This is a genomic window from Clostridium bornimense, from assembly GCF_018917145.1.
GTDB classification, from domain to species: Bacteria; Bacillota; Clostridia; order Clostridiales; family Clostridiaceae; genus Clostridium_AN; species Clostridium_AN bornimense_A.
This window is the reverse complement of record NZ_JAHLOD010000004.1, coordinates 1-57,671: the sequence shown is the minus strand read 5'-3', so window position 1 is coordinate 57,671 and position 57,671 is coordinate 1. Positions and strand designations below refer to the sequence as shown.

The window sequence follows — 57,671 nt, the reverse complement described above, 5'->3', positions numbered from 1 at the left end:
GGATCTTAAAGATATTGGATGTCAGGTAGAATTATCAAATACTTATCATCTTCATTTAAGACCAGGAGATAAGGTAGTTAAGGCTATGGGAGGGCTTCATAAGTTTATGAATTGGGATAGACCGATTCTTACAGATTCAGGTGGATTCCAAGTGTTCTCTTTAGCGTCTATGAGAAAAATTAAAGAAGAGGGTGTATATTTCTCATCTCATATTGATGGAAAAAAGATTTTTATGGGACCAGAGGAATCTATGCAAATACAATCTAATTTAGCATCTACTATTGCTATGGCATTTGATGAATGTATACCAAACCCTTCAGAGAGACCATATGTATTAGATTCAGTTGCAAGAACTACAAGATGGCTTGAAAGATGCAAAAATGAGATGGATAGATTAAATTCTCTTGAAGATACAATAAATAAAGAACAACTTTTATTTGGTATAAATCAAGGTGGAGTATATGAAGATATAAGAATAGCTCATGCTAAGGAAATAGTTAAAATGGATTTAGATGGGTATGCTATAGGTGGATTAGCAGTAGGAGAAACTCATGAGGAGATGTATAGAACTATTGAAGCTGTAGCACCACATATGCCAGATAATAAGCCATTATATTTGATGGGTGTAGGGCTTCCAAGCAATATATTAGAAGCTGTAGATAGAGGGGTTGATTTCTTTGATTGTGTTTTACCTGCTAGAAATGGTAGACATGGTCATGTGTTTACTGCTCATGGAAAAATAAATTTAAAAAATGCTAAATATGAATTAGATTCTACACCAATAGATGAAGGATGTCAGTGTCCAGCATGTAAGCATTATAGTAAGGCTTACATAAGACACTTATTTAAAGCTAAAGAACTATTAGCTATGAGACTTTGTGTTCTTCATAATCTTTATTTCTATAATAAGCTTATGGAGGATATCAGAGCTGCAATAGATGGCGGCTATTTCAAGTCGTTCAAAGAAGAAAAGCTTGCTAGTTGGCAAGGAAAAGCGTAGGAGGATAAAAACATGCAATGGATGCAATTACTTTTCCCTATACTTTTATTAGGGTTAATGTACTTAATGATTTTTTTACCGGAATCAAAAAGAAGAAAAAAATTTGCTAAAATGTTAAGCGAAATTAAGGTAAATGATAAGATAATGACTAAAGGCGGTATAATTGGAAAGATAGTAAAGATTCAAGAGGATACAATTGTAATAGTATCAGGACCAGATAAGGTTAAAATTGAGTTTACTAAAGAAGCTATAGGAACAGTTCTTACTGAAGAAGTTAGTAAATAAAAAAATATAGTATAAAATATCCCTCTTTTTCATAGATATTTAGTATGTATGAAAAAGGGGGGTGTTCTTTTTGGAGGTAAAAGTGGGATACAGTAATTGTTTAAAAGGGGTCTTTAGAGCATTTGTTATCACAGTAATAGCATTGTTTGTACTTGCTATAATTACTAATTTTACAGATGTATCAGATGGTGTTAAATCAAGTACGTTGCTTATTATATCTTTAATATCTGTTGTATATGGAGCTATATATGCAGCAAGGAAGAATGGAAAAAATGGTTGGATAAATGGTATGATGGTAGCATTATTTTATATGACAATTTTTTATCTTTTAGCTGGTATAGCGGGTAGGGGATTTGCTTTTAATTATAGAGATATCTTGAGGGTAGTTATTGCATTAATATCAGGCACTTTATCGGGAATGCTTGGCATAAATACAAGGTATTAACAAAATCACATTTTATATGAGATGTCAAGATACTATAGTGTTTATTTTGAAAGAATATTGTGGTATAATTACCATGGTAATGTTCAGAATGGAGGAATATATATGAAACATATAAAGACTATTAATAAAACTAACATTAAAAATAGCTTAAATAAACCAGGATGTAAAGAATGTGCTAACTCATGCCAATCAGCATGTAAAACTTCTTGTACAGTTGCAAACTTAGCTTGCGAAAATTAATTCTAAGGCAGTAACTAAGGTTACTGCTTTAAGTTTTTATATAGATATATTTATAGCTAAATTGAGGAGGATGGAATATGGCTTTAGTTCATAAATTTAAACAAGGAGAAGAATATATAGTATTAGATGTTAATTCAGGTGCGGTACATGTAGTAGATGAATTAGTTTATGACATAATAGAAGATGAAGGATTAGAAGAAAAAGAAGTAGTCCTAAAAAAATTAGAAGGTAAATATCCAGCAGAAGTTATTTCAGAAGCATATGATGAAATAGAAGAATTAGTTAAGGAAGATATGTTATATTCAAAAGATCAATATGAAGATATAGCACATAATTCAATGGATGATGCAGATTATATAAAAGCTGTATGTTTAAACATAATTCATGATTGTAACTTAAGATGTAAATATTGTTTTGCTGATGAAGGAGAATATCATGGACATAAAGGAAGAATGTCTTTAGATGTTGCTAAGAAGGCTATTGATTATGTTATTAAGAAAAGTGGTCCAAGAAGAAATATAGAAATAGATTTATTTGGTGGAGAACCTTTAATGGCATTAGATGTTATAAAGCCACTTATAGCTTATGCTAGAGAAGAAGAAAAGAAATATAATAAGAATATAAGATTCACAATGACTACAAATGGTACTTTATTAAATGAAGATACTATGAAGTTCTTAGATGAAGAAATGGGTAATATAATTTTATCTATTGATGGAAGAAAGTGTGTTAATGATTCTGTAAGGGTTAGAGCTGATGAAAGTGGATGCTATGATACTATCTTACCTAAGATAAAAGAGATGGTTAAGAATAGAGATAAGAGCAAACAATATTATGTAAGAGGAACATTTACTAGAAATAATACAGATTTCTATGAAGATGTTATGCATTTAGCTAACGAAGGATTTGATGAAATATCAATTGAACCTGTTGTTTTAGAAGATAGTCATGAATTATCTTTAAGAGAAGAGGATTTAGATACAATTTTTAAATCTTATGATGATTTATATAATGAAATGAGAAGAAGAAAAGAAGAAAATGATGGTGAATTCAAATTTTATCATTTCAATATAGATCTTCAAGGTGGTCCATGTGTTTACAAGAGAATATCTGGTTGTGGTGCAGGATATGAATATATAGCTATAACCCCAGAAGGAGATATATATCCATGTCATCAATTTGTTGGTAAAGAAGAGTTTAAGCTAGGGGATATATATGATACTGACAAGTTTGATGTGAAGATGTCTAAGGAGTTTAAGAAAGCTCATATATACAATAAACCAAAATGTAAAGATTGCTGGGCTAAGTTCTATTGTTCAGGGGGATGTCAAGCAAACAACTTTAACTTTAATGGAGATATGAAGATTCCTTATGAATTAGGGTGTAAGATGCAAAAAAAGAGAATAGAATGTGCTATCGCTTTAAAAGTAATTTAAAGATGTAAACTTTATCATATTGAATATGTTATCAAGAAAGTTTATAATTACCATATAAGCATAAAAGGCTACAAAAGGAGGAACAAAATGGAATACTTGACTAAAAAGGGTAAAAAAACAGTAAAAAAAGAGCCTAATCGTAAAAGAAGAAGTCTGATAAAATTGTTAATTATAGTAATTGTTACAGCTATCCTAGGTTATTCAGCTTCTTTTGGTCTAACATTTGGCTTTGGAACTCAACAATATAGGATAAAACCTATGGATGAGATTATCGGTAAAGGTCTAGATTTAGTTGGAGGAGTTTCTATTTTAGAAGAAATAGAAGGAAATCCTACAAATGACCAAGTTAACCAAACTATAGAAATGTTAAACTTAAGATTAAATAAGTTTGGGGTTTCAGAAACTTCTGTAAGTAAAGAAGGGGACAACAGAATAAGAATTGAAGTTCCAGGAAAATATGATGCAAATGAAATTTTAGAGTCTGTAGCGAAAACAGGAAAGCTAACTTTTAACAGTCCTGATGGTGAAGAATTACTAACAGGATCAGATGTTAAAAAAGCAGTAGCAGGATATGATAACAATAATCAACCGCTTATTCAATTAACATTAACAAAGAGCGGTACTACAAAATTTGCAGAAGCAACTAAAAAATATTTAAATCAAAAAATATCAATAAAGATGGATGATGATGTTTTAACATCACCAACAGTTCAAGCAGAAATTACTGATGGAAAAGCTCAAATTACAGGAAGTTCTTCATTATCAGAAGCTACTAAGACAGCAGAACTTATAAATGCAGGGGCATTACCTGTAACTTTAAAAGTTGTAGAAAGTAAAACTGTAAGTGGATCACTTGGAACAGGGGTTTTAGATCAAACTCTTAAAGCTGGAGCTGTAGCGTTAGCACTTGTATTTATATTTATGATTGCTGCATATAGAAGACCAGGAATTTTAGCATCAATTTCACTTATACTATTCGTAGTACTTTTACTTGGTGTTTTTGCAATATCAAATGTAACATTAACTCTTGCGGGGATTGCTGGGGTATTATTAACAATAGGTATGGCATTGGATGCTAATGTACTTATTTTTGAGAGAACGAAGGAAGAATTAAAGTCAGGTAAACCAACTAAGGTAGCAGTAGACAATGGATTTAAGAAAGCATTATCTTCTATATTAGATTCAAATGTTACAACCTTAATTTCAGGTTTTGTTCTTTATTTTGTAGGAACAGGTAGTGTTAAAGGATTTGCGATGACACTTATATTAGGTATTTTAGTAAGTATATTTACTGCAATTACTGTAACTCAAACATTACTAAAATGGAGTGTTGCAAGCGGACTTATAAAGAAACCATCACACTTTGGAATCAAGGGGGAGTAGTCACATGAAGGTAATCGAAAGAACAAAAATTTGGTTTACTATTTCCTTAGTAGTTATTCTAATTGGTATTGGAAGTATGTTATTTAAGGGGTTTAATTTTGGAATTGACTTTAAGGGAGGAACTCTTGTAGAAATTTCAATGGGGAAAGAATTAAATGACAGCGAAATTAAGGAAGTAACAGATATAATTAAAAAGCAAGATAGTTCAGCTGTAGTTACTACTGCTAACAATAATTCTCAAGTTGATGTAAAAGCTGGAGAGGATACATTAACTGAAGCTAAATTATCAACTATTACTAAGAATATACAAGAAAAGTTTTCAGATGCTAAATTAAAATCTCATGATAGAATTGGTTCAACAGTAGGTAAAGAGTTAACACAAAAGGCTATTTTATCTTCTTTAATATCAATAGTACTTATATTAGGTTATGTTGGATTTAGATTTGAATTTAAGTTCGGTTGTGCTGCAGTTATAGCATTAATTCATGATATTTTAGTTACATTATCAGTATATTCAGTATTTTCAATAACAGTGGACTCACCATTTATAGCAGCTATGCTTACTGTACTTGGATATTCTATCAATGATACTATTGTTGTTTTTGATAGAATAAGAGAAAACTTAAAGAAGATGAGAAAGAAAACTATTGAAGAAATTGCAGATGAATCTATTAATCAAACAATTAGAAGATCATTATACACTAGTATTACAACATTAATAACAATTACTACTATTACAATAATGGTACCAGCAATAAGAAACTTTGGTATTCCATTGATAATAGGTATAGCTTCTGGTGCATATTCTTCAATATTTATAGCATCACCACTTTGGGTGTTATTTAAGAAACATAGTAAGAAAAAAGTAAAAATTTAATGACATTTAGACTGTGCAAACAATGTTGGGATGCACAGTCTTTTTTTTCAGTGCGATATCAAGGCACAAATGAAAGGCAGAAGGCACAGGTATGTATCAGTGCACAGTGCACAATGATGGAGGAAATTCCATTTGGGGAATTTCTGAGATTTTAAGTGTGATAATTTTATGTATAAAGTAAGTTAATTTCTTTAAGATATTTATATTTTATATATAACTATCACAAGGGGCTAATGAAGGCTGTGCCTTCATGTAGCTTGAAGTAGGAACCTATTATTAGTGAAAACAACATTTAAGTATAACAGTTTTATATATGCACTAAATACAATTGTAACTTTAGCCATCCGCAGGACTATAATATTTTCCCTTTAGGGAAAATTAACCGAAATTGCGAATTGTGAAATGTTTGAATTGTGAATTATTAATTGTTAATTATATAAAAAAGTACAAAATTTGTATTAGTATTTTATAAAATATGTAAATGATAGGTTTTAATTATAAAAAATATTTGTCAAAACATTCTTTTAAAGCTATAATATATTTGCTTTGACTATTTTGGAGGTTAACAGTATGGAGTATGTTTTGAGAAAACAACAAGGGATGAAGGAAATAGGTCAAATTGAATATAATCCATATTTGATGAAGAATATGAATGAATCTGTAGAAAGACTGTCTAAGGCTATTAATAATAGAGAGAAGATAGTCATTTATGGATATTATGATGTAGATGGGATAACAGCAGTTTCTCTATTATTGCTTTTATTTAAATATCTTAATGCAGATGTGGAATATTTTATTCCAGAGAATATTATGGATGAGAGAGAATTGTCCTATGAAGTTATAAAAAATCATATAAAGTTTTTAGGGGCAGATCTCATTATAACAGTAGGTTGTGGAATAAATTCATATTCAGCAATAGAGCATTGTAAAGAGTTAGGGATAGATGTTATTGTTACAGACCATAGGGAATGCCAAGGTATAATTCCAGATACATATGTACTAAATCCTAAACAAAATAGTTGTGGTTATCCATTTAAGGACTTAAGTGGCGCAGGTATAGCATATAAGCTTGCTATGGCGATATCCATGGAATATAAGGCAAAATGTGCGTTTAAATATTTAGATTTATGTATGCTTGGAACTATTTCTTCAGATACTCCAATAATAAATGAGAATAAGACTATTGTAGAGCGTGGTATACAACATTTATGTAATACAAAGAATTACGGAATAAAAGCTCTTATTAAAGAGAATAATGTATATGATATAAATGAAGCAGCGGCATATAAGTTAGCTTTTACTGTAATTCCAAGAATTAATGCAATAGGAAGAATGGATGATGCACGTATAGTTGTGGAGTTATTTACTACGGAGGATCAAGATAGAGCTAGTCAAATTGCTAAATATCTTATAAAAGAAGTTAGAATAAATAAAAATTATTGTAAATGAGGAGAGACGAGATGGATTTAAAGAGTAAAATCAGAGTTATTGAAGATTTCCCAAAAGAAGGAATATCATTTAAGGATATTACTACTTTATTACAAGATGGAGAGGCATTAAAATATTCTATAGATAAGATGGCTGAAAGTTTAAAAGATAAAAATGTTGATATTGTTGTAGGACCTGAAGCAAGAGGATTTATTTTCGGGGTTCCTGTAGCATATGCTTTAGGGGCTGGGTTTGTTCCTGTAAGAAAACCAGGTAAATTGCCAGCAGAAACAATAGAAACATCATATAGTTTAGAATATGGTAGTGATACTTTAGCTATACATAAGGATTCAATAAAACCAGGTCAAAGAGTTGCAGTTGTTGATGATTTATTAGCAACAGGTGGAACATTAGCATCTGTAGTTAAATTAGTAGAAGAATTAGGAGGAGAAGTAGTATCAATTAATTTTGCTATAGAGTTAACTGGTTTAAATGGAAGAGAAAATTTTAAAGAGTATAATGTAGAGTCATTAGTAGAATATGAATTTTAATTATTTTATTTGTTAATATATATAAAATATAAATTGCAAAAATATATATACTATTATATAATGATAATAAAAATATTTGGCTGGTTTAAAAAAACCAGCCTTTGATTTTAGGAGGAAAGTTTAGATTATTAAAACATAGGTAAAGGTGTATTAGTATATACTCAAGAGGTAATATTAATGACAAATAAACACATGACAAATTATAAATCTAAAGGCTTTGTTGAATTGCTTGGTGTAAGTGTAAAGAATCCTTAACGTTAGTATAGAGAAAATATATTAAAAGCAAAAAGAACTCCAACAGATATAAGATATTACTTATGAACAATATTTAGAGTTCAAAGATATATCTGATAAATATAACAATAGAAGACAGTTGTTTATGTTAGAATATTTACTAATGTACAAAAAGATGATTTAAAAAATTAAATAGAATTTCTTCTAAACTTTACTTATTCTAAAGGAATAATATTAAATAATTTAAGATATAGGAAGTAGATTGAATTATAACGGTAAAAAATGAATTACTTTCACCATAAGAAGAAGTGGTTTAAGATATAATTTCAATACTACATGTTTTTATTTTATTTGGAGAATATACGGAATAAGAAGATATAAAAAGAATGTGAAAAGAGATGGAGAAATTGTTAAGAGCTTACAAAGTAGAAATAAAGCCAACTCAAAAGCAGATAGAAAAGATTAATCAAAGTATTGGTATATGTAGATGGCTATACAATCAATATCTGTTTACAAATAATCAGCTTTATGCTCAATATAAAAAAGGTTTTATTGATAAGAAACAATATGGATATATTCCAGTAGGTGAAAAAGTTATAAGTGGCACTGTTTCTAAAAAGTATAATAGGTATTATGTATCAGTTATTATAGATACAGATTGGAATATTCCAAGTGGAGAGTATACTGAAGGTATAGGAATTGACTTAGGCGTTAAGGATTTAGCTATATGTAGCAATAAACAAAAGTTTAAAAATATTAACAAAACACAAAAGATACGAAAGTTAGAGAAGAAATTAGAAAGAGAACAAAAAAGGCTTTCAAAGAAATATGAAAGTTTAAAATTAAGAAATAAGAAAGGAGAAGCTACTAGACAAAATATCCAAAAACAAATAGTTAAAGTACAGAGTATTCATCAAAGACTTACAAATATTAGAATAGATTATATTAATAAAACAATTTATGAAATAGTTAAGCAAAAACCAAGCTATATAACTATTGAAGACTTAAATGTACGTGGAATGATGAAGAATAGGCATTTATCCAAAGCAGTTGTTCAACAAAAACTATATGAATTTAGAAATAAATTAAACTATAAGTGCAACTTATTTGGTATTGAATTAAGAATAGTAGATAGATTTTATCCTTCAAGTAAACTATGTAACAATTGTGGTTCTATTAAAAGTGATTTAAAACTTAAAGATAGAATTTACAAATGTCATTGTGGATATATTGAAGATAGAGACTATAATGCAAGTCTTAATTTAAAAGATGCTAAAATTTATAAAATAGCATAAACAAGTTTTATAGATGTGTACGGATGGCTAGTTCGGAATTTACGCCTTTGGACTGTTATACCAAATCAAAGTAGTTCTCTATTTAAAGAACAAAATGAGACAGGGTGAAGAAGGAAAAATCTCGTAATGGATATATTTGTTCATATTTTGAGTAGCAGAATGATAATATGTTGGATAAGTTGCTAGAGAAAATAGATGAAAACAACACATCTATTGATAAAAAAATGGTTGAAAAAGCTTTTTATTTTGCAGAGAGTGCTCATGCGGGTCAAAAAAGGGAATCTGGAGAAGACTATATAATCCATCCAATAGAAGTGGCATGTATTCTTGCAGAAATGGGCCTTGATACGTCAACTATTATTGCAGGACTTATTCATGATGTTATAGAAGATACTAAATATACATATGATGACGTAGCCAAAAGATTTTCTACAGAAGTAGCTAATTTAGTTGATGGAGTAACTAAGCTTGGTAAAATAAAATTTCAAACTAAAGAAGAAGAACAGGCTAATAATGTAAGAAAAATGTTACTTGCTATGACTAAAGATATAAGAGTAATATTAATTAAGTTAGCAGATAGATTACACAATATGAGAACTCTAAAGTATATGCCTGAGAATAAGCAAAAAGAAAAAGCGAAGGAAACATTAGATATCTATGCACCTCTAGCACATAGATTAGGTATATCAAAGATAAAATGGGAGTTGGAAGATTTATCATTTAGATATCTTAACCCAGAAGAATATTATGATTTAGTAGATAAAATTGCGGCTAAAAGAACTGAAAGAGAAGCGGATATAAAAGAAATATTAAAAGAAGTATCAGAAATACTTGATAATGCAGGAATTAATGCAGAAATTGATGGAAGGCCGAAACATTTCTATTCAATTTACAAAAAGATGGTCACTAAAGGTAAAAGCATTGATGAAGTATTTGATTTAATGGCGTTTAGAATAATTGTAAATAGCATAAAAGATTGTTATGCAGTTTTAGGTATGGTTCATACATTATACAAACCTATTCCAGGGAGATTTAAAGATTATATAGCTATGCCTAAACCTAATATGTATCAATCATTGCATACTACAGTATTAGCTAAAGATGGTAAGCCTTTTGAGATACAGATAAGAACATTTGAAATGCATAAGACTGCTGAGTATGGTATAGCAGCACACTGGCAATACAAAGAAGGAACTACTAATGTTAAGGAATCGGATATTCAATCAAAGCTTGCATGGATAAGAGAAGTTATTGAGTGGCAAAGAGATGAAGATAATCCAAAAGAGTTTATGGAGAACTTTAAAATAGATTTATTTTCTGATGAAGTATTTGTATTTACACCGAGAGGAAAAGTTATAAATCTTCCTCATGGAGCTACTCCAATTGATTTAGCCTATAGAATACATACTGATGTAGGTAATAGATGTATAGGTGCTAAGGTAAATGGAAGAATTGTTTCATTAGACTATGAACTTAAAACTGGTGAAATTGTAGAAATATTAACATCATCAATAGAAAAGGGACCTAATATTGATTGGCTTAGTACTGTAAAGTCTAATCAAGCTAAGACTAAGATAAGAGCGTGGTTTAAGAAACAAAAACGAGAAGAGAATATATTAAAGGGTAAAGAACTTCTTGAAAGAGAAGCTAAAAAGCAAGGTCACAATTTTGGAGAAGTTGCAAAGAGTGAAATATTAGAAAAATTATTTAGAAAGTATAATTTCAACAATATAGAAGATCTTGAGGTATCTGTTGGGATTGGAAATATAATTGCATCAAATGTAATAACAAAACTTTTAGAAGTTAGAAAACCAGAAGTTAATCTTACAGTAGATGATGTAAAGGAATCTATTGCAAAAAATAAGAATAAGATTAAAAAGTCTTCAAGCTATGGAATTGTAGTTAAAGGAGAAACTGATATTTATGTAAGGTATGCAAAATGTTGTAATCCTGTGCCTGGAGATGAAGTAATGGGATATATAACAAAAGGTAGAGGAGTATCTGTTCATAGAAAAGATTGTAGAAATTTATTTTCTTTAATAAATACTGATCCATCTAGAGTTGTAGAAGTAGAGTGGAGTGGAGTTGCTTCTGAGGAGTTTGTTGCAGAGATAGATGTAAGAGGTGACGATAGATTCGGTTTATTAAATGATGTTATGAAAGTAATATCTGAAACTAAGATAGCTGTGGAAGGAATTAATGCAAAAACATCTAAAGAAGATGAAGCTCAGATTAATTTAAAAGTAAAAGTAGCAGATATTAAGATATTAAATGATCTTATTAAAAGGATAAAAAATATTAGAGGGATATATAAAGTATTTAGAACAAATAATTAAGGTGATAGTATGAGAGCTGTAGTACAGAGAGTTACTTCTTCGAAAGTTACTGTAAATGGTGAAGTAGTTGGATCGATAAAAAAAGGGTTTACTGTACTTTTAGGTATAAGTAAAGATGATGGTGAAGAAGATATAAAATATATAAAAGATAAAATTATTAATTTAAGAGTTTTTCAAGATGAAAATGATAAGATGAATTTATCATTAAGGGATGTAGGTGGAGAATTATTAATTATTTCTCAATTTACTTTATATGGTGATTGTAGAAAAGGAAGAAGACCTAACTTTATGGCAGCACTTGGTGGTAGTGAAGCAGAAATATTATATAATAAATTCTTAGAGGAAATAAAAAAAGAGGGTATTAAGGTTGAGACAGGAATATTCGGGGCAGATATGAAAGTTTCTATAGAGAATGATGGACCTGTCACACTTATTCTAGAATCAAAGAAGGATTTTTAGGAGTGAGGATTGATGGAAATAAAATTTAGCGCTTTAGGACCATATCAAACTAATTGTTATGTTGTTTATGATAGCGAATCATTAAGTGGAGTTATTATAGATCCAGGAGAATCTACTGAAGGTATTAATAGACTTTTAAAAGATACTAATGTAAAAGTAAAAGGAATTTTGCTTACTCATGGGCATGTAGATCATAGTGCTAGTGTTAATTATTTAATAAGCTTATTTCCTGAAGTAAAAGTGTATGTAAGTGCAATTGATGATAATAGAATGAAAAATAAAGATTTTATTTTTGGTGAAGCACCAATAGAAGGTAATGTAGTGCATATAAAGGAAAATGATGAATTAGTTTTTGATGATTTAAAGTTTAGAGTTATAGAAACACCAGGACATTCTGATGGAAGTGTATGCTACCTAATAGATAATATATTGTTCAGTGGTGATACAATTTTTAGAGGGTCTTATGGTAGATATGACCTTCCAGGTGGAGATGGTAGAACACTTATGAAGTCTATAACAGAAAAATTATTAAACCTAGATGGAAAAACTATAGTATATCCAGGTCATGGACCTAGTACTACAATTGAAAAGGAAAAAATCCATTATAGTTATAATTATTAGGAGTGAAAAATGAGAATAAAATTATCAGAGGAAACATATAGATATGAGATTTATCATACAGTAGCTATATTTTATGGATATAACGAAGTAGAAGTAGTAGATAGTAATGAAGATTTTTATATAAAGGTTAATCCCTTCTCCATAGAAATAGTAGGAGAGGGGAAGAATTTTGTCTATAACTTTTTAGAGGATATACCACTTAAAACAAATATAAGAAATGGTATATTTAAGTTCTTCTCAGAGATTACAAAAGTAAAAATACCATGGGGAACAATTGTAGGTATTAGACCTACGAAAAAGGTTATACTTTTAAAAGAACAAGGACTTTCTGATGAAGAAATTGTGGAATATATGAAAAAATATCATTTCACTAGAGAAGAAAAGACAAGACTCTGTTTAGATGTAGTCAATAAAGAAATAAAATTTGTTAATAAGGATAAAAATACTATTTCTATATATATAGGAATGGCATTTTGTCCAACTAAATGTTTATATTGTTCCTTTACATCAAATCCAATAAGTAGTAATAAGACACTTGTCTCTCCTTACTTGGAAGCATTGATGAAAGAAATTGATTTTGTAAGAGAATATGTGAAAAAGAAGTCACTAAATATAGAAACAGTATATTTTGGAGGCGGTACTCCAACATCAGTAAATGAAAAAGAATTTGAATTAGTGATGAATAATATATACAATAGTTTTATAAGGGATTATTCAATAAAAGAATTTACAGTGGAATGCGGAAGACCTGATTCTATAACTAAGGGTAAATTAGAAATTATGAAAAACTGTAATGTATCAAGAATATCAATCAATCCTCAAACTATGAATAATGATACATTAAGAGCTATAGGAAGAGGTCATACAGCAGAGGACGTTATAGAGAAGTTTAATTTAGCTAGGGAGTTAGGCTTTGACAATATAAATATGGACTTAATAGTAGGACTTCCTGGTGAAGGTTATAGTCATATAGATAATACAATAGTTGCAATAGAAAAGCTAAAACCAGAAGGAATAACAGTGCATGGTCTTTCAATTAAAAAAGGTTCTAACTTAGAAAGACTAATTCTTCAAGGGAAATTATTAGCTGAACCTAACTTAGAAGAAATTTTATATAGTTATAAAAAGATTAATGAATTAGCAACAAAGTTAAATATGAAACCATATTATATGTATAGACAGAAGAATATGGTTGGAAATATGGAGAATGTTGGATTTTCTATAGAAGGTCATGAAGGTATTTATAATATAGAAATGATTGAAGAAAAGCAGAATATTATTGCTATTGGTAGTGATGCTGTGTCAAAAATAATTTTTAATGATGAAAATAGATTAGAAAGATTTCCTAACCTTAAAGATGTTAGAGAATATGTAAATAGAATAGATGAGCTTATTTCAAGAAAAGAAAAATTCTTAAATGAGCGATGGTGATAGGAGGAAAATATATGGCAATGCAAGCACCTAAGGGTACTAAAGATTTATTACCTGCAGAATCTTATAAGTGGCAGTATTTAGAGGAGAATCTAAGAAAAATTGCCCATAGTTATGGTTGTAGGGAGATAAGAACTCCAATGTTTGAATCAACAGAATTATTTTTAAGAGGTGTTGGTGAAACAACAGATGTAGTTCAAAAGGAAATGTATACTTTTGAAGATAAAGGTGGTAGAAGTATAACTTTAAAACCTGAAGGTACATCACCGGCAGTAAGAGCATTTATAGAAAACTCTCTATTTAATGAAGCACAGCCAACTAAAATGTACTATTTCACACCAGTATTTAGATATGAAAATGTACAAAAAGGTAGATTAAGACAACATCATCAATTTGGTGTTGAAGTTTTTGGAGCAAAAGATGCAGCACAAGATGCTGAAATAATTTCTCTTGCTATGTCTGTGTTTAATAATTTAGGAGTTAAAGGCTTAAAGCTTAATATAAATAATATAGGTTGTGAAAAATGTAGACCTAAATATAATGAAGCACTTATAAAATATTTAAATGATTCTAAAGAAGATTTATGTGAGACTTGTTTAACAAGACTTGAAAAAAATCCACTTAGAATCTTAGATTGTAAAGTTAAGAAGTGTAAAGAAATTACTAAGAATGCACCACTTATAATTGATCATGTTTGTGATGAATGTAAGGATCACTTTGAGGAATTAAAGGGATACTTAGATGCATTAGGAATGGAGTACACAGTTAATCCATTTATAGTTAGAGGATTAGATTACTACACAAAAACAGTTTTTGAAATAATTAATAAAGATATAACTGTTTGTGGTGGAGGAAGATATGATAGACTAATAGGGGAAGTAGGAGGACCTACTATGCCAGCAGTTGGATTTGGTATGGGACTTGAAAGATTACTTCTTACTTTAGGAGAAGAAGGTATAGAAATTCCTGAGCCTGTTCACATTCACTTATACGTAGGATCTATGGATTTAGAAAGTAAAAAGGAAGCTTTAAAATTAGCTAACAAATTAAGAGGTGAAGGTATTGCTTGTGAAATTGATGTTACAGGTAGAAATTTAAAACCTCAAATGAAGTATGCTAATAAAATAAAGGCAGCTTTTACAGTAATCTTAGGTAGTACTGAAATAGAAGAAAGAAAAGCTAATTTCAAGAGAATGAGTGATGGTGAAATAACTAATATATCATTAGATGATATAGAGGCAATTGCAAAGTTAATAAAGGAAAGTTTATAGCAGAGGAGATATTTATAATGGCAGTGAGTATTAATGGGTTAAAAAGAACCGTAATGTGCGGGGAAGTAACAGAGGAGTATATTGGAAAAAGAATAACAGTAATGGGCTGGGTTCAAAGAAAAAGAAACCTAGGAGCATTAGTATTTATTGATTTAAGAGATATAAAAGGTATACTTCAAGCTGTTTTTGGTGAAGAAATAAATAAGGAAGCTTTTCAAGTAGCAGATACATTAAAAAGTGAATATTGTGTTGCTATAACAGGAGAAGTTGTTAGAAGAGAATCACCAAACAATGCAATGGCTACAGGACAAGTAGAACTTAAAGGGGAAGAAGTAGTTATTTTCTCTGAAAGTGAGACACCTCCTATTTATATAAAGGAAGATCTAGATGCAGCAGAAAATATAAGATTGAAATATAGATATTTAGATCTTAGAAGACCAGATATGCAAAAGTTATTTGTAATAAGACATAAAACTACTTCAATTATTAGAAATTATCTTAGTGACCATGGTTTCTTAGAAATGGAAACACCAATATTAACAAAATCTACTCCAGAAGGTGCTAGAGATTATCTTGTTCCAAGTAGAAATTATAATGGTGAGTTTTATGCTCTTCCACAATCACCACAATTATTTAAACAATTATTGATGGTATCTGGTTTTGATAGATATTATCAAATTGCTAAATGTTTCAGAGATGAAGATTTAAGAGCAAATAGACAACCAGAATTTACTCAAGTTGATATGGAGTTATCTTTTGTAGATATGGATGATGTTATGACTTTAAATGAAGGATTAATATCAAAAGTATTTAAGGAAGTATTAAATGTTGAAGTTCCAACACCATTTATGAGAATGCCTTATAAAATAGCAATGGATAAGTACGGAAGTGATAAGCCAGATATAAGATTTGGTATGGAGATTAATGATATCACAAATGTAGTTTCAGATATGGATTTTGTTGTATTTAAGAGCAATATAGAAGAAGGCGGTTTTGTAAAAGCAATCAACTTTGAAGGTGGAGCAGTTCTTGGAAGAAAGCAAATTGATAAGTTAGTTGATTTTGCTAAAAATCATAAAGCTAAAGGTCTTATTTGGATTGCATATAAGGAAGATGGTGTTAAGTCATCTATAGCTAAATTCTTAAGTGAAGAAAAAGCAAATGAAATAAAGGAAGCTATGGGAGCTAAAGATGGAGATCTTGTTCTTATTGTTTCAGATGCATATAAAAATGCTGTTGAATCATTAGGTGCACTTAGACTTCATATTGCTAAGGAATTTGATGTTATTAAGAATAAAGATGAATTTAAATTCTTATGGGTTACAGAATTCCCACTATTATCTTATGATGAAGAAGAAAAGAGATATGTAGCAGAGCATCATCCATTTACAATGCCAATGGATGAAGATTTAGAACTTTTAACTACTGATCCATTAAAGGTAAGAGCAAAAGCTTATGATATGGTTCTTAATGGTGAAGAGCTTGGGGGAGGATCTATAAGAATTCATGATTCAAAATTACAAGAAAAACTATTCAATACAATAGGATTTAGTGATGAAGAAGCAGAAGAAAAGTTTGGATTCTTGTTACAAGCATTTAAGTTTGGACCACCACCACATGGAGGATTAGCATTTGGGTTAGATAGAATGATAATGTTCTTAGGTGGAACAGATAACATAAAAGATGTTATAACATTCCCTAAAAATCAAAATGCTGCATGTCCAATGACAGAAGCTCCAGGTAAGGTAGATGATAAACAATTAAAAGAATTAGGAATTGAAGTAATAGAAAAAGAAGATAAGTAATATAAATAGTGTTGTAGAAGTTTATTCTGCAACACTATTTTTGTTTTAAAAAAGTTTACAAGTTAAAAAGATAAAAAAGTAATAAAAATCTTCAATAAATTTTAGAAATCTTATGTAAATGATAATGTAATTATTGTTTTGAAAAAATTATGTAAATGGATATTTAATTGCAGAATACAAAGGCTTACAATGAAAATAATTTGAAATAAAAAATCATAATATAAGGGAAAAATCATAAAATGTTGTATCTAAATACAAAAAAATACTGCCAATATTGTGCAAAATACCAATAGATGAAAACGTTTATGAGTTCTATAATGAAAGTGTAAGGAAAACAAGTTATAATATAAGGAGGAGGACAAATGGCAAATTTATCATTGAAGAATATATACAAGATATATCCAGGCGATGTAGTTGCAGTAAAAGACTTTAATCTTGAAATAGAAGATAAGGAATTTGTTGTTTTTGTAGGTCCATCTGGTTGTGGTAAATCTACAACATTAAGAATGATTGCTGGATTAGAAGATATCTCTAAAGGTGAATTATATATAGGCGATAAATTAGTAAACGATGTACCACCAAAGGAAAGAGATATAGCGATGGTATTCCAAAGCTATGCTTTATATCCACATATGTCAGTATATGACAACATGGCTTTCGCATTAAAGCTTAAAAAGGAACCTAAAGATGTAATTGATAAGAAGGTAAGAGAAGCTGCGAAGAGCTTAGATATTGAACATTTGTTAGATAGAAAGCCATCAGCATTATCAGGAGGTCAAAGACAAAGAGTTGCATTGGGAAGATCAATAGTAAGAGAACCTAAGGTATTCTTAATGGACGAGCCTCTATCAAACTTAGATGCAAAATTAAGAGTTCAAATGAGAACAGTAATTAGTAAGCTACATCATAAGCTTCAAACTACATTTATATATGTTACTCATGACCAAGTAGAAGCTATGACAATGGGTACAAAGATAGTAGTTATGAAGGATGGAATAGTACAACAAGTTGCATCACCAACTGAATTATATGACCGTCCAGTAAATAAGTTTGTAGGAAGCTTTATAGGAAGTCCTCAAATGAATTTTATAGATGTTACTGTAGTTGAAGAAAATGGTACATGCTATGCTAAGTTTGGAAAACATAAAGTAGCTGTATCCGATAAGATTGGAGAAGCACTTAGAAATAAGGGATATATTAACAAAGAAGTTACAATGGGTATAAGACCAGAACATATAAATTATGATAAAGAAAAATTACAAGCATATCCAAACTCTGTTGTTAAAGGAGAAATAGAAAACGTTGAAATAATGGGAGCAGAAAGTTACATACACTTCAATTTAGATGGTAGTACTATAGTATCAAGAGTAACTGGTAGTACATCACTACAAGTTGGTAACGTTACCGATTTCGCAATGTATGATACAAAATTCCATTTCTTCGATAAAGAAACAGAATTAAGAATTGGATAATTAGGAGGTAACATGTACAGTTTCAAGGGATCTTTTAAACACTTATTAGAAAACATAAACATACCATTTACAATTAAAACCTATGAAGGAGAGATTTTGGTAGATTCTATAAATAGTGAAAGCGAAGAAAAAGTAGAGACTGTAGTGACCTTCAATGACAAGACATTAATCATTGAAACTTTAGCACAATATAAAATATGTTTAGATCTTCTAAAGTATTGTATAGAGGTAAAGTTAAATGAATTATTAAAGTCAAAAGAAGAAATTATATCAGAAATAATAAAAGGACAAGATGTTTCTGAAGAAGTTGTTAAGGAAGTAATACCTTTTGTGTTAAATGAATTTAAGCTTATTAATCTGAAGCTAGACAAAGATGATGATAACATATTAGAGGAACTTAATGAATTTTTCCAAAATGATAATGCAGTAGTAGACAAAATAGATAGTTACATAGTTATAGTTTGTGTTACTAATGATATAAAAGAAACCATTAATAGAATAATTAATGAAGTTTTGGAAGAGAAAAATTATTATTTAAGTTATGCTAATGTAAAAAAGGTTTTAGAGCTAGGTGATAAGTTTAAGATAACTAAAGGTAGAATAGAATTAGCAAAGAAATATCAATTGTCTTCAAAGGTATATAGTGAAAAGAATTTGTTTTTTGAAGAGGTAATAGATTCTATTGATAAAAAGGAGAAAGAAAAAATCTATCATAATTTTTATGAAGCATTTTCAAAATTTGATGATGAACTTATAAGAACTATTGAAATTTTCTTTAATAGTGGCTTATGTGTTAGTGAAGCTTCAGAAAAGTTATATATTCATAGAAATACTCTCTTATATAGAATAGAAAAAATTAAGAAAATATCTCATTATGATATTAGTAAATTCAATGAAGCAGCAGAATTTAAGATACCTTTTCTGATATTTAAATCTATGATGAATAATGATATTAAATAAAATTGCGTTAAACCTTTAAGGTTTATATAAAAATCAAAGTATAAAAAATTAATAGGGTTAATAAAAATTAGGAGGAATTATTATGGGAAAACGTACTAAATTATTAGCAACAGTAGTTGCAGGAGTTTTATTATCAACACTAGCATTCACTGGATGTAATGGAAATAACAGTAAAAAAGATTCTAAGAGCTTACTTATATATGTAAACTCAAATCAAGATGAAACTGATGCATTCAAGAAAATAGCTGATAAATGGGGAAAAGACAATGGTTATGAAGTAACTGTTAAACTTAATGACAATAAGGATGATTTTTCAAAATTAAAACCTATCTTAAAGAGTAAGAACTGTCCAGATATAATTCTTGGAATACCTCACGATAACTTAGGTAACTATGTACAAGCTGGATTAGTTTCAGAACTTTCTTCAAGTGATGTAGATACAAGTGATATCAGAGCTGATCAACTTATGGATGCAGTTAAGATTGATGGAAAACAATATGCAGTGCCACTAGGACAAGAAACTGTAGCATTATTCTACAATAAAGATAAAGTAAAAGAAGCTCCAACTACTATGGAAGATGTAGTTAAACTAGCTAAAGAAGGTGTTGGATTCAATTATAACTTAACTCAAGTTTATGCTAATGCAGGATTCATCCAAGCTGGTGATGGATATTTCTTTGATAAAGATGATAATGGTAACTACGATCCTACAAAATTAGGATTTGATACAGAAGCTGCTAAGAATGCTTATAAATTCATTAAACAATTAAGTGATGATAAAGTAATTAATATGGAATCTACAGATGATGTAGCTTTATCAGATTTCACAAGTGAGAAGACTGGCTTCTTCATCAGTGGTCCATGGAATGTTGGTGCAGTTAAAGAAAAATTAGGTGATAAAGTTGGAGTAGTAGCTTTACCATCATTAAACGGAAAAACAGCACATCCATTCTTAGGAGTTCAAATGGGATGTGTAGTTAAGAATTCATCTAAACAAGATGCAGCTAAGAAATTCTTAAACGATACTTATGCAGATTTATGTGAAGCTGAAGTAACTGCAGGTAACAGATTACCAGTAATAAATTCAGTAGAAGCTAATGGTGACTTATTCAATGCATTTACAGAAGCAACTAAGGATGCAGTATTAACTCCAAATATTCCTGAAGTTGCAGCAATCTGGAATTCATGTGGAAATAACATAAAATTATATGTTAAAGGCGATGAAAGCTTAGATGATTGTGCTAAGAATACTATGAGCGAAACTGCAACAGAAGTATCACAAATTCAATCTAAAAAATAAGATAGAGAATTTTAGGGGAGGGTATCCTCTCCTAATTCTTTTTACTATACAGGAAGGTGTGTGATTTTATGGCAAAAAAGAAGGATAATCTCAAGGCAGCGTTATACTTATTCCCTGCTCTAATATCAATATTTGTTTTTGTAGTATTGCCATTGATATATACTGTTTATATTTCTTTTACAAACTATAGTGATGTAACTAATGGGTCTCCTGATTTTGTAGGACTTTATAATTACATAGATGTTTTAACAGGAGATTTCTCAAAAGTATTTATTCCTGTTTTTATATGGACTACTGTTTTTGCTATTGCAATTACAGCTGGTAGCTTTATAGTTGGATTAATTACTGCTATTATATTAAATAATCCAAATATAAAGGAAGCTCCAGTGTATAAGGCATTTTTAATACTTCCATGGGCATTGCCTGTATCAGTAGCAATATTATCATGGCAAGGGTTATTAAATGCATCTGGTGGTACAATAAATGTATTATTGCAAAATTTAGGAATCATTGACGAACCAATAAAATTCTTATCAACTGTTTCATTAGCTAGATTATCTGTAATATTCGTAAGTATATGGCTTGGATATCCATATATGATGAATGTATGTTTAGGATCTTTAGCAGCAATACCTACTTCATATTATGAAGCAGCAGAAATTGATGGAGCAAGTAAGTTTACTCAATTTATTAAAATAACTTTACCATCAATTGCACAAACTGCATATCCTTTATTAATTACTAGCTTTGCATTTAACTTTAATAACTTTGGTTCAGCATATTTAATCACAAAAGGAGATCCACCTAAATTAGGATCACAATTTGCAGGATATACTGATATTTTAGCATCTGTAAACTACAAATTAGCAACAGATAAAGGATTGTATGCTACAGGAGCTGCATTATCAATTTTAGTATTTATAGTTCTTGGAACTATTTCATATTTCCAAATGAAAGCTTCTGGACAATTTAAGGAGGTTGATTAGATGGCTGAATTAGATTTAAAATATAAGAAAAAAATAAGACCTGATGAGGTAAGAAGTGCTTGGTTTGGTCGTATATATTTATGGATTTTACTAGTGATAGTATTATTCCCTATTTTAGCTGTAATAGCAGCTTCACTTAGCCCAGGGCAAGCGTTTACAGCAGATATAATTCCTAAAAATCCAACACTTGATAATTATAAAGCAGTATTAAATGATACAGATTTCTTATTATGGGTTAAAAACTCATTAATTATATGTACATCTGTAGCAGTAATACAAGTTATAACATCAGTACTAGCAGCATTTGCTTTTGCTAGAATAAAATTTACTGGAAGAAAATCAGGATTAATGGCTTTATTAATTCTTCAAATGTTCCCTAATACAATGGCTTTACCAGCAATAATTGGTATAGTTTATAACTTAAACTTATCTGACCAATTATGGGTTCTTATATTAATCATAGGAGCAGGTAGTGCATATTATATTTGGCTTATAAAAGGAACTATTGATGGTATTCCAATGGAATTATCAGAATCAGCATATATTGATGGAGCAACTACTTTCCAAATGTTTAGAAAGATAATTTTACCATTACTTAGAAATATGATTATAGTAATATTCTTATTATCTTTCATTGCTGCATACAGTGAATTTATTTTCACTTCAGCATTATTAAAAGGCTTAGAAGTTAAAACAGTTACAACAGGATTACAACAATTTATAACAGGTAACTTCTCAGCTAACTGGACTGAGTATTCAGCTGCCGCTGTTATGTCATCACTTCCTGTAGTAATATTATTCTTATGTTCACAAAAATATATTGCTAAAGGATTAGTTGCAGGAGCTGTTAAAGGTTAATAGACAACTAAAAAATAACAACTATTTTAGGCTATCGTATCATATTTACGGTAGCCTAAAAATAAATTTTCATCATATAATCGGAGGCGATTTGATGAATATAAGAGATGTAGCAAATCTTGCTGGAGTCGGTGTTAGTACTGTATCTAGAGTAATAAACAACAAACCTGATGTATAGGAATAGAAAATGATAAAGCCAGCTATATATCTACAAGTTACTTAATTAGTATGGGGCATAGAAATATAGCTATAATTATCGGTAATGTAAACGATTATGGTATTAGTGGTCTTCGGATGAAGGGTTATATTGAGGCCTTAAGAGATAATAGTATCGTATATAATGAAGATTATGTTGCTATTGGTAACTATAGTAGCGAGGGAGCTTATAATGCTACTAAGAAACTCTTAAATAAACACAGAGAGATAACAGCAATTTTCGCTATATCAGATTTTATGGCAGTAGGTTGCGCTAAAGCTATTAGTGATATGGGGTTAGTAGTAGGAAAAGATATTTCTATTATTGGTTTTGATGGAATGGATGTTAGTAAATTCTATGTTCCATCAATAACAACTACAGTTCAACCAAAAGAAGAAATGGCTAAGGTAAGTATTAACTTATTGTTTAAATTGATAAATAATGAAGAAAGTCATAAACATATTTTATTGAATACTTATTTAGTAAAAAGACAATCCTGTAATGAAATAAAAAGATAAGTAATAAATTTTATGAAAGTTATATTATTTTCATAATTAAATGTTATAATAACATTGAAAAGTAAAACTTGAACTATGCTAAAGAAGTTTAACTTACAAATTTGGAAGCGTTAGAGAGGAGATAATATGAAAAGAAGCAGTGGAATTTTAATGCATATCTCGTCCCTACCAGGGAAATATGGAATAGGTACTTTTGGAAAGGAAGCTTATGAGTTTGTAGACTTTTTAAAGAAGTCAGGACAAAGTTATTGGCAAATACTTCCTCTAGGTCAAACTAGTTATGGAGATTCTCCATATCAATGTTTTTCAGCATTTGCAGGAAATCCATACTTTGTAGATTTTGATATCTTAGAAAGAGAAGGATTTTTAAGTAAAGAAGAATATGAAAACGAAGACTTTGGTGGGAACGAAGAAAGCATTGAATATGGTACATTATTTGTATCTAGAATGAAAGTTTTAAGAAGAGCTTATGAGAACTCTAAAGGAAAATTAGTTTCTGAAATCGAAAATTTTAAAAAGGAACAAGAACTTTGGCTTGAAGATTATTCTTTATATATGGCAATAAAAAATGATCACAATCTTGAATCATGGCAAAATTGGGAAGAATCTATCAAGTTAAGAGAAGAAAGTGCTCTTAATGAATATAAAGTAAAGTTAAAAGATGAAATTGAATTTTGGACATTTGTTCAATATATGTTCTTTAAGCAATGGACAGCACTTAAGAAATATGCTAATGATAATGGAATAAAAATAATAGGTGATATTCCTATATATGTTTCAGAAGATAGTGCAGATATATGGAGTAATCCAAAATATTTCAAGGTAGATGAAAAAATGATACCAACTAAGGTAGCAGGATGTCCTCCAGATGCATTTGCAGTTACAGGACAACTTTGGGGAAATCCAATATATGATTGGAATGAACTAGAGAAAGATGGATTCAGTTGGTGGATTGATAGAGTTAGAGAAAGTTTAAAAATATATGATGTAGTTAGAATAGATCACTTTAGAGGATTTGAATCTTATTGGGAAATTCCTTATGGTGATGAAACAGCTATAAATGGTAAATGGGTAAAAGGTCCTGGAATTAAGTTATTCGAAGCTATTGAAAAAGCGTTAGGAAAAGTTGATATCATAGCTGAAGACTTAGGATTCTTAACTGACGAAGTGAAGGATTTCTTAAAGGCAACCGGTTTCCCAGGAATGAAGATTCTTCAATTTGCTTTTGGTGATGATGATAGCAGTTATATACCATACAATTATCCAAGAAACTGTATAGCTTATACAGGAACACATGATAACAATACATTCAGAGGTTGGTTTGAAACAATGACTACTGAAGAAGAAAGAAAGAATTGTGTTAAATATCTTGGATTAAATGAAGAAGAAGGATATGGATGGGGATTCATTAGAGGAGTATGGGAAAGTGTTTCTAACCTTTCTATTGCTACAATGCAAGATTTCTTAGATTTAGGAAATGAAGCAAGAATGAATGAACCATCAACTCTAGGTAAGAACTGGAAGTGGAGAGCTACAAAAGATCAATTATCTGATGAATTAGCTGAAAAGATTTATGATCTAACAAAGACTTTCGGAAGAATATAATTATAAAATAATAGAGAGTATTGTGAAGTTACTGTGGTAATTTTGCAATACTCTTTTTTGTAGTGCATAGCATTCCTGTTTTGAGACTTTATAAAAATTGAAAAAAATAACCTCCCTAGGTAAAATAATAATTGAAAAACAAAAATACCAAGGAGGTTATTCATATGAATAATAACATAGTTTCATTAAATAAGTCAAAGGTTTTTATAGGAATTGACTTAGCAAAAAAATACATGTAACAAAAGCAATAGATATTTAAAGATACTAACACGACATAGAAATAATTTTTTAAAGCAACAAAGTCAAAATAAATGAAATAGATGAAGTAATAAAAAATAAGGTATCAGAAATATCGTATGCAGAAAACTTGCTAGAGATTAAGGGTGTTGGAGAAGGCACTGTTGCAGCATTATTGGGAGAGAGTGGAGATTTAAATAAATATGAAACTGGGAAACATTTAATTTCATTTATTGGATTTGATTTAAAACAATGTAGTTCAGGTGAACATAAGGGTAAGATGAGAATAAGTAAATGCGGAAGCCATAGGACTATAAGATTCTTAACTTAGGGAAAATTAATATTAATTGCGAAATGTGAATTGTCTGAATTGCTACTGTAAAGGTTTTAACATTTTATATTATTAGTAAATTTTTTTAGTTGTAGTGAGTATACTTATTATATAACTATTTGTTTAGTATATTTTCTAAATTTTCGGGGAATACATCTAAGAGATATTATTTTAAAAAACTATGGCTTTTTAGGTGGTGAGATTTTGGTACAGTATATTGTTAGAGATAAAGATCAATTAAAGGAAGCGTATGATTTAGGATCTGTAGAAATAATTATTAAAGGAAGTTTTGCAGAGAGAATTGCTAAAATTATATGGGGTAAAGATAGAATTTTTTATAGTGATAGAAGATTTTTGCCATTAACGATGAATGGTAATGGAATTTCTAGTGTATCAACTTATGAGACATCATTAAATTCTAACATTAGTTGTAATTATAAATTATGTATAAAATCTATTCTATATAAAGTTAGAGTATTATATAATATTTTGAAGGTATATAAGATTACCTATTATAATGTTGATACAATGAAGTTTATTATGAAGAAAGATAATAGTTAGCAAAGAAAGTTGATATTATAAAAATAAGCACATGATGTAGATTATATAGCAGGGTACAGATATATATCAGTGCATAGTGCAAAGTTATTGATGAAATTCCCTTTGGGGAATTTCTGAGATTTTAAGTGTAATAATTTTGTGTATAGAAAAAGATAGTTTCCTTAAGATATTTGTATTTAATATATAAATATTAAGGGGGGCTAATGAAGGCTGAGCCTTCATGTAGCTTGAACTAGGAATTCATGATTTATGAAAAACAACACTTAAGTATAACAGTTTTATATATGCACTAAATATATATATATCAATACAATTGTGAAATGCGAATTTCCTGAACTGATTGAATTGTGATTTGCCATCGGCAGGACTAAAATATTTTATCCAAAAGAGAAAATTAACCACCATTGTGAATTGACTGAATTGTGAATTAGCTGTACTTGTGCCATCTAACCTTTGCCCTGTCTTGTCCCATAATAAAAGTAACTATCGATAACAAATCTTAATTTGTTAAGAGACAGCTCCTGTTATAATAAGTTTCCTTTATTTGAATGGATTTTACAAAGGTGATATAATAGAAATAATATATAAAATTAGAAAATAATAAAGAATATAAAACATATAAGGAGTGGTTGGTTTTTGGACCAGAGTAGTATTTTTAAGATAGGGATTTTAATTGTTCTTATAGGGCTTTCGGGGCTTTTTTCAGCATCGGAAACAGCACTTATGTCTATTAATAAAATTAAGTTAAAGAAGCTAGAGGATTCAAGAAGAAGTAGAGCTTTAAGGGATCTTATGAGCAATACAAGTAAGTTGCTATCAACTATATTATTTGGAAATAATCTTGTTAACATATATGCATCATCTTTAACTACATCGTTAGCTATTGTACTTTGGGGAAATGAAAGTGTAGCATTAGTTACAATAGTGTTAACTATAATAATTTTAATTTTTGGTGAAATTATACCTAAAACTTTAGCAAAGAGAAATGCAGAAAAATTTTCTTTAAGTGTTGCATTAATAATAAAATGGCTTTCAATTATATTAACACCTATAGTGTTTTTATTAGAGAAAATATCAAATCTGTTTGTTAAAATAACAGGTGGTAGTGTTGATGAAGATGATTCTGTTACTGAGGAAGAGATAAAGGATATTATAGAAGTTGGAAGTGTAGAAGGTGCTTTAGAAGAAGACGAAAAACAAATGATTTATAATGTTTTTGAATTTGGTGATATGAAAGCAAAAGATGTTATGACACATCGTACTGATATTGTAGCAGTGGAGAAGAATTCTACATATGAAGAAATCATGGAAGCTTTTCTACAAGAACAATTTTCAAGAATTCCTGTATATGATGAAAGTAAAGATAATATAATAGGGGTACTACATGTTAAAGATTTTGTTTTTAAAAATGTGAATAAAGATAACTTTGATATAAATGATATTATGAAAGAACCTTATTTCACATATAAATATGCTTCTGTGTCAGATTTATTTAATGATATGAGAAAAGAGAGAGCTGCTATGGCTTTTGTTATGAACGAATATGGCGGTTTAGATGGTATCGTAACTATGGAAGACTTAATAGAAGAAATAGTTGGAGATATTGAAGATGAATTTGATGATGAGGAAGTAAAAGTTGAAAAAATCAATGATAATGAATATATAGTTGATGGAGATATGGAATTAGATGAATTACTTGATGAATATAATATAGATATATTAAGTAATATAGTAGATAATGAGTATTTTTCAGATACTATAGGGGGACTAGTTATGGAGATACTAGGAGGAATCCCTAAAGAAAAAGCAGTAATAGAAATAGGTAAATATAAGATAAAAGTAGAAAAGGCTACTAAGAATGGAATAAGTAGAATTAGAATAATGTTAAATAATAACGAAGTTGCTAAGTAGAATTATAAAAGAGGTCTGTTGAAATGACGATTAAATGTCGTGATTACAATAGACCTTTTTAAGTAAACAGTTATAGATGAAATTTTCATATTTATTTCCGTAAATGTAGTAATCGATATTCTTTTTTCTTGAATAGAAATCTTCCTATAGAAGATACAAAAACTATTCCAAGAGCTATAGAGCCAGCATTTATTAAAGTAGAAAATCCAAGAGAGATTGCTTTATCTAAGCTTCCTGTTATGGATTCAAACATTGTATTATACATTCCACTACCAGGTACAAGAGGAATGATTCCTGCAATTACATAAATAGTTACAGGGCTTTTTAATATTCTGGCGAGAATTTCTGATAATAATGAAACTATTAGAGAAGCACCAAAAAGACTTACATTGGTAGAATGACCGTTATCTAATAATGTTAAGTAAGTTAACCAACCAATCATACCAGATATACCAGCAAATATTAAATTTTTTCCTCGAATATTGAATAGTATGCCGAAAGAAAATGAACCTAAACCTGCATAAAAAGCATATAGTAAATTCATCATATGTTACCTCCTAGTGATATCCATAATTTAAATGCCATACCAGACCCTACAGCAATGGCAATAGCTATAAAGAAAGCTTCTAAGGCTCTACTAATGCCGGATACTAAGTCACCAGCTATAGTGTCACGGATGGCATTAGTTATAATAAGTCCTGGAACTAAAAGCATTATTGATGAGATTATAACAGTGTCCATAGAATATATTAGTTTTATTTTTGCAAGAATGATTCCTAATATAGCAGCAATAAAACCTCCAGTTAGGTTAATAAAGAAATCGTTGAATTTTATTTTTGATAAATATGAGGTCATTAAGTTTATTATTATACCAATAAAAAAAGCAAAGATGCTATCTTTGATACTAGCACCCAATAAAAGTGCAAAAGATGTAACAGCAAATCCAGATATAAGTACATTAGTTAATGGGCTATATCCTGGTGCCTTTTCTAACAAATCTAATTGCTTTTTTACTTCGTCGATAGTAAGGACTTTAGAAGAAAGTTTTCTAGATAAGTCATTTACTTTAGAAATCTTATCTAAATTAACTTTTCTACTATGTATTCTTTTTATAATAGATATCGAATTATTATTTTCATCAGTAGCTGATATGAATATACCAGTAGGCATTACAATGGCTTCAGGATTATTAATATTAAAAGCATTGCAAACTCTAATTATGGTATCTTCTACCCTATAAATTTCTCCGCCGTTTTCTAAGATTATTTTGCCAGCCTTAGCGGCAATTAACACTATTTCATTAACATCCATATTTATAAGTGTCCTTCCTAATTATAGTTTGATTTTATTAACAATATTATATCAAAAAAGTAAATAAAGAATAGTAAATAGGGATAGTACTTTTTATAATAGCACAGGTTAGAAGGCACAAGTAAGGTGAAAATTCTTTTTATAAGGTATTTCCTCTATCGCTGTGCCCTGTGCCATCATACTTGTGTCATTCTTTTCACTATTAAATTCTCAATTAATATTGTTAAATATACGGTATTGGACTATAATTACATATAAATAGTCGTATACCTTATAAGGTATAATATACGGTTAATCAATATATAGTTAAAAGTATATTGTAAATAATAAAAAATATTATAGGAGGGGCTAAAAATGAATTTTGATAATTTAAAAGAAATGGATCCTGTTATTTATGAAGTTGTAGAAAAGGAACATAATAGACAAGAAAGCAATATTGAACTTATAGCTTCAGAAAACTTTACTTCTAAAGCTGTTATGGAGGCTATGGGATCATTTTTAACTAATAAATATGCTGAGGGATATCCAGGAAAAAGATATTATGGCGGATGTCAAGAAGTTGATGTAGCTGAGAATATTGCTAGAGAAAGATTATTACAATTATTTGGTGGAGATCATGCTAATGTACAACCACATTCAGGTTCTCAAGCAAATATGGCAGTTTATTTTTCAGTATTAGAACCTGGTGATGTAGTTTTAGGAATGGATTTAAGTAATGGCGGACACTTAACTCATGGATCACCAGTAAACTTTTCAGGAAGACTTTTCGATTTTAAGTCTTATGGAGTAAATGATAACGGAGTTATAGATTATGAAAATGTAAGAGCTATAGCAAAAGAAGTAAAACCAAAGCTTATTGTAGCTGGTGCTTCTGCTTATAGTAGAATTATAGATTTTGCAAAGTTTAGAGAAATTGCAGATGAAGTTGGCGCTATGCTTATGGTAGATATGGCACATATAGCAGGACTTGTAGCAGCTGGTGTTCATCCAAATCCAGTACCTTATTGTGATTTTGTAACAACTACAACTCACAAGACTTTAAGAGGGCCAAGAGGTGGAGCTATAATTTGCAAAGAAAAATATGCAAAAGTATTAGATAAAAATATATTCCCAGGAATTCAAGGTGGGCCATTAATGCATATTATTGCAGGTAAGGCAGTATGCTTTGGAGAAGCATTAAAAGATGATTTTAAGGAATATGGAAAGAATGTAGTTAAAAATGCTAAGACTTTAGCTGACGAACTTATGAAATATGGATTTAATATAGTTTCAGGTGGAACAGATAACCATCTTCTATTAGTAGATTTAAGAAATAAAGGCATTACTGGTAAGGAAGCAGAGAAGCTACTTGATTCAGTAAGTATTACAACTAATAAAAATACGGTACCAAATGAAACAGAAAGCCCATTTGTTACTTCTGGTATAAGAATAGGAACTGCCGCTGTAACTACAAGAGGTTTTGGGGAAAATGAAATGAAGGAAATAGCAAGATTTATAAATGAAGCTATTGAAAATAGAGATAAGGATTTATCTTCATTAAAGGCAGAAGTTAATGCTCTTTGTGCAAAGTTCCCTATTTATTAATCACTTTATAGTGTAAAATATATGTGTGGTATCATCCACACATATATTTTTTATTTTTTGAGGTGGAAAGATGGCATTAAATATAATTTTAGGGGCATCTGGTAGCGGAAAAACTACTAGGTGTTTTGAAGAGATAGATAAAAAGATTAAAAGTGAATCTAATAGTAAAATTTTTATGTTAGTACCAGAACAATTTACTTTTGAAGGTGAAAAGAAACTTATAGAGGTATTAGGAGAAGAAGTTCTTCTTCGTGGAACAGTGACAAATTTTAAGAGATTAGCACATAAAGTATTTTCAAAAGTTGGTGGAGCTAAGGAAAAAACTCTTGATGATTGTGGGAAGGCAATGCTTATTTATTACATATTAAATAGTGATAGACTGAACTTTGCAACCTTCGGAACAGTAGCTCATCAAAAAGGTTTCGTTGCTTTGATAGGTGAAATGATAGGTGAGTTTAAAAGATATAATATTAGCTATGATGATTTAGAAGATGCTTATGAAAAAATGAGTTCAAAGCCTACGTTAAGAGATAAACTTTTTGACCTTAAGGAGATTTATAAAGCTTTTAGTAATGAAACCGAAGGAAAGTTTTTAGATAGAGATGATGAACTTAATGTTTTGATGAAAAAGTTAGAGGAATATGACTATATTAAAGATAGTTATATTTGGATTGATGAATTTTCATTTTTTACTCCTCAACAAATGAAAATAATAGAAAAATTACTTCATTTATCTAAGGATGTTTATATTACATTAAATTATGAAGAATTAGAAAATCAAAATACTTTTTATTTAACAGAGACTACTTTAAGTAGGCTTCAAAGAATGGCAGATAAAAATAACATTAGTGTTAATATTGAAAATTTAGATGGTAGAGGGTACAAGTTTCTATCGAAGGAACTTAAGCACCTAGAGAAGAATATTAATAATATCAGTGTTGCACAAAATGAAGAAGTAACAGAAGATATACAAATAAATGTTGCTTTTAATAGTTTTAAAGAAATAGAGATAATGGCTAGAGATATTGTAAAAGAAGTAAGAGAAAAAAATATAAGATATAAAGATATAGCTGTTATTTCTAGAGATATAGATTCATACACAGAGTATATAAAGGGGATTTTTAATCAATACGATATACCTTTCTTTATAGATAAAAAGGCAAGTACAGAGAATAATAACTTTATTGTTTTTATATCTTCAGCTCTTGAGATAATCAATAGGAATTGGAGTTATGAGACAGTTTTTAGGTATTTAAAAACTTATATTCTTGATATTGATATGGAAGATATAGATATTCTAGAGAATTATGTTTTATGTCATGGAATAAAGGGAAAGTCAAAGTGGGTTGACAAGGTATGGGATTATCCAGTTTATAGTGAGTACAATCCTTTTGATACTGATGAGGAGTTTTTAGATAAAATAAATGAGATAAAAGAAAAAGTAGTATCACCACTTAGAAATTTATTAGAAATATCTAAGTCGAAGGATACTGTTAAAAATATAGGAGAAAAATTATATTATTTCTTAGAAGAGGCTAATGTTAAAGAACATATTAAAGACCTTGTAGACAGTTATAGTGAAGAAGGAGAAATTGCTCTTAGTGAAGAGTATTCACAAATATGGAATAAGGTTATGGACATTTTAAATTCTTTTGTAGAGGTTTTAGGAGAAGAGGAAATGTCTCTTAGTGAGTTTGTTAAGATTTTTGCAGTGGGCGTGGATCATGCAGAGGTAGGCATTATTCCTACAGCTTTAGACCAGGTATTTGTTGGTGGTAGTGATAGATCTAAGAGTCAGGATGTAAAAAGAGTATATCTTATTGGGTGTAATGAAGGAGTATTTCCTATGGTTTCAACTAATGAAGGTATTCTTAATGATACAGAAAGAGAAGAGTTAAATAGTATTGGTATGGAGCTCGCTAGTGATACTTTATCTAAAACTTATGAGGAAGAGTTCTTAGTATATACAGCTCTTACAACAGCTAGAGAATCTTTAGTTATCAGTTATCCTGTTTCAGATATAAATGGAAAAGGGAAAAGACCTTCTAGGGTAATTTCAAAGATAAAGAGAATTTTTCCTAATATAAAAGAAAATAATTATGTTTTAAGTGATAGTTTTACAGATAAAATTGCATCACCAAAAGCAACTTTTAATGAAATGATATTACAAATTAATAATTGCGATGAAGAGGATTATCCTTACTTAAGAGATTTATATAAATGGTACGAAAATAGTGAAAACTATAATGATAAACTTGGTAAAATGGAAGAATATTTCTTATATAAAAATGAGCCTAAGGTGTTATCAAAGGAAGCAATAAACAGTATCTATGGTGGTGATATAAAAGCATCAGTAACACAATTTGAAAAATATGCAGCATGTCCATTTGCTTATTATGTTACTTATGGATTGAAAGCAAAAGAAAGAAGAACAAGTGAAGTATCTTATCCTTCTATAGGATCGCTACTACATGAAGGTATTGATAAGTTTTGTAGCGATGTTATAGAAAAAAATATTGAGTTTAGAAATATTACTGAAGAATATATTGAAGAAGCTGTAGATGATATAGTAGCAAAGCTTTTAGAAAAGAAGGAAAATTTCTTATTTTTAAATACAGCAAGAATGCGCTTTCTTGTGAGAAAACTAAAGAGAGTTCTTAGAAGAACATTAAAGATTATTGTTAAACAATTAGAAAATTCAAGTTTTGTACCAATGGGCTTTGAGATGAAGTTTGATAAAAATGGTGAACTTCCACCTATGATAATATCAAAAGATAAATCAACAGTTTATATTGTAGGTAAAGTTGATAGAGTAGATTATTATACTTGTGATGGGAATACTTATGTTAGAATAATTGATTACAAATTAGGTTCTATGGAAATAGATTTCTCAAAGATATACAATGGATTACAATTACAACTTTTAACATATTTACAGGCGGTAATGGAGTCATTGGATAAAAAAGGTGAGAAGTCAGTACCTTGTGGTGTGTTTTATTATAAAATGGATGATCCTATTATTGAAAACAAAGAGCATCTTACAAAAGATGAGATTGAAGAGAAGATAAATGAATCATTAAAGTTACAAGGACTTTTACTTAAGGATAAAGAAATAATTTTAGCAATGGATAATGAATTTGAAAAGAGAAAGAAATCTATAGTTGTTAATGCTTCTCTTACAGCAAAGGGTGAACTAGCTAAAAGTAATTCTAAAGGACAAATTACTGAGGCGGATTTTGATTTCTTAAGAGGATTTGTAAAGGATAAGTTAAAAGAATTATGTTCTAATGTTTTGTGTGGAGATATTTCTATTTCACCGTATAAATTAAAAGATGAAACACCATGCAAGTTCTGTTCTTATAAGAGTATATGTCATTTTGATGATACTCTAGAATTTAATAATTATAGAGTAATTGAAGAAAAGAAAAAAGTTGATGAAATGAAAGGGGAGTAGAGTATTGTGGAAAGAAAATGGACTAATGAACAACAGTTAGCTATTGATCATGATAAAAGTAATATTCTTGTTTCGGCTGCTGCTGGTTCTGGTAAAACTGCCGTGTTAGTTGAAAGAATAATAAAAAAGATTACTAGAAAAGAAAATGCCGTAGATATAGATTCATTACTTGTTATGACATTTACTAATGCAGCGGCTATGGAGATGAAAGAAAGAATATCTGTTGCAATCTCTAAGGAAATAGACAAGAATCCATTAGATACAAGACTTCAAAAGCAACTTATTAGACTTAATAAGGCTGATATAACTACAATGCATTCCTTTTGTAATAGACTTATAAAAAAATATTTTCACCTTTTAGATATAGATCCATCATTTAGAATTGGTGATGAAAATGAATGTAAACTTATAAGAAGAGAAGCCGTTTTAGAAGTTATTGAAGATAGATATGATGAAGAAAATATGAGAGATTCATTTTTACTTTTAGCAGAAGGTTATACAAAGAATAAAAGTGATGTGGAACTTGAAGAGATAGTATTATCTCTATATAGTGATGCTATGGCTATGTCTTTTCCAGAAAGAGATTTAAATAGGTTACTTGAAAAATTAGATATTACCGATAAGAGTTTTGAAGAAACCATATATTGCAAGATAGCTATGGAAGAAATACTAGATGGATTAAAAGAGTATAGGAAAGGATATAAGGAACTTTTAGATAATCTTTATGATTATGGTTACAATGATAAGGTATACGACATAATAAAAAGTGAAAGTGAATTTATAGAAGAGATTTTATCAGAAGAAAAGGGATTTTTTCAATTAAGAAATGAAGTATATAATTTTGAATTTTTAAGAATGCCAGCAGTAAAAGGCGTTGATGAAGAAGGAAAAGCTTTATTGATGGCAATAAGAGATGGATTAAAGAAGTATATAAAAAGCATAAGTGAAAAATATTTTTATTTTTCTACAGAAGAAGAAATAAAAAATGAGATGACATTTTTACATAATGTTTCAAAAGCTATTATAGAATTAGTTATAGATTTCAAAAAGGTTTATGAGGACAAGAAGAAAAAAAGAGGAATATTAGATTATAATGATTTAGAGCATTATGGATTAGATATATTAGTTGACTATAGTGATGAGGGAGAAATAATTCCTTCAAATGTAGCATTAGAACTTAGAGAAAAGTATAGTGAAGTATTAATAGATGAATATCAAGATACAAATGAAGTACAAGAAACTATAATAAAAATGATTGGTAGAGTAGATGTTCCTAATATTTTTATGGTTGGTGATGTAAAGCAAAGTATTTATAGATTTAGAAATACAAATCCACAGTTCTTTTTACAAAAATATTACGATTATAGTGAAAATACTAGTGAAAGAGATGTTAAAATACTATTATATAAAAATTTTAGATCTAGAAAAGAAGTTCTTACAGGTATTAATTTTCTTTTTAAGAGAATAATGAGTAAGGAACTTGGAGATGTGGATTATACTGATGTAGAAGCATTAAACCCAGGAGCAAGTTTTAATGGTGAAGGTGAGCCGATAGATTTAGTTCTTTTAGATTACAAAAATATAATAGCTGAAAGCGATGATGATGTTGATAAAAAAGAACTAGAAATAGAAGCTAAGTATATTTGTAATAGAATTGAAAATATAGTAAGTGGAAAAGAGCAATTATATATTGATGATGCCTCAGTTCCAGAGGGAAGACGTATACCAACTTATAAAGATATAGTAATATTACTTAGAGCTACTGCAGGACATGGTGATATATTAAAAGAAGCACTTATGGAAAGAGAAATACCAGTATTTCTAGATTCATCTAAGGGATGCTTTGATTCTTTTGAAATTAATATAATGATGTCATTGCTAGAGATAATAGATAATCCGTTAAATGATATACCACTTATGGGGGTTCTTAGATCTCCGATAGGTTCTTTTGATGAAGAAGAACTTATAAAAATACGAGGTGAAAAAGCAAAAGGTGGCTTTTATAATTGCTTGAAAAAATATAGCAAAGAAGAAAATTTCCTAGGAAATAAGGCTAAGATATTTTTAGAAAAATTGAAGATGTATAGAGAAAAAAGTATTAAGATGAATTTAGTTGATTTCTTATGGTACTTATATTTAGATACTAATTTCTATTCCTTTGTAGCAACTCTTAGTAACGGAAATGTTAGACAAGAAAATTTGATGTTGTTATTACAAAAAGGTAGAGAGTTTGAAAATACATCATATAAAGGTTTATTTAATTTTATAAATTTTATAAATAAGATAAAGATATCTAAAGGTGATTTTGGTTCTGCAATAACTATTGGAGAAAATGAAAATGTCGTTAGAATAATGAGTATACATAAAAGTAAAGGATTAGAATTTCCTATTGTATTTATGCCACATTTAAATAAAAAGTTTAATATGATGGATCTTAGAGAAAACATATTATTTCATCCAAAGTTGGGCTTTGGACCTAAATATATAAGTGGCGAAGAAAGAATTAGTCATGATACATTAGTTAGAAGTGTAATAAAAGATACAATAGAGACAGAAGTAAAAAGTGAAGAGATGAGAATTCTTTATGTTGCCCTTACAAGAGCAAAAGAAAAGTTGATTTTACTATCTGCTAATAAGGATATAGATAACCTTATAAAAAAGGGTAGGGAAGCATTGAAATGTAGCAATTTTAGATTACCTAGTTATATGGTTAAAAAATGCTCTAGTTATTTGCAATGGATAATTATATCTTTAATGGCACATAAAGATGGAAATGTTCTTAGAGAAAGAATAGAAGGAGACTTGAATTTTGCATCACCAATAGAGGACGATAGTAAGTGGAATATACAACTAATTGATTCCTATAGCGACGATGATACTGAGGAAGAAGATGATGATTCTATTACAGTAGTAGAGAAACTTAAAGAAGATGAAATAGGAGATAAGTATGAGGCTATAGATAATATACTTAATTTTAGATATAAATACAAAGATGTAACCAATATATCTCCATATATAACTGTTTCAGAGATAAAGAGGAAGTATATTGAAGGTAATATTAAGATAGATAGTAATGGCACTTTAGCAAAAGGAAACTATATAGAAGAAATAGTATCTCCTAAATTTTTAAGAGATGAAAAATCCTTAACTAGGTCACAAATAGGTACTGCACACCATACTGTTATGGAGCATTTACCTCTAAAAATGGATTCGTCAGAAGAATCAGTGAAAGATTTAGTGGATGTATTAGTAAATAAAAATATTCTATCTGAGGAAGAAGGAAAAGTTATAAATTGCAGAAAAATATCAGATTTTTTAAGAAGTGATTTATGTAAAGATATGATAGAAAATGAAGAAACTTTGCTAAGAGAATTTCCTATACAACTTAGAATGTCTCCAAGTGAGGTTTATGATGTAAAAGATGATGATGATAAATTAGTTCTTAACGGTATTGTAGATGCTTTTTATGAAAAAGATAATGAATTGATTATAGTTGATTATAAAAGTGATTATTATGTTGATAAAAAGGAAATGGTAGAAAAGTACAAAGTTCAATTAAGGCTTTATAAAAAAGCTTTAGAAAAAATCACAGGTAAAAAAGTAAGAGAGTGCATATTATATTTATTTTTTAGAAGTGAGTATGTAAAGATATATTAGGAGGATTATGATGGGTGTTAGTCAATTAAAAACTGGTGATAAGGTAGATGATTATTTTTTAATAAAAATTTGCAATGTCAAGGTTTCTGCAACCAATAATAATAAATATTTAGATATAGTAGTAATGGATGAAGATGGAGAAATTGACGGTAAGTTCTGGAGATATAAAGATGGTGATGAAGAAAAATTTAAATCTGGAACTTTAGTTAAAATAAAAGGAGCAATTGTAAGTTGGATGAATGCTAATCAACTTAGAATTGATAAACTTTCAGAAGTAACTGATGAAGATAATATATCTATAGAGAAGTTTATTCCTTCAGCACCGTTTAAAGGTGAAGAGATGTTAAAGGAATTAAAAGAATATGTAGATAAAATTAAAAATGAAGATATAGCAACTATTGTTGAATTAATAGTAGAAAAGAAAGAGGAAAAACTACTCACAGCACCAGCAGCGATGAAAAATCATCATTCTATAAGAAGTGGTCTATTGTATCATACTGTAACAATGCTTAAAGCTGGGGATGCTTTAAGTAAAATATATACTTTTATTAATACAGACTTATTGTTTGCAGGAATAATTCTACATGATATTTGTAAAATTGATGAGATGCATAATAATGAAGTAGGTTTAGTAGATGAATATACAATAGAGGGCCAACTCCTAGGACATATAATTCAAGGAATTAAAGAAATAGAAGTTATAGGGGATAAAGTTGGGGCTGATAAAGAAGTAATGATGATGCTTGAGCATATGATTTTATCTCATCACTATAATCCGGAATATGGTAGTCCTAAAAAACCTATGTTTCCAGAAGCACAAATGCTTCACATTCTAGATTTATTAGATGCATCATTATTTGATATGAAGAAAGCAATTGATGGTATTGAAGTAGGGACAATTTCAGAGGGTATATGGTCTCTTGATAAGAGAAGAGTTTATAAAAGCAATATTAATTGTTAAACATGTTAGGGCACATGTATATATCAGTGCACAGTTGTCAGTGCACAGTGCACAGTTATGGATGAAATTCCCTTTGGGGAATTTCTGAAATTTTAAGTGCCATAATTTTGTGTATAGAGTAAATTAGTTTTTTAAGGTACTTATATTTGATATAGAGCTATTACAGGGGGCTAATGAAGGTTGCACCTTCATATAGCTTGTAGTAGAAACTCATGATTTATGAAAAACAGCACTTAGTACAATAGTTTTATATATGCACTAAACATATCTATAAATGCAATTGTAAATTTAGCCGCCCTAAGGACTATAATATTTTCCCTTTGGGGAAAATTAACCGATATTGTGCATTGTGAATTGTCTGAACTGATTGAATTGCAAATAATGATTTATATCGATTACACTTTGTTAAATCTTTGTTAATGTTCAGATAATTCTGTTTAATAAATGATAAAAAGGAAAATAATGCAAGTAACAAGGGGAAATCACTTGTTTTTTATGGAAAATACACAGCGAAGTTTTCCTAAAATATAGATAAATAAATTACAGAAATATACAAAAATGTATTCGTAATTGTTTACAAAAAAGAAATATGAAAAGTTGTATAAAACTATTTAAAAAGGAAAATAATTGTGTTAAAATAATAACAAGGTCAGGTTTGACTGGGAAACTTGTGTTAAATGAACAGGGATATGGCATATGTTTTTGTTGTAAAAGTGTTCATGGAATAAAATTTTTTAAAAATTTAAAGGGGGAACTTTATTAATGTTTAGTCAATGGGATGGATTTAAAATGGGACATTGGTGCGAAGATATCGATGTTAGAGACTTCATAGTTAAAAACTATACTCAATATAACGGAGATGAATCTTTCTTAGCACCTATTTCTGAAAAGACTTCTAAGGTTTGGGATAAAGCAGAAGCTTTAATAATTGAAGAAATCAAGAAAGGTATTATCGATGTAGAAACAGATAGGGTTTCAGGAATTAATAATTTTGAACCTGGTTATATAGATAAAGAAAATGAAGTAATCGTTGGATTACAAACAGATGCTCCATTAAAGAGAATCATTAATCCATTTGGTGGAGTAAGAATGGTAGAACAAGAACTTGAGGAATATGGATATACTTGGAATCCAGAAGTTCAAAAATATTTTAAAGCATTCAGAAAGAGCCATAATGAAGGGGTATTCGATGCATATACTTCAGATATGAGAGCAGCTAGACATGCTGGTTTATTAACTGGTCTTCCAGATGCTTATGGAAGAGGAAGAATCATAGGTGATTACAGAAGAATAGCTCTTTATGGTATAGATTACTTAATCGAAATGAAGAAAGCAGATTTTGCTGAAAAAGAAAATTTAGATGCTTCAGAAGATGTAATTCAAATAAGAGAACAAATCAGAATGCAAATTAAAGCATTAAATGAAATGAAAGCTATGGCAGCAAGCTATGGTATAGATATTTCTAAGCCAGCATCAAATGCTAGAGAAGCAGCTCAATTCTTATATTTAGGATATTTAGCTGGGGTTAAGGAAAACAATGGTGCTGCTACTTCAATAGGAAGAAATACTACATTCCTTGATATCTATATTGAAAGAGATATGGCTAAGGGAATATTAACAGAGGAACAAGCACAAGAAATAATTGACCAATTAGTTATTAAATTAAGACTTGTTAGACATTTAAGAACTCCAGAATATAATGAATTATTCTCAGGAGATCCAGCTTGGGTTACAGAATCAATTGGTGGTACTACTATCAGTGGACAATCATTAGTAAGTAAGACTTCATTCAGATTCTTACACACATTAACTAACTTAAATCCAGCACCAGAACCAAATATGACAATTTTATGGAGTGAAAACCTTCCAGAATCATTTAAGAAATATTGTGCTAAAATGTCAATAGAAACAGATGCAATCCAATATGAAAATGATGACGTTATGAGACCAATATATGGTGATGATTATGCAATAGCTTGTTGTGTATCTGCTATGGAAGTTGGTAAGAGAATGCAATTCTTTGGTGCAAGAGCTAATGTTGCTAAGACATTATTATACGCTATCAATGGTGGTGTAGATGAAAAGAAGAAGACTCAAGTACTTAAGGGATTAGAACCAATAACTGGCGATGTATTAAACTATGATGAAGTTTTACCAAAATACAAAAAAGCTTTATCTGAAGTTGCAAGATTATATGTTAATACAATGAATACAATCCACTATATGCATGATAAATATGCTTATGAAGCTGGACAAATGGCACTTCATGATACAGATGTTAAACACTTCATGGCATTTGGTATTGCAGGATTATCAGTAGCTGCTGACTCGCTAAGTGCAATAAAATATGCTAAAGTTACTCCAATAAGAGATGAAAATGGATTAGCTGTAGATTTTAAGGTTGAAGGAGATTTCCCTAAATACGGAAATGATGATGATAGAGTTGATGATTTAGCTGTAGAATTAGTTAAATACTTCTCAGCAGAATTAAAGAAGACTCCAGCTTACAAGAATGCAGAACATACATTATCAGCATTAACTATAACTTCAAATATAGTTTATGGTAAGAAAACTGGTAATACACCAGATGGAAGAAAAGCAGGAGAACCATTAGCACCAGGAGCTAACCCAATGCATGGTAGAGATGTAAATGGAGCATTAGCATCATTAAATTCAGTTGCTAAGATTCCATATAGAACTCATTGCCAAGATGGTATTTCTAATACATTCTCAATAGTTCCAACTGCTTTAGGAGCTGATAAAGAAACTCAAGTTAATAACTTGGTTAATATGTTAGATGGATATTTTGCACAAGCTGCATTCCACTTAAATGTTAATGTATTAAATAGAGAAACATTATTAGATGCTATGGAAAATCCAGATAAATACCCAACACTTACAATCAGAGTATCAGGATATGCTGTTAACTTTACAAGACTTACAAGAGAACAACAATTAGAAGTAATTAAGAGAACATTCCACGAAAAGATGTAATTAATGAAGGGTAGAATACATTCTTTCGAGTCTATGGGTCTTGTCGATGGTCCAGGTATTAGATCAGTGGTATTTTTTCAAGGTTGTAACCTTAGATGTAAGTTTTGTCACAATCCAGATACATGGACACTTGATGGAGGAACAGAGACAGAAGTTTCAGAACTTGTTGCTAAGTTAAGTAGGTTTAAGACCTATTATGATAAAAGTGGAGGGGGCGTCACCTGTTCAGGAGGTGAGCCCCTTCTTCAACCTTTATTTCTAATTGAATTGTTCAAAGGTTGTAAGGAAATTGGAATTAATACATGTTTAGATACTTCAGGTGTTGGCGTTGGAAATTATGAAGAAATTTTAAAATATACAGATTTAGTTTTATTAGATATTAAGCATTATGAAAAAGGTGGATATAAAGAGATAACTAGAAGAGAATTGGACGAATTTAATGTTTTTTTGGAAGCTTTAAATAAAACCGATGTTAAAGTGTGGATAAGACAAGTAATAGTTCCAGGCTTTAATGATAGTGAAGAATATATGAAAGGTTTAGCTGATTATGTTAAGAATAATGTAAAAAACTTTACTAAGTTAGAAGTTCTTCCTTATCATGTATTAGGAGTTTCTAAATATGAAGGATTAAATATTCCATACCCACTAGAAGGTGTTGAACCTATGAATAAAGAAGATGCTAAAATCTATAGTGACTTTTTTTATAAATATTATTAGTAGAAAGTGCAACAGGATGGCAGGAGTTATCTTGGGGCACCTTTTTATTATTAGGGCACAACTGTCAGGGCACAAGGCACAAGGCACAGGAAAGGAAGAAATTTCTGCGGAATTTCTTGGATTGTAAGTGTTTAAGTTGAAGGTATGGAGTATACTAGTTTTTTTAATTAGTTATGTTTAATAAAAAAGTCATTATAGGGGTTCATGAAAGTAGCACTTTCATGAAGCTTGGATTTAAATTTTTGGATTTATAGTAAATATGAAAACACATTGCCGTCCGCAGGACTTATAATATTTTCCCAGTAGGGGAAAATTAACCTTACTTGTGCCCTGTGCCTTCTAACCTGTGCCATAATAAAGGAACTATCGCTCACAAATTCTCATTTGTTAAATGACAGCTATATCCCAAACTGTGCACCGATAGTTGTAAATTAATTTAAAACAATTTAAATTTAATACTATTAAAATAATATTTAGTATATAATATATAGTAATAAAATTATATTGAGGTGAATAATATGAATGGTAATGTTGCTTATGATTCTATAAGAGAACAGAATAAATACATAGCCAAGGTATTTTCATGGATGGGTATAGCACTTTTAATATCTGCTATTAGTGCTCTTTATGTAGGTACCAATCCAACTATTTTTTATAGAGTTAATCCTTTTGTAATATTAATTCTTGAAGTGGGATTAGTTATGATATTAGTTGGTATGCTAGATAAGATATCACCAGTAACTGCCACAGCTTTATTTATAGTTTATTCGGCTATTAATGGAGTATCACTATCAGGTATATTTATGGTATATTCACAAGGAACTATAACTTCTGCTTTTATAACAGCAGCTGCAATGTTTGGTGTTTTTGCGGTAGTAGGTTATACCACAAGAATGGATTTATCAAAATATTCTAATATAGCATTCATGGCTTTAATAGGATTAATGATAGCAGGGTTGATAAATATATTTGTAAGAAGTACTTTTCTAAATTTAGCTGTTTCAGCTGTAGGTGTCGTTCTTTTTGCAGGACTTACAGCATATGATATGCAAAGACTTAAAGAGCATCAAAGAATATTTGGTCAAAATCATAATGTGGCAATATATGGAGCATTACAACTTTATTTAGATTTTATAAACATATTCTTATACTTACTTAGAATATTTGGTTATATGAATAGAGATGACTAATATTTAGAGGATAAAGCACTAGGAAACGAGAGTTTCTTAGTGCTTTTATATTATTAGAAAATCATATAGGATCTCCTCGGGACTATAATGCTTTTCTGAAGGAAAAGCCACCTTAATTGTGAATTGTGAATTAAAATATTATTTGTTACAATTACAGTAATAGAATTAAGTATATGGATGTGATTTTAATGGAGCCTTTGGCTAGTAAACTTAGACCTAAGAGGTTAGAAGATGTTTTAGGGCAAAAACATTTATTTGGTGAAAATGGATCATTAAGTAGAGCTATTAACAAAGGATTTATTCAAAATATGATATTTTATGGTCCTTGTGGTTGTGGTAAAACAACTGTAGCAAATATAATATCTGAAATGACTAATAAAACATTATATAAAGTCAATGGGGCAACAGATACACTTAAAGATGTAAAGGAAGCTATAAATGCTAGAAGTACTCTCATGGGAACTAAGGGGATTTTGTTATATATTGATGAGATTCATTTATTTAATAAGAGGGCTCAACAAAGCCTTTTAGAGGTATTGGAAAGTGGTGATGTAACATTAATTGCATCAACAACGGAAAATCCCTATTTTTCAATATTCAAAGCATTGTTATCAAGATGCGTTATCTTTCAATTTAAGCCTTTGAACTTTGATGATATAAAGGAAGGGTTAAAAAGAGGAATAGATTATTTAGAAAAACAATTGGATCTGGAAATAGTAGCTTCCAATGAAGTTTTAAAGGATATAGCTTATAGATGTAATGGAGATATGAGAAATGCATTAAATACTCTTGAATTTTTAGTATATTCTTTGAATAATGGAGAAAAAATAGAAATAAGTAAAGAGTTTGTTGAGAAAATCACAGGGAAAAAGATAATTTCCTTTGATAAAGATGGCGATAATCATTACGATTTACTTAGTGCATTTCAGAAGTCGATAAGAGGAAGTGATGAAAATGCAGCAATATTATATTTAGCAATGCTATTAAAGGGTGGAGATTTACAATCTATATGCAGAAGATTATTAGTTATTGCAAGTGAAGATATTGGTTTAGCTTATCCGGCAGCAATTTCTATAGTAAAAGCTTGTGTTGATTCTGCATTAATGATAGGTTTGCCAGAAGCGAAGATACCACTTGCAGAGGCTACACTTTTATTAGCAACATCTCCAAAGTCTAATTCTTCATGTGTTGCCATTGATAAGGCTATGAGTTTATTAGAAAAAAAGGATATAGGTGAGATACCTAGTCATTTAAAAGATAGTCATTATTCAGGAGCTAGTAAACTTGGTAATGGTATAGGATATAAATATCCTCATGATTATAAAAATAATTATGTTAAACAGCTATATTTGCCTTCAAATTATTTAAATGAAGAATTTTATATTGCCGGGGATAATAAATTTGAAAATAGTATTAAAAATTATTTAGCTAAAATAAAAAATCATGTATAAAATTACACTTAAGAAGTAAAAATGCACTTTTAGGAAATATATGTAGAAATATATCGGAAAATATTATATTATAGTGTCAAGATGAAACGGAAAGTAGGAGAAAAATCATGATGATTAATACTTGGGAAATGAAACGAAAGTTAAAGATTAATAAAAATATATTATATGTAACATTAGGAGTAGAATTAATAAGTTTAATTTTAATGATTTTTATTGATAAATTATTTGCTATTATATTTATTCCAGCTATTATAGTGTTATTTACTTCTTATGTACAGACAAGATCATTAAAAAGAGAAATATCAGATTTAACATTACATAGATATCCAATTTAGTATAAATTAAATATTAGTTATAAGAAGAAGGAAGTGTCGTATTGATAAATGAGAATTTGGTGCGATAGTTCCTTTTTGATATGAAGACAATGCTAATTTTCTAAGAAATAAAATGATACTTGTGCATTGATAAAAAAAGCTGATACACTTAGTTTTGTGTAACAGCTTTTTTAATATAATTATATGTATATATAATTATTTTAAAATTTCTAAAACTTCAACATCGTAATCGCCATCTGGAGAAGCAACAGTAATTTTTTTACCGATTGGTAACTTAAATAATGCTTTACCTAATGGAGAATCGATAGAAATCTTCATATTCATAGTATCTGCTTCTACAGAAGATACTAAAGTAACTTCTTCCACTTCGTCTAAATCATAAAATTTAACTTTTGCTGTTTTATTAACATCAAAGATATTTTCATCTTCGCTGCCTTCTATAACTCTAGCACGTTTTAAAATGCTTTCAAGTTCTTGAATTCTAGTTTCAGTTATAGATTGATCATCTTTTGCAGCAGAGTAATCTGCATTTTCACTAAGGTCACCTTGAGCTCTAGCAGCTTTTAATGCTTCTTTAATTTCTGCTCTTTTAGTATTTTTAAGAAAATTTAATTCATCTTCTAATTTTTGCTTTCCAGCTTCAGTTAATATAACTTCGTTATTCATAGTTCACCTCTAAATTATTTTCATATTACTCTTAATATATTATTATACCAAAAAAATTACGTAATATTAAATAGTCAGAAAATTTTATAAATTTAGAAAAATGTATTGAAATGAAAATACACTAAGTTATAATATATATATCGAGGTGAGGAATATGTGTAGAATTTATCTAGGTGAAGGGGTGGAAAAAGTAGATTTTGAGAAGTATTTTTTGATACATCTAGAGCAATCTAAAGAAAGTACTGTAAACGTTGTGAAGATAGTTTGGGACTATGATTTAACTAATTTTAATTTTTTAGATACTACAGTTAAATATTTAGAAATAAATTTTTCTAATATAAGAGCTTTAGAAAATGGATATATAGATGCTGGTGAGGAAATTATATTAATAAAAGAGTTTTATAAGATACCTTTAAGATCTCAAAGAAAAATTGTAGACAATATTATGAAAGGTAAATTTCATAGAACATTTATATTGATGGATAAGAAATGCAATATTAATAAATACAATGATGACTTACTAGATGAATTTATACATTATAATGTAAAAAGTGTATAGAAGAACTTTTTAACATTATTAATCAGAGTTTAAAGTACAAATATATAATAAATGCCACTACATTGTTAGTGGCATTTATTATGGAGTTGTTTCACAATAAATAATATGTCGTAACTTTTTTAGAATAAGAATTAATAAGTAAGAATAAAAAGTAGAAGTACGGTTTCTTCCTAATTTAAAATAAAATATTATTAATTTACAAGTTGTAGTTCATAATCCTAAGGAGCTTTGAAAAAAATAATAGGAATCTTCTTCAGAATAAAATTTTTTACCCATTAAAATATATATAATATCTTCTTTTTTATATCCTTCTTTATAATTTTTAAATGAAACAAGTAATTTTTTAAGTAATCTAGGATTGATATTAATGAGTTTTGATATTTCATCAATAGAATAATATTGCTTTGTTAGTAATAAATAAAGATTGTTTTGTAATTCTAATTTATATTTCAAATCTATAAGTTTATCATTATGAGGACCATATTTTCCACGATGATGTTTATTACAAAGAAATTTAAAGTTTAAGGGAAAGTTTAGTCCGCCTTCACTTCTAAATATAATATGATGTTTATCGGCATTAGCACCACAAATTTCACATTTACTCAATAAAAATACCCCCCATGATAAAATATATTAATATAATTATATGAGTATATTTTATAACTTTCAATTGGAAAGTTGATGTATAATTGTAAATATACACAGGACAATAAGTGTATGTCACTTAAAAACACTTGACTTGTTTAGAAAAACATTATATCATAGTAATTAGAAAATAATACCGGGGGGCTATATTTATGTTATATAAAAGTACTAGAGGAAATACAGAGGTAGTTAACTCACAAGAAGCCGTTGTAAAAGGGCTTTGTGATGATGGTGGTCTATTTGTACCAGTTGATTTTCCTAATATAAAATTAGATTTAGAGGAAATGAAAAATTATTCTTACAAAGAGGTAGCGTGTAAGATACTTGAAATATTTTTTGGAGATTTTTCAAAAGAAGAAATAAAAAATATTGTTGATAATAGTTATGATGGAAAATTTTCTCGTAAGGAACTAGTAGATGTAGTTAAAGGTGGAGATGGATTCTTTATAGAATTGTATCATGGACCAACTAGTGCATTTAAGGATATGGCATTATCAGTTCTACCACATTTAATGATTGAAAGTTCAAAGAAAATTTCTGGTGATAAAGAAATTGTTATTTTAACAGCTACTTCAGGTGATACAGGAAAAGCAGCATTAGAAGGATTTAGTAACGTAGACGGTATAAAGATAGTTGTATATTATCCAAGTGAAGGGGTATCACAAACTCAAAGACTTCAAATGGTGTCTCAAGAAGGAAACAATGTAAAAGTATATGGCATAAATGGAAATTTTGATGACGCACAAAAGGCTGTTAAGGAAATATTCGTAAATAAAGAATTAAGAGAAGAGATGGCAAAAAATAATAAGGCATTTTCTTCAGCTAATTCTATAAATATTGGTAGATTAGTACCACAGATTGTTTATTATGTGTATAGCTATTTACAATTAGTAAATAGAGGAGAAATATTTTTAGGAGATAAGGTAAATATAGTTGTTCCATGTGGAAACTTTGGTAATATATTAGCAGCTTATTATGGGGAAAAGCTAGGGTTACCTGTTAATAAATTTATTTGTGCATCAAATACAAATAAGGTATTAACTGATTTCTTTAATACTGGAGTTTATGATAGAAATAGAGATATGGATATAACAGTATCTCCATCAATGGACATACTAGTTTCATCTAACTTAGAAAGATATTTATATGAAATAAGTGATAATGATGAAAGTTTTGTTGAATCAGCTATGGAATCTTTACAAAAAGATGGTCGCTATTCAGTGAAACCAGAACATATGGAGAAGATGAAGAGATTTTATGGTGGTTTCTGTAATGATGAAGAAACACTAGCTACCATTAAGGAAATGTATGAAAATAACAAGTATTTAATGGATACACATACAGCAGTAGCTTATAAGGTGTATGAAGATTATGTAAAAGAAACTGGAGATAAAACAAAAACATTAATAGCTTCTACAGCAAGTCCTTATAAGTTCTCGGAAGCTGTTTGTAAGGGATTAGGAATATTTGAAGAAGGACTTACTGATGATGAAATGATGGATAAACTTCATGAGTATACATCAGTAGATATTCCCAAAAACTTATTTGAATTAAGAAATAAAAAGGCTATTCATAATGACATCATTGATAAGAGCACAATAATAGAAAATCTAAAAAAATATTTAGAATTAGGTGAGTAAAATGATAAAGATTACAGTACCAGCTACTAGTGCTAACTTAGGACCAGGTTTTGATTGCTTAGGATTAGCGTTAGATTTGTACAATGATTTTTATGTTGAGGAAATAGACGAAGGACTAGTTATTGAAGGATGCTTAGAAGAATTTAAGAATGAAAACAATTTATTTTATGTTAGTTTAAAAAAAGCATTGAGTGAATTAAACGAAGCGGTTAAGGGGTTGAAAATTGTTTTTGATTCAAGAATTCCTCTAAAAGGGGGCCTTGGTAGTTCAGCTACTTGTATTATTGGGGGAATACTTGGAGCTTTTGCTATTAAAGGTATAGAGGTAGATAATGATAAAGTTTTAAAAATAGCTAAGACTATTGAAAATCATCCGGATAATATTGTACCAGCTTTACTTGGGGGAATAACTGTTGCAGTAATAGAGGATGATAAGGTGTATTATGAAAAGTTTACTACTAGTGAATCTTTTGAATTTATTGCACTAAGTCCAGATATTGAATTATCAACAGAAGAAGCAAGACGCATTTTACCAAAGAATATATCTTTAGTTGATGGAGTTTACAATGTTAGTAGAGCGGCACTTTTAGCCATGGCTTTATCAAAGGGGAACAAAGAAAATATAGCGGTGGCATGTAATGACAAATTCCATCAAAATTACAGGGGGCAATTAATACCAGATTTCTTTGAAATTTTAAAATTTGCAAAAGAAAATGGTGCTATAACTTCATTCTTAAGTGGAGCGGGACCAACTATTATGATAATAAATGAAAAAGAAAATAGTATATTACACGAAAAATTAGAAAAGTACTTAAGTACTTGTGAGAGAAAGTGGAAGATGTCTGTTCTTAACTTAGAGAAAGATGGCGCAAAAATTAATAATTGTAAATAAGGGGGCTTTAATATATGGGTAAACTAAAAGTAGCTTTATTAGGTCTAGGAAATGTAGGTTCTGGGGTATATAAAATATTAAATGCTAACAAATCTGTTATTGAAAAACGTAGTGGATATGAAATTGAAGTTAGCAAGATTCTTGTTAGAGATAAAAATAAGCCAAGACCAGTAGAGGTAGATGAGGATATAGTAACAACTGATATTAATGATATATTAGATGATGAAGAAATATCAATTGTAGTTGAACTTATGGGTGGAGAAGAACCAGCTAAAAGTTACATTTTAAGAACTATTGAAAAAAAGAAACACATTGTTACAGCTAATAAGTTATTGATGGCTAAGTGTGGTGTTGAAGTATTTAATAAGGCTAAAGAAGTTGGTGGAGTGCATGTTCATTATGAAGCTTCTGTAGCTGGGGGAATACCTATTATTCAAGGTATAAATGAAGCATTAACTGGTAACAAAATAGAAAAGGTTATTGGTATAATTAATGGTACAACAAATTATATATTAACTGAGATGGAAGACAAGGGGCTTTCATTTGAAGAAGCATTAAAAGGTGCACAAGATAAAGGTTATGCAGAAGCAGATCCTACTTCAGACATAGAAGGCTTTGATACATTATATAAGCTAGATATATTAACAGCTTTATGTTTTAATAAAAAAGTGCCTGTGGAATCCATTTATAGAGAAGGTATAACTAAAATATCAAAAGGTGATATTGAAATAGCTAAGGAATTTGGATATAAAATTAAATTACTAGCTATTGGATCTGAAGTAGATGGCAAGATTGAAGCAAGAGTACATCCAACAATGATTCCTGCTAATCATCCTTTAGCTAATGTAAATGATTCATTTAATGCAATTATGCTTAAAGGTGATGCTGTTGGTGATTTGATGTTCTATGGAAGAGGAGCAGGTGATTTGCCTACAGGATCAGCAGTTGTTGGTGACATAATAGCAGTTGCTAAAAACTTAAATAATGAACCAAGTGGATTAGATTTATTTGAAGAAAACAACAAAAAAGCTTTAAAAGATATGAAAGAAGTTGAATCAGAATATTATTTAAGAATGAATGTTTTTGATACACCTGGTACTTTAGCAGAGATATCAAGTATATTTGCTCTTCATAAGATTTCTATATTATCACTTATTCAAAGAGGGGATAGAAAAGAAGGAAGAACTGATATAATCTTTATAACTCATAAAGCTAAGGAAGAGGCTATAAGAAATTCTGTTGAGGCCTTTGAAAATCTAGGGGATAATTATAAGGTTGAAAATATTATAAGAATTGAAGATTTTAATTAAAAAAAAGAGACGAAAGTCTCTTTTTTAGTGCACAGATGCAAGGTACAAGTATGAGGGCACAAGGCACAGGGATGGAGGAAGATTTTGTCGGTGCGCAGTTATAGCAGTGCACAGTTGTTGAGGAAATTACTGCAGAATTTCTGAAATTTTAAGTGTTGAGTTGAATGTTATAAGTTAGACTATGTTTCTTATTTGAATTATAGTTGATATATAAGTCAATACAGAGGACTAATGAAAGTTGCACTTTCATTAAGATTTAAATATATATTTGCATAGTATTATATAGAGTTAAGTAATAGTAAAACTGGAATGTATTTCATAAGATACATTAGTTATAAGCAGGATTATAACAAAATTTCTCGCATAGAGTAATTTTTACTTGTGCCTTATGCCTTGTTACATGTGCCCTGATAATATTTCAGATTAAAATACTCGGATTTTTTATGATTAAAGTTGACAACTTTACTCAGATTTGATAAGATAAGTTCAAAAGTTAGAACTGGGGTGTTAAAGGTGAAACTTTCTACAAAGGGTAGGTATGGGGTTAAGGCAATGTTTTGTTTAGCAACTCAATATGGAGATGAACCTGTATCTATAAAAACTATATCAGAGAGTCAAAATATAACGGTAGCATATTTAGAACAACTTTTTGCACCGCTTAGAAAAGCAGGACTAATAATAAGTATAAGAGGTGCTCAGGGTGGATATAAGCTAGCTAGAGAACCAAAAGATATAACAGTTGCTCAAATTATGGACGTTTTAGAAGGTCCTATTGAAGTATCAGAATGTCTAGAGGATGAATCAAAATGTTCTAATTTAGATTGTTGTGCTACAAGAAGTTTATGGGCTAAAATAAAGAATTCAATAGACAGTGTAACTCAAAATGTTACGTTACAAGATATGATAGATGAATCAACAAAATTAATGGAGAAGAGGAGTGAGTAGAGTGAGTGATGTAATCTACATGGATTATTCAGCAACTACACCAACAAGAAAAGAAGCTATAGAAGCAATGATGCCATATTTTGAAGAGAATTTTGGAAATCCTTCATCATGGTATTCAATAGCAAGAGATACTAAAAAAGCAATTGATGAAGCAAGAGATAAGGTTGCTAATGCTATAAATGCAAAAGCAGAAGAAATATATTTTACAGCTGGTGGTTGTGAAGCTGACAACTGGGCAATAAAAGGTGTAGCTTTTGCTAATAGAAAAAAAGGAAATCATATAATCACTACTGCTATAGAACATCATGCTATTATGAATACTTTTAAGTATTTAAGTAAGCAAGGTTTTGAAGTAACTTATCTTCCAGTAGATAAAGATGGATTAGTAAATCCAGAAGACGTAAGAAATGCTATAAAAGATAATACTATTTTAGTATCTGTAATGTATGTTAACAATGAAATTGGTGCTATAGAACCTATTAAAGAAATTGGTGCCATTTGTAGAGAAAAGAAAGTATATTTCCACTGTGATGGCGTTCAAGCAGTAGGACATATACCAGTAGATGTTGTGAATGATAATATTGATATGTTATCTATGGCAGCACATAAATTTTATGGTCCTAAAGGCGTTGGTGCCTTATACATTAAGAAAGGTGTTCGTATAGATAACCTTATTCATGGTGGAGGACAAGAAAGAGGTAAGAGAGCTACAACAGAAAATATACCTGGAATAGTAGGTATGGGAGTTGCTATTGAACTTGCTGTTAAAGAAATGGAAGAAGAAAGCAAGAGAATAGGAGCATTAAGAGATAGATTATTAAATGGTTTAGTAGAAAAAATACCTCATACAAAGATAAATGGACCTATCGGAGAAAAAAGATCATATAACAATGTAAATTGTTCATTTATAGGTATTGAAGGAGAAGCAATGTTACTTCTTCTTGATAGTAATAAAATATGTGCTTCTACAGGATCAGCTTGTGCATCTGGATCTCTTGATCCATCACATGTATTACTTGCAATTGGGCTTCCACATGGTATAGCTCATGGATCTGTTAGATTAAGTTTAGGAAGATCTAATACAGAAGAACAAGTTGATTATGTAATTGAAAAATTAAGTGAGATAGTAACTAGATTAAGAGATATGTCACCATATTGGGAGACATTTGTTAAAGGAGGAGAAAATTATGATGATTTATTCTGATAAGGTTATGGATCATTTCCAAAATCCTAGAAATGTTGGAGAAATAAAAGATGCTGATGGTGTTGGTGAAGTAGGAAACCCAAAATGTGGAGATATAATGAAAATCTACTTAGAAGTAGAAGATAACATAATTAAAGATGTAAAGTTTAAGACTTTTGGATGTGGATCAGCGATAGCATCTTCATCAATGGCTACAGAACTTATAAAAGGAAAGACAATAGAAGAAGCTTGGGAGCTTTCAAACAAAGCTGTTGCTGAAGCTTTAGATGGTCTTCCACCAGTAAAAATGCATTGTTCAGTTTTAGCTGAAGAAGCTATTCATAAGGCAATAAATGATTACAGAGTTAAACATGGCTTAGAAGCTTGGGATACTAAAGAGCATTCAGAACATATACATGAAGAAGTTCATGGAGAGTAGTAAAAATTAAATAAACTTTTGTGAAAAGTAGATGGGAGTAAACATGAAAAAGAAGGTTTTACTAGGTATGAGTGGAGGCGTAGATTCCTCTGTTGCAGCTTATTTACTTATGAAACAAGGGTATGAAGTAATTGGTGCTACTATGCAAGTTTGGCAAAATGATGAGTATTATGAAGGTATGGAAGGGGGCTGTTGCTCCCTTTCAGCTGTTGATGACGCTAGACGTGTAGCACAAAAATTAGGAATACCTTACTATGTTTTAAATTTTAGAGATAAATTCAAAAGTTCAGTTATAGATTATTTTATTGATGAATATATGGAAGGAAGAACTCCAAATCCATGTGTTATGTGTAATAAGGTAATGAAGTTTAATTATTTCCTTCAAAAAGCTAGAGAAATAGGTTGTGATTATGTAGCAACAGGTCACTATGCAAAAATTGAAGAGAGAGATGGAAGACAGTATTTAGTTAGATCTGATGATGATAGAAAAGATCAAACTTATGCTTTATATGGTATTACTCAAGATGAATTAAAACATACTTTAATGCCATGTGGAGAGTATACAAAGGATGAGATAAGAGAAATTGCTAAGGAAATAGGATTAGCAGTTCATAATAAGAAAGATTCTGAAGAAATATGCTTTATTCCAGATAATAATCATGGAGAGTTTATAAAGAGAGCAAAACCAAATCAAATTAAGCCAGGTTATTTCGTTGATAAAGATGGAAATAAATTAGGCAAACATAAAGGTATTGTTTTTTATACAATAGGACAAAGAAAAGGTTTAGGATTAGCTCTTGGAACACCGGTATTTGTAACAGATATAGTTCCTTTCAATAATACTGTTGTAGTTGGAAGTGAAGAAGATATATTCAAAACAGAACTAGTGGCAAAGGATGTTAATTTAATATCTATTGATAAACTTACTGAACCTTTAGAGGTTGAAGCAAAGATAAGATATTCAGGAAAGCCAACAGCTGCTGTTATATATCCATTAGATGATGATAAAGTTAAAGTTGTATTTAAAGAAAAAGTTAGAGCAATCACTAAAGGACAATCAGTTGTTTTTTATAAAGATGATTATGTTGTTGGTGGTGGCGTAATAGATAAGATTTTATAATAAGTGAGACTGTCGTACGAAAGTACGGCAGTTTTTTTATATCAGTGCACAGTGGTGGATGAAATTTCCTCAGGGGGATTTTTGAGATTTTAAGTGTGATAATTTTATTTATAGAATAAGATAGTTTTCTTAAGAGATTTAAATTTGATGTATAACTATTACAGGAGGCTAACGAAGGCTATGCCTTCATGTAGCTTGGAGTAGAAACCTATGATTTATGAAAACAACACTTAAGTATAACAGTTTTACATATAAGCTAAACATATAAATATATAATAATAATTTTAGTGGTTTTGGAAATCATAATCATAAGGTGATGGATTATGTATAGTGTTAATGATCTTGAAAATTTAAGAGTATACAACTTAAAGGGAAAATATATAGGTGTAGTCTGGGATTTAGCGTTATCATTTAAGGAAAGCAGAGTAATTGGTCTATATATAAAAAGTAATGGTATGAGAAATAAAAAGATTATGGCTTGTGTTGAAGATATATTAGCTATAGGTGATAGTATTATAGTAAGTAAGGTAGTGGATGTAGAAGGGGTATTATTTAGAGAAATAAAGTATAAAGAAGTGATTAATGAAAGAAATTCTATATTAGGTATTATAGAAGATATTTATATAGATGAGATAGAGTTTAGTATTTTAGGAGTAGCAATTTCTTCAGGAATAATTCGGAATTTTATAGAAGGAAAAAGGATAGTATTACCGTATGAAATTATTATTGGAGAGGAACAATGTATATGTAAGTCTAAAGGTAATATAACATTTACAAGGAAAGGTGGTGAGTTTAGTGACTGCATTGCCATGGACAGGAAGGAAAAGAGAAATATATAAAATTATTAAAAGAATATTATTAGCTATAGTTATTATTTCTATTTTGTATTTTTTATTAAGTATAAAGGTAGTTAAGAGTTTGCTTGAGATTGCTGTGATATCTTTTTTTATAACGTATCTTTTAAAACCATCTGTGGAGTATTTAAGTAATAAAGGATTAAACAAAAAATTATCATCATTAATAATAGTAGGTGCACTAATAGGCATTTTTGCAATAACGTTAGTTTTTTTTATACCGGAAGTTATTAAGGAGGCAAATAACTTAAGGGATGCACTTAATTCTATAGGTGGCACTGTAGAGAAAATTATAGATTCTTTTGATGACATCCATAAAAATAAATTTCTTGGAAATATAGTTGATAAGGGTTATGTGAAGGCTCAACAATATGTATTTTTGTTTAGTGAAAAAATTATAGATAGTATAGTAGAAATTACATCATATTTTATTGAATTAACAGTAATACCCGTTGCTGTTTATTATTTTTTAAGTGAAGGTAAAAAAATTTTTAATAGAACTATGGTTTTAGTTCCAATAAGATGTAGAGGTTTTTTTAAGAAAATAGCAAAAGACATAGATATAAGCCTTACAAAATATATTAGTAGTCAATTAATTTTATCTTTAGTAGTTGTTGTATTAACCTTTATATTATTATTATGCTTTGGAATAAAGTTTCCATTTCTTTTATCAATAATAAATGGAATATTAAATATAATACCATATTTTGGACCTATAATAGGAACGATACCGATATTAATAATTGCACTTATTGGTGAAAGAGGAAGCTTTCTATATTTATTAGTGGGGTTATATATAATTCAGATGATAGAGAGTAATATAATATCGCCAAAAGTTACAGGAGATTCTATAGATATGCATCCATTGTTAATAGTAGTAGTATTGTATATAGGTGGGGAAATAGCTGGGTTTATGGGAATGGTATTATCAGTGCCTATAGCTGTTTTAATAAAAGTTATATATGAAGATGTGAATAGTTATTTTTAGTATAATTTTTAAATATTAACAAAAGTTTTGTTGAATAGAATTATTGCTTGTGTTAATATGAAGCTATATAGAAAAAGGTGGGAGGATGAGAAAATGTTTTTAAGTAAGTTATCAGAAGAGGAACAAAAAGGATTTTTAGATTTAGTTGATATATTAAATGATGAAAATATTAATGCTGAAGAAGAAAAGTTAGTGGCGGAATATAAAGAGGAACTAGGATTAAATTATAATCCAACTAAGAAAAATTTTGATGAGGTAATATTATCATATAAAAATAGTTCAAAGGAGAATAAGATAATTGTATACTTTGAACTTATGGGATTAGCTCTTTGTGATGGAAATTATGAAGCTGATGAAGAAGTTTTTATGAACAACGTAAAGGCGGCTTTTGAAATAAGTGATGAAATTGAAACTAGAGTATTTAATTGGTTTGCAGCAGTTAAAAAACTTTATGATGAAACAGAAATAGATTGGGTATCAGCTGTAGGAAGACTTGAAAGAGAGGCAGAAGATATCATAAGTAAGTAATATATATTGTATAGCTGTTGCACAATGATATGATACCTCTAAAGTAGACATGGTAAATAACCAAAATCTACTTTGGAGGTATTTTTTATGGGAAGACAATATAAATATTCTTTTGAAGATAAAATCAAGGCATCAAAAGATTATATTTCAGGAACTAGAAGTTGTCGTCAAATATGTTTAGATCTTGGAATTAAGTATGGTAATACTCGCGGTGGT

51 protein-coding genes (1 of these 51 running past the window's edge) are annotated in these 57,671 nt (G+C 29.4%); 47 read left to right on the top strand and 4 right to left on the bottom strand.

Translation table 11 applies throughout. The features are described 5' to 3' along the window. The 27 genes from tgt to KQI30_RS02260 all read left to right on the top strand — a co-directional run. On the top strand, positions 1 to 1,000 hold the 3' portion of the coding sequence (gene tgt, locus KQI30_RS02395) for a tRNA guanosine(34) transglycosylase Tgt (RefSeq protein ID WP_216461562.1). The gene continues 137 nt to the left of window position 1, outside the view; the window shows 1,000 of its 1,137 coding nt (coding positions 138-1,137); its start codon lies off the left edge, out of view; its stop codon occupies positions 998 to 1,000. A gap of 12 nt (positions 1,001 to 1,012) precedes the next feature. Further along, positions 1,013 to 1,285 (top strand): preprotein translocase subunit YajC, encoded by a 273-nt coding sequence (yajC, locus tag KQI30_RS02390; protein WP_216461561.1) that lies wholly within the window; start codon positions 1,013 to 1,015, stop codon positions 1,283 to 1,285. A 70-nt stretch (positions 1,286 to 1,355) separates the two neighbouring features. Then, a complete protein-coding gene (locus tag KQI30_RS02385; RefSeq protein WP_216461560.1) occupies positions 1,356 to 1,730 on the top strand; it encodes a TIGR04086 family membrane protein in 375 nt (124 codons plus the stop codon). A 102-nt stretch (positions 1,731 to 1,832) separates the two neighbouring features. After that, the gene (gene scfA, locus KQI30_RS02380) at positions 1,833 to 1,970 is read left to right on the top strand and encodes a six-cysteine ranthipeptide SCIFF (protein ID WP_216461559.1); all 138 of its coding nucleotides are present in this window, start codon (positions 1,833 to 1,835) and stop codon (positions 1,968 to 1,970) included. A 77-nt stretch (positions 1,971 to 2,047) separates the two neighbouring features. Continuing rightward, positions 2,048 to 3,406 carry a thioether cross-link-forming SCIFF peptide maturase gene (gene scfB / locus KQI30_RS02375; RefSeq protein WP_216461558.1) on the top strand — a complete coding sequence of 453 codons (1,359 nt, stop codon included), beginning with the start codon at positions 2,048 to 2,050 and terminating at the stop codon, positions 3,404 to 3,406. Positions 3,407 to 3,493: 87 nt separating this feature from the next. Further along, complete coding sequence (secD, locus tag KQI30_RS02370; protein WP_216461557.1) at positions 3,494 to 4,789, top strand: protein translocase subunit SecD; 1,296 nt, start codon at positions 3,494 to 3,496, stop codon at positions 4,787 to 4,789. Positions 4,790 to 4,793: 4 nt separating this feature from the next. Next, complete coding sequence (gene secF / locus KQI30_RS02365; RefSeq protein ID WP_216461556.1) at positions 4,794 to 5,666, top strand: protein translocase subunit SecF; 873 nt, start codon at positions 4,794 to 4,796, stop codon at positions 5,664 to 5,666. A gap of 570 nt (positions 5,667 to 6,236) precedes the next feature. Next, positions 6,237 to 7,115 carry a DHH family phosphoesterase gene (locus KQI30_RS02360; protein WP_216461555.1) on the top strand — a complete coding sequence of 293 codons (879 nt, stop codon included), beginning with the start codon at positions 6,237 to 6,239 and terminating at the stop codon, positions 7,113 to 7,115. A gap of 11 nt (positions 7,116 to 7,126) precedes the next feature. Next, positions 7,127 to 7,645 (top strand): adenine phosphoribosyltransferase, encoded by a 519-nt coding sequence (locus KQI30_RS02355; protein WP_216461554.1) that lies wholly within the window; start codon positions 7,127 to 7,129, stop codon positions 7,643 to 7,645. Between the two features lie 641 nt (positions 7,646 to 8,286). Continuing rightward, positions 8,287 to 9,174, top strand: coding sequence for an RNA-guided endonuclease InsQ/TnpB family protein (locus KQI30_RS02345; RefSeq protein ID WP_216461614.1), 888 nt, complete (start codon positions 8,287 to 8,289; stop codon positions 9,172 to 9,174). A 167-nt stretch (positions 9,175 to 9,341) separates the two neighbouring features. Beyond that, entirely contained in the window at positions 9,342 to 11,510 is a 2,169-nt protein-coding gene (locus KQI30_RS02340; RefSeq protein ID WP_216461553.1) for a RelA/SpoT family protein, read from the top strand. Between the two features lie 9 nt (positions 11,511 to 11,519). Further along, the gene (dtd, locus tag KQI30_RS02335; protein WP_216461552.1) at positions 11,520 to 11,969 is read left to right on the top strand and encodes a D-aminoacyl-tRNA deacylase; all 450 of its coding nucleotides are present in this window, start codon (positions 11,520 to 11,522) and stop codon (positions 11,967 to 11,969) included. 12 nt (positions 11,970 to 11,981) lie between these two features. After that, positions 11,982 to 12,590: an MBL fold metallo-hydrolase gene (locus tag KQI30_RS02330; protein WP_216461551.1), complete on the top strand. Its 609-nt coding sequence runs from the start codon at positions 11,982 to 11,984 to the stop codon at positions 12,588 to 12,590. Positions 12,591 to 12,599: 9 nt separating this feature from the next. Beyond that, on the top strand, positions 12,600 to 14,021 hold the full coding sequence (locus tag KQI30_RS02325; RefSeq protein ID WP_216461550.1) for a coproporphyrinogen III oxidase: 1,422 nt from the start codon (positions 12,600 to 12,602) through the stop codon (positions 14,019 to 14,021). Positions 14,022 to 14,035: 14 nt separating this feature from the next. Continuing rightward, positions 14,036 to 15,292 (top strand): histidine--tRNA ligase, encoded by a 1,257-nt coding sequence (gene hisS / locus KQI30_RS02320; RefSeq protein WP_216461549.1) that lies wholly within the window; start codon positions 14,036 to 14,038, stop codon positions 15,290 to 15,292. Positions 15,293 to 15,309: 17 nt separating this feature from the next. Beyond that, positions 15,310 to 17,097 carry an aspartate--tRNA ligase gene (gene aspS / locus KQI30_RS02315; RefSeq protein ID WP_216461548.1) on the top strand — a complete coding sequence of 596 codons (1,788 nt, stop codon included), beginning with the start codon at positions 15,310 to 15,312 and terminating at the stop codon, positions 17,095 to 17,097. Between the two features lie 362 nt (positions 17,098 to 17,459). Further along, positions 17,460 to 18,569 carry an ABC transporter ATP-binding protein gene (locus KQI30_RS02310; protein WP_216461547.1) on the top strand — a complete coding sequence of 370 codons (1,110 nt, stop codon included), beginning with the start codon at positions 17,460 to 17,462 and terminating at the stop codon, positions 18,567 to 18,569. A gap of 12 nt (positions 18,570 to 18,581) precedes the next feature. Beyond that, on the top strand, positions 18,582 to 19,529 hold the full coding sequence (locus KQI30_RS02305; RefSeq protein ID WP_216461546.1) for a PucR family transcriptional regulator: 948 nt from the start codon (positions 18,582 to 18,584) through the stop codon (positions 19,527 to 19,529). An 82-nt stretch (positions 19,530 to 19,611) separates the two neighbouring features. Continuing rightward, positions 19,612 to 20,829, top strand: a complete 1,218-nt coding sequence (locus KQI30_RS02300; protein WP_216461545.1) for a sugar ABC transporter substrate-binding protein — start codon at positions 19,612 to 19,614, stop codon at positions 20,827 to 20,829. A 68-nt stretch (positions 20,830 to 20,897) separates the two neighbouring features. Next, positions 20,898 to 21,815: a carbohydrate ABC transporter permease gene (locus KQI30_RS02295; protein ID WP_216461544.1), complete on the top strand. Its 918-nt coding sequence runs from the start codon at positions 20,898 to 20,900 to the stop codon at positions 21,813 to 21,815. Continuing rightward, positions 21,816 to 22,673: a sugar ABC transporter permease gene (locus KQI30_RS02290; protein WP_216461543.1), complete on the top strand. Its 858-nt coding sequence runs from the start codon at positions 21,816 to 21,818 to the stop codon at positions 22,671 to 22,673. It abuts the gene before it with no gap. 94 nt (positions 22,674 to 22,767) lie between these two features. Continuing rightward, complete coding sequence (locus KQI30_RS17480; RefSeq protein ID WP_367397822.1) at positions 22,768 to 22,851, top strand: LacI family DNA-binding transcriptional regulator; 84 nt, start codon at positions 22,768 to 22,770, stop codon at positions 22,849 to 22,851. Between the two features lie 50 nt (positions 22,852 to 22,901). Continuing rightward, entirely contained in the window at positions 22,902 to 23,387 is a 486-nt protein-coding gene (locus KQI30_RS02280; RefSeq protein ID WP_216461541.1) for a substrate-binding domain-containing protein, read from the top strand. 126 nt (positions 23,388 to 23,513) lie between these two features. Further along, entirely contained in the window at positions 23,514 to 24,992 is a 1,479-nt protein-coding gene (gene malQ, locus KQI30_RS02275) for a 4-alpha-glucanotransferase (RefSeq protein WP_216461540.1), read from the top strand. 367 nt (positions 24,993 to 25,359) lie between these two features. Beyond that, positions 25,360 to 25,560: a transposase gene (locus KQI30_RS02270; RefSeq protein WP_216461539.1), complete on the top strand. Its 201-nt coding sequence runs from the start codon at positions 25,360 to 25,362 to the stop codon at positions 25,558 to 25,560. A 204-nt stretch (positions 25,561 to 25,764) separates the two neighbouring features. Beyond that, on the top strand, positions 25,765 to 26,121 hold the full coding sequence (locus tag KQI30_RS02265) for a hypothetical protein (protein ID WP_216461538.1): 357 nt from the start codon (positions 25,765 to 25,767) through the stop codon (positions 26,119 to 26,121). A 636-nt stretch (positions 26,122 to 26,757) separates the two neighbouring features. Beyond that, positions 26,758 to 28,032, top strand: coding sequence for a hemolysin family protein (locus KQI30_RS02260; protein WP_216461537.1), 1,275 nt, complete (start codon positions 26,758 to 26,760; stop codon positions 28,030 to 28,032). Positions 28,033 to 28,123: 91 nt separating this feature from the next. Here KQI30_RS02260 and KQI30_RS02255 read toward each other — a convergent pair whose 3' ends face one another. Continuing rightward, positions 28,124 to 28,579 (bottom strand): threonine/serine exporter family protein, encoded by a 456-nt coding sequence (locus KQI30_RS02255; protein WP_216461536.1) that lies wholly within the window; start codon positions 28,577 to 28,579, stop codon positions 28,124 to 28,126. Next, positions 28,576 to 29,343: a threonine/serine exporter family protein gene (locus KQI30_RS02250; protein ID WP_216461535.1), complete on the bottom strand. Its 768-nt coding sequence runs from the start codon at positions 29,341 to 29,343 to the stop codon at positions 28,576 to 28,578. Before KQI30_RS02250 ends, KQI30_RS02255 begins: the two co-directional genes overlap by 4 nt. 354 nt (positions 29,344 to 29,697) lie before the next feature. Here KQI30_RS02250 and glyA point away from each other — a divergent pair, with 354 nt between their 5' ends. From glyA to KQI30_RS02205, 9 genes are all read left to right on the top strand, one after another. Then, positions 29,698 to 30,927, top strand: coding sequence for a serine hydroxymethyltransferase (gene glyA, locus KQI30_RS02245; protein ID WP_216461534.1), 1,230 nt, complete (start codon positions 29,698 to 29,700; stop codon positions 30,925 to 30,927). 70 nt (positions 30,928 to 30,997) lie between these two features. After that, positions 30,998 to 34,381, top strand: coding sequence for a helicase-exonuclease AddAB subunit AddB (gene addB / locus KQI30_RS02240; protein WP_216461533.1), 3,384 nt, complete (start codon positions 30,998 to 31,000; stop codon positions 34,379 to 34,381). Between the two features lie 6 nt (positions 34,382 to 34,387). Continuing rightward, positions 34,388 to 38,038 (top strand): helicase-exonuclease AddAB subunit AddA, encoded by a 3,651-nt coding sequence (addA, locus tag KQI30_RS02235; RefSeq protein WP_216461532.1) that lies wholly within the window; start codon positions 34,388 to 34,390, stop codon positions 38,036 to 38,038. 10 nt (positions 38,039 to 38,048) lie between these two features. Further along, positions 38,049 to 38,999, top strand: coding sequence for a 3'-5' exoribonuclease YhaM family protein (locus KQI30_RS02230; RefSeq protein ID WP_216461531.1), 951 nt, complete (start codon positions 38,049 to 38,051; stop codon positions 38,997 to 38,999). Between the two features lie 762 nt (positions 39,000 to 39,761). Then, on the top strand, positions 39,762 to 41,993 hold the full coding sequence (gene pflB / locus KQI30_RS02225; RefSeq protein ID WP_216461530.1) for a formate C-acetyltransferase: 2,232 nt from the start codon (positions 39,762 to 39,764) through the stop codon (positions 41,991 to 41,993). A 3-nt stretch (positions 41,994 to 41,996) separates the two neighbouring features. Next, positions 41,997 to 42,710, top strand: a complete 714-nt coding sequence (gene pflA, locus KQI30_RS02220; protein ID WP_216461529.1) for a pyruvate formate-lyase-activating protein — start codon at positions 41,997 to 41,999, stop codon at positions 42,708 to 42,710. A gap of 518 nt (positions 42,711 to 43,228) precedes the next feature. After that, a complete protein-coding gene (locus KQI30_RS02215) occupies positions 43,229 to 43,900 on the top strand; it encodes a Bax inhibitor-1/YccA family protein (protein ID WP_216461528.1) in 672 nt (223 codons plus the stop codon). Positions 43,901 to 44,088: 188 nt separating this feature from the next. Further along, entirely contained in the window at positions 44,089 to 45,351 is a 1,263-nt protein-coding gene (locus KQI30_RS02210) for a replication-associated recombination protein A (RefSeq protein WP_216461527.1), read from the top strand. A gap of 107 nt (positions 45,352 to 45,458) precedes the next feature. Then, positions 45,459 to 45,686 carry a hypothetical protein gene (locus tag KQI30_RS02205; protein WP_216461526.1) on the top strand — a complete coding sequence of 76 codons (228 nt, stop codon included), beginning with the start codon at positions 45,459 to 45,461 and terminating at the stop codon, positions 45,684 to 45,686. Positions 45,687 to 45,881: 195 nt separating this feature from the next. Here the strand turns inward: KQI30_RS02205 and greA are convergent, their stop codons facing one another. Then, the gene (gene greA / locus KQI30_RS02200) at positions 45,882 to 46,352 is read right to left on the bottom strand and encodes a transcription elongation factor GreA (RefSeq protein ID WP_044038879.1); all 471 of its coding nucleotides are present in this window, start codon (positions 46,350 to 46,352) and stop codon (positions 45,882 to 45,884) included. A 154-nt stretch (positions 46,353 to 46,506) separates the two neighbouring features. Between greA and KQI30_RS02195 the strand changes: the two genes are divergently transcribed. After that, positions 46,507 to 46,911 (top strand): hypothetical protein, encoded by a 405-nt coding sequence (locus KQI30_RS02195; protein WP_216461525.1) that lies wholly within the window; start codon positions 46,507 to 46,509, stop codon positions 46,909 to 46,911. 210 nt (positions 46,912 to 47,121) lie between these two features. On the opposite strand, the gene KQI30_RS02190 is transcribed toward KQI30_RS02195, so the two are convergent. After that, a complete protein-coding gene (locus tag KQI30_RS02190) occupies positions 47,122 to 47,517 on the bottom strand; it encodes an HNH endonuclease (protein ID WP_216461524.1) in 396 nt (131 codons plus the stop codon). 191 nt (positions 47,518 to 47,708) lie between these two features. On the opposite strand from KQI30_RS02190, the gene thrC reads away from it, so the two are divergent. The 10 genes from thrC to KQI30_RS02140 all read left to right on the top strand — a co-directional run bounded on the left by thrC (position 47,709) and on the right by KQI30_RS02140 (position 57,455). Continuing rightward, entirely contained in the window at positions 47,709 to 49,196 is a 1,488-nt protein-coding gene (thrC, locus tag KQI30_RS02185) for a threonine synthase (protein ID WP_216461523.1), read from the top strand. A gap of 1 nt (position 49,197) precedes the next feature. Further along, a complete protein-coding gene (thrB, locus tag KQI30_RS02180; protein WP_216461522.1) occupies positions 49,198 to 50,088 on the top strand; it encodes a homoserine kinase in 891 nt (296 codons plus the stop codon). Positions 50,089 to 50,102: 14 nt separating this feature from the next. Next, positions 50,103 to 51,398 (top strand): homoserine dehydrogenase, encoded by a 1,296-nt coding sequence (locus tag KQI30_RS02175; protein ID WP_216461521.1) that lies wholly within the window; start codon positions 50,103 to 50,105, stop codon positions 51,396 to 51,398. A gap of 513 nt (positions 51,399 to 51,911) precedes the next feature. Beyond that, entirely contained in the window at positions 51,912 to 52,343 is a 432-nt protein-coding gene (locus KQI30_RS02170; protein WP_216461520.1) for an RrF2 family transcriptional regulator, read from the top strand. Between the two features lie 19 nt (positions 52,344 to 52,362). Beyond that, positions 52,363 to 53,547, top strand: a complete 1,185-nt coding sequence (gene nifS, locus KQI30_RS02165) for a cysteine desulfurase NifS (protein ID WP_253287355.1) — start codon at positions 52,363 to 52,365, stop codon at positions 53,545 to 53,547. Continuing rightward, positions 53,534 to 53,965, top strand: coding sequence for a Fe-S cluster assembly scaffold protein NifU (gene nifU, locus KQI30_RS02160; protein WP_216461613.1), 432 nt, complete (start codon positions 53,534 to 53,536; stop codon positions 53,963 to 53,965). The genes nifS and nifU overlap by 14 nt, the downstream gene beginning before the upstream one ends. 43 nt (positions 53,966 to 54,008) lie before the next feature. Then, on the top strand, positions 54,009 to 55,085 hold the full coding sequence (gene mnmA / locus KQI30_RS02155) for a tRNA 2-thiouridine(34) synthase MnmA (RefSeq protein WP_437177718.1): 1,077 nt from the start codon (positions 54,009 to 54,011) through the stop codon (positions 55,083 to 55,085). 323 nt (positions 55,086 to 55,408) lie between these two features. Beyond that, entirely contained in the window at positions 55,409 to 55,924 is a 516-nt protein-coding gene (locus tag KQI30_RS02150) for a PRC-barrel domain-containing protein (RefSeq protein WP_216461517.1), read from the top strand. Next, positions 55,881 to 56,927: an AI-2E family transporter gene (locus tag KQI30_RS02145; RefSeq protein ID WP_216461516.1), complete on the top strand. Its 1,047-nt coding sequence runs from the start codon at positions 55,881 to 55,883 to the stop codon at positions 56,925 to 56,927. Before KQI30_RS02150 ends, KQI30_RS02145 begins: the two co-directional genes overlap by 44 nt. Before the next feature lie 93 nt (positions 56,928 to 57,020). Next, positions 57,021 to 57,455, top strand: a complete 435-nt coding sequence (locus KQI30_RS02140) for a hypothetical protein (protein ID WP_216461515.1) — start codon at positions 57,021 to 57,023, stop codon at positions 57,453 to 57,455. Positions 57,456 to 57,671 lie beyond the last annotated feature (216 nt).

Bases quoted from the DNA above. Each gene is read 5' to 3' on its own strand.
- KQI30_RS02330 (WP_216461551.1), top strand. From the start codon at position 11,982: ATGGAAATAAAATTTAGCGCTTTAGGACCATATCAAACTAATTGTTAT.
- KQI30_RS02340 (WP_216461553.1), top strand. From the start codon at position 9,342: ATGTTGGATAAGTTGCTAGAGAAAATAGATGAAAACAACACATCTATT.
- KQI30_RS02255 (WP_216461536.1), bottom strand. From the start codon at position 28,579: ATGATGAATTTACTATATGCTTTTTATGCAGGTTTAGGTTCATTTTCT.
- KQI30_RS02290 (WP_216461543.1), top strand. From the start codon at position 21,816: ATGGCTGAATTAGATTTAAAATATAAGAAAAAAATAAGACCTGATGAG.
- scfA (WP_216461559.1), top strand. From the start codon at position 1,833: ATGAAACATATAAAGACTATTAATAAAACTAACATTAAAAATAGCTTA.
- hisS (WP_216461549.1), top strand. From the start codon at position 14,036: ATGGCAATGCAAGCACCTAAGGGTACTAAAGATTTATTACCTGCAGAA.
- KQI30_RS17480 (WP_367397822.1), top strand. From the start codon at position 22,768: ATGAATATAAGAGATGTAGCAAATCTTGCTGGAGTCGGTGTTAGTACT.
- KQI30_RS02305 (WP_216461546.1), top strand. From the start codon at position 18,582: ATGTACAGTTTCAAGGGATCTTTTAAACACTTATTAGAAAACATAAAC.
- yajC (WP_216461561.1), top strand. From the start codon at position 1,013: ATGCAATGGATGCAATTACTTTTCCCTATACTTTTATTAGGGTTAATG.
- KQI30_RS02140 (WP_216461515.1), top strand. From the start codon at position 57,021: ATGTTTTTAAGTAAGTTATCAGAAGAGGAACAAAAAGGATTTTTAGAT.
- malQ (WP_216461540.1), top strand. From the start codon at position 23,514: ATGAAAAGAAGCAGTGGAATTTTAATGCATATCTCGTCCCTACCAGGG.
- KQI30_RS02280 (WP_216461541.1), top strand. From the start codon at position 22,902: ATGGGGCATAGAAATATAGCTATAATTATCGGTAATGTAAACGATTAT.
- KQI30_RS02150 (WP_216461517.1), top strand. From the start codon at position 55,409: ATGTATAGTGTTAATGATCTTGAAAATTTAAGAGTATACAACTTAAAG.
- KQI30_RS02230 (WP_216461531.1), top strand. From the start codon at position 38,049: ATGGGTGTTAGTCAATTAAAAACTGGTGATAAGGTAGATGATTATTTT.
- KQI30_RS02175 (WP_216461521.1), top strand. From the start codon at position 50,103: ATGGGTAAACTAAAAGTAGCTTTATTAGGTCTAGGAAATGTAGGTTCT.
- nifS (WP_253287355.1), top strand. From the start codon at position 52,363: ATGGATTATTCAGCAACTACACCAACAAGAAAAGAAGCTATAGAAGCA.
- thrB (WP_216461522.1), top strand. From the start codon at position 49,198: ATGATAAAGATTACAGTACCAGCTACTAGTGCTAACTTAGGACCAGGT.
- thrC (WP_216461523.1), top strand. From the start codon at position 47,709: ATGTTATATAAAAGTACTAGAGGAAATACAGAGGTAGTTAACTCACAA.
- scfB (WP_216461558.1), top strand. From the start codon at position 2,048: ATGGCTTTAGTTCATAAATTTAAACAAGGAGAAGAATATATAGTATTA.
- KQI30_RS02215 (WP_216461528.1), top strand. From the start codon at position 43,229: ATGAATGGTAATGTTGCTTATGATTCTATAAGAGAACAGAATAAATAC.
- KQI30_RS02250 (WP_216461535.1), bottom strand. From the start codon at position 29,343: ATGGATGTTAATGAAATAGTGTTAATTGCCGCTAAGGCTGGCAAAATA.
- dtd (WP_216461552.1), top strand. From the start codon at position 11,520: ATGAGAGCTGTAGTACAGAGAGTTACTTCTTCGAAAGTTACTGTAAAT.
- KQI30_RS02360 (WP_216461555.1), top strand. From the start codon at position 6,237: ATGGAGTATGTTTTGAGAAAACAACAAGGGATGAAGGAAATAGGTCAA.
- KQI30_RS02355 (WP_216461554.1), top strand. From the start codon at position 7,127: ATGGATTTAAAGAGTAAAATCAGAGTTATTGAAGATTTCCCAAAAGAA.
- addB (WP_216461533.1), top strand. From the start codon at position 30,998: ATGGCATTAAATATAATTTTAGGGGCATCTGGTAGCGGAAAAACTACT.
- greA (WP_044038879.1), bottom strand. From the start codon at position 46,352: ATGAATAACGAAGTTATATTAACTGAAGCTGGAAAGCAAAAATTAGAA.
- pflA (WP_216461529.1), top strand. From the start codon at position 41,997: ATGAAGGGTAGAATACATTCTTTCGAGTCTATGGGTCTTGTCGATGGT.
- mnmA (WP_437177718.1), top strand. From the start codon at position 54,009: ATGAAAAAGAAGGTTTTACTAGGTATGAGTGGAGGCGTAGATTCCTCT.
- KQI30_RS02310 (WP_216461547.1), top strand. From the start codon at position 17,460: ATGGCAAATTTATCATTGAAGAATATATACAAGATATATCCAGGCGAT.
- secD (WP_216461557.1), top strand. From the start codon at position 3,494: ATGGAATACTTGACTAAAAAGGGTAAAAAAACAGTAAAAAAAGAGCCT.
- KQI30_RS02295 (WP_216461544.1), top strand. From the start codon at position 20,898: ATGGCAAAAAAGAAGGATAATCTCAAGGCAGCGTTATACTTATTCCCT.
- aspS (WP_216461548.1), top strand. From the start codon at position 15,310: ATGGCAGTGAGTATTAATGGGTTAAAAAGAACCGTAATGTGCGGGGAA.
- nifU (WP_216461613.1), top strand. From the start codon at position 53,534: ATGATTTATTCTGATAAGGTTATGGATCATTTCCAAAATCCTAGAAAT.
- KQI30_RS02325 (WP_216461550.1), top strand. From the start codon at position 12,600: ATGAGAATAAAATTATCAGAGGAAACATATAGATATGAGATTTATCAT.
- glyA (WP_216461534.1), top strand. From the start codon at position 29,698: ATGAATTTTGATAATTTAAAAGAAATGGATCCTGTTATTTATGAAGTT.
- KQI30_RS02300 (WP_216461545.1), top strand. From the start codon at position 19,612: ATGGGAAAACGTACTAAATTATTAGCAACAGTAGTTGCAGGAGTTTTA.
- KQI30_RS02205 (WP_216461526.1), top strand. From the start codon at position 45,459: ATGATGATTAATACTTGGGAAATGAAACGAAAGTTAAAGATTAATAAA.
- KQI30_RS02210 (WP_216461527.1), top strand. From the start codon at position 44,089: ATGGAGCCTTTGGCTAGTAAACTTAGACCTAAGAGGTTAGAAGATGTT.
- secF (WP_216461556.1), top strand. From the start codon at position 4,794: ATGAAGGTAATCGAAAGAACAAAAATTTGGTTTACTATTTCCTTAGTA.
- KQI30_RS02195 (WP_216461525.1), top strand. From the start codon at position 46,507: ATGTGTAGAATTTATCTAGGTGAAGGGGTGGAAAAAGTAGATTTTGAG.
- pflB (WP_216461530.1), top strand. From the start codon at position 39,762: ATGTTTAGTCAATGGGATGGATTTAAAATGGGACATTGGTGCGAAGAT.